The sequence below is a fragment of the Acinetobacter sp. 22512 genome (genome assembly GCF_052044755.1).
In the GTDB taxonomy this organism is placed as follows: Bacteria; Pseudomonadota; Gammaproteobacteria; order Pseudomonadales; family Moraxellaceae; genus Acinetobacter; species Acinetobacter pittii.
In genome coordinates, this window is the sequence record NZ_JBQENP010000002.1 from 115,344 (window position 1) to 173,014 (window position 57,671).

Annotated in this window: 52 protein-coding genes, 2 tRNA genes and 2 pseudogenes (2 of these 56 cut by a window edge); 25 read left to right on the top strand and 31 right to left on the bottom strand. The window is 37.1% G+C overall.

Annotated features, from left to right (window positions below):
* On the bottom strand, positions 1-535 hold the 5' portion of the coding sequence (locus ACTJJG_RS03540; protein WP_032057217.1) for a helix-turn-helix domain-containing protein. 17 nt of this gene lie to the left of the window's left edge; only the first 535 of its 552 coding nucleotides appear in the window; it begins with the start codon at positions 533-535; its stop codon lies off the left edge, out of view.
* A gap of 97 nt (positions 536-632) precedes the next feature.
* Here ACTJJG_RS03540 and ACTJJG_RS03545 point away from each other — a divergent pair, with 97 nt between their 5' ends.
* Positions 633-1,535 carry a DMT family transporter gene (locus tag ACTJJG_RS03545; RefSeq protein WP_032057215.1) on the top strand — a complete coding sequence of 301 codons (903 nt, stop codon included), beginning with the start codon at positions 633-635 and terminating at the stop codon, positions 1,533-1,535.
* Positions 1,536-1,571: 36 nt separating this feature from the next.
* On the opposite strand, the gene ACTJJG_RS03550 is transcribed toward ACTJJG_RS03545, so the two are convergent.
* From ACTJJG_RS03550 to ACTJJG_RS03565, 4 genes are read right to left on the bottom strand one after another with little or no spacing between them, the layout of a single operon-like run.
* Positions 1,572-1,877, bottom strand: a complete 306-nt coding sequence (locus tag ACTJJG_RS03550) for an antibiotic biosynthesis monooxygenase family protein (protein WP_005078526.1) — start codon at positions 1,875-1,877, stop codon at positions 1,572-1,574.
* 3 nt (positions 1,878-1,880) lie between these two features.
* Positions 1,881-2,273 carry a DUF4870 family protein gene (locus tag ACTJJG_RS03555; RefSeq protein WP_069120226.1) on the bottom strand — a complete coding sequence of 131 codons (393 nt, stop codon included), beginning with the start codon at positions 2,271-2,273 and terminating at the stop codon, positions 1,881-1,883.
* 36 nt (positions 2,274-2,309) lie between these two features.
* Positions 2,310-2,939 carry a DUF1294 domain-containing protein gene (locus ACTJJG_RS03560; RefSeq protein ID WP_032057214.1) on the bottom strand — a complete coding sequence of 210 codons (630 nt, stop codon included), beginning with the start codon at positions 2,937-2,939 and terminating at the stop codon, positions 2,310-2,312.
* Between the two features lie 12 nt (positions 2,940-2,951).
* Entirely contained in the window at positions 2,952-3,902 is a 951-nt protein-coding gene (locus ACTJJG_RS03565) for a homoserine kinase (protein ID WP_017400526.1), read from the bottom strand.
* A gap of 112 nt (positions 3,903-4,014) precedes the next feature.
* Between ACTJJG_RS03565 and hisF the strand changes: the two genes are divergently transcribed.
* Positions 4,015-4,773 (top strand): imidazole glycerol phosphate synthase subunit HisF, encoded by a 759-nt coding sequence (hisF, locus tag ACTJJG_RS03570; RefSeq protein ID WP_032057213.1) that lies wholly within the window; start codon positions 4,015-4,017, stop codon positions 4,771-4,773.
* Between the two features lie 40 nt (positions 4,774-4,813).
* Here the strand turns inward: hisF and ACTJJG_RS03575 are convergent, their stop codons facing one another.
* On the bottom strand, positions 4,814-5,452 hold the full coding sequence (locus tag ACTJJG_RS03575) for a hypothetical protein (protein WP_032057212.1): 639 nt from the start codon (positions 5,450-5,452) through the stop codon (positions 4,814-4,816).
* A gap of 109 nt (positions 5,453-5,561) precedes the next feature.
* On the opposite strand from ACTJJG_RS03575, the gene ACTJJG_RS03580 reads away from it, so the two are divergent.
* From ACTJJG_RS03580 to ACTJJG_RS03590, 3 genes and pseudogenes are all read left to right on the top strand, one after another.
* Positions 5,562-6,566 carry an AraC family transcriptional regulator gene (locus tag ACTJJG_RS03580; protein ID WP_005804497.1) on the top strand — a complete coding sequence of 335 codons (1,005 nt, stop codon included), beginning with the start codon at positions 5,562-5,564 and terminating at the stop codon, positions 6,564-6,566.
* A gap of 132 nt (positions 6,567-6,698) precedes the next feature.
* Positions 6,699-7,388: an aquaporin Z gene (gene aqpZ / locus ACTJJG_RS03585; protein WP_032057210.1), complete on the top strand. Its 690-nt coding sequence runs from the start codon at positions 6,699-6,701 to the stop codon at positions 7,386-7,388.
* 41 nt (positions 7,389-7,429) lie between these two features.
* Positions 7,430-7,595, top strand: a pseudogene (locus ACTJJG_RS03590) (hypothetical protein).
* Between the two features lie 10 nt (positions 7,596-7,605).
* Here ACTJJG_RS03590 and ACTJJG_RS03595 read toward each other — a convergent pair.
* The 3 genes from ACTJJG_RS03595 to ACTJJG_RS03605 all read right to left on the bottom strand — a co-directional run bounded on the left by ACTJJG_RS03595 (position 7,606) and on the right by ACTJJG_RS03605 (position 9,670).
* Positions 7,606-7,848, bottom strand: coding sequence for a hypothetical protein (locus ACTJJG_RS03595; protein ID WP_032057209.1), 243 nt, complete (start codon positions 7,846-7,848; stop codon positions 7,606-7,608).
* A gap of 45 nt (positions 7,849-7,893) precedes the next feature.
* Complete coding sequence (locus tag ACTJJG_RS03600) at positions 7,894-8,493, bottom strand: LysE family translocator (protein WP_032057207.1); 600 nt, start codon at positions 8,491-8,493, stop codon at positions 7,894-7,896.
* Positions 8,494-8,590: 97 nt separating this feature from the next.
* On the bottom strand, positions 8,591-9,670 hold the full coding sequence (locus tag ACTJJG_RS03605) for a DNA/RNA non-specific endonuclease (RefSeq protein WP_440608912.1): 1,080 nt from the start codon (positions 9,668-9,670) through the stop codon (positions 8,591-8,593).
* 255 nt (positions 9,671-9,925) lie between these two features.
* Between ACTJJG_RS03605 and ACTJJG_RS03610 the strand changes: the two genes are divergently transcribed.
* On the top strand, positions 9,926-10,369 hold the full coding sequence (locus ACTJJG_RS03610) for a hypothetical protein (protein ID WP_032006409.1): 444 nt from the start codon (positions 9,926-9,928) through the stop codon (positions 10,367-10,369).
* Between the two features lie 55 nt (positions 10,370-10,424).
* On the opposite strand, the gene ACTJJG_RS03615 is transcribed toward ACTJJG_RS03610, so the two are convergent.
* Positions 10,425-12,302: a potassium transporter Kup gene (locus ACTJJG_RS03615; RefSeq protein ID WP_002117080.1), complete on the bottom strand. Its 1,878-nt coding sequence runs from the start codon at positions 12,300-12,302 to the stop codon at positions 10,425-10,427.
* A 118-nt stretch (positions 12,303-12,420) separates the two neighbouring features.
* Between ACTJJG_RS03615 and ACTJJG_RS03620 the strand changes: the two genes are divergently transcribed.
* The 6 genes from ACTJJG_RS03620 (at position 12,421) to ACTJJG_RS03645 (ending at position 20,043) form a co-directional block, all read left to right on the top strand.
* A tRNA-Ser gene (locus tag ACTJJG_RS03620) sits at positions 12,421-12,510 on the top strand.
* Between the two features lie 178 nt (positions 12,511-12,688).
* Positions 12,689-13,501, top strand: coding sequence for a helix-turn-helix transcriptional regulator (locus tag ACTJJG_RS03625; RefSeq protein WP_032006411.1), 813 nt, complete (start codon positions 12,689-12,691; stop codon positions 13,499-13,501).
* A gap of 91 nt (positions 13,502-13,592) precedes the next feature.
* Positions 13,593-14,255, top strand: coding sequence for an isoprenoid biosynthesis glyoxalase ElbB (gene elbB / locus ACTJJG_RS03630; protein ID WP_017481765.1), 663 nt, complete (start codon positions 13,593-13,595; stop codon positions 14,253-14,255).
* A gap of 55 nt (positions 14,256-14,310) precedes the next feature.
* A complete protein-coding gene (locus tag ACTJJG_RS03635; protein ID WP_372552795.1) occupies positions 14,311-15,048 on the top strand; it encodes a 4'-phosphopantetheinyl transferase family protein in 738 nt (245 codons plus the stop codon).
* A 106-nt stretch (positions 15,049-15,154) separates the two neighbouring features.
* On the top strand, positions 15,155-15,691 hold the full coding sequence (locus ACTJJG_RS03640; RefSeq protein ID WP_017481767.1) for a YbhB/YbcL family Raf kinase inhibitor-like protein: 537 nt from the start codon (positions 15,155-15,157) through the stop codon (positions 15,689-15,691).
* An 86-nt stretch (positions 15,692-15,777) separates the two neighbouring features.
* On the top strand, positions 15,778-20,043 hold the full coding sequence (locus ACTJJG_RS03645; protein WP_372552796.1) for an AMP-binding protein: 4,266 nt from the start codon (positions 15,778-15,780) through the stop codon (positions 20,041-20,043).
* Between the two features lie 128 nt (positions 20,044-20,171).
* Here ACTJJG_RS03645 and ACTJJG_RS03650 read toward each other — a convergent pair whose 3' ends face one another.
* A complete protein-coding gene (locus ACTJJG_RS03650) occupies positions 20,172-20,729 on the bottom strand; it encodes an NAD(P)H-dependent oxidoreductase (RefSeq protein ID WP_262440156.1) in 558 nt (185 codons plus the stop codon).
* Between the two features lie 116 nt (positions 20,730-20,845).
* Between ACTJJG_RS03650 and ACTJJG_RS03655 the strand changes: the two genes are divergently transcribed.
* Both ACTJJG_RS03655 and ACTJJG_RS03660 read left to right on the top strand, forming a co-directional pair.
* Positions 20,846-21,181 (top strand): winged helix-turn-helix transcriptional regulator, encoded by a 336-nt coding sequence (locus ACTJJG_RS03655; RefSeq protein ID WP_206238192.1) that lies wholly within the window; start codon positions 20,846-20,848, stop codon positions 21,179-21,181.
* A 27-nt stretch (positions 21,182-21,208) separates the two neighbouring features.
* A complete protein-coding gene (locus ACTJJG_RS03660) occupies positions 21,209-21,427 on the top strand; it encodes a DUF6500 family protein (protein ID WP_272348603.1) in 219 nt (72 codons plus the stop codon).
* 85 nt (positions 21,428-21,512) lie between these two features.
* Here the strand turns inward: ACTJJG_RS03660 and ACTJJG_RS03665 are convergent, their stop codons facing one another.
* The 3 genes from ACTJJG_RS03665 to ACTJJG_RS03675 form a co-directional block, all read right to left on the bottom strand.
* Entirely contained in the window at positions 21,513-22,019 is a 507-nt protein-coding gene (locus tag ACTJJG_RS03665; protein ID WP_372552797.1) for a hypothetical protein, read from the bottom strand.
* A 617-nt stretch (positions 22,020-22,636) separates the two neighbouring features.
* Positions 22,637-23,653 (bottom strand): Abi family protein, encoded by a 1,017-nt coding sequence (locus ACTJJG_RS03670; RefSeq protein WP_372552798.1) that lies wholly within the window; start codon positions 23,651-23,653, stop codon positions 22,637-22,639.
* A gap of 390 nt (positions 23,654-24,043) precedes the next feature.
* A complete protein-coding gene (locus ACTJJG_RS03675; RefSeq protein WP_372552799.1) occupies positions 24,044-24,595 on the bottom strand; it encodes a TetR/AcrR family transcriptional regulator in 552 nt (183 codons plus the stop codon).
* Positions 24,596-25,283: 688 nt separating this feature from the next.
* Here ACTJJG_RS03675 and ACTJJG_RS03680 point away from each other — a divergent pair.
* The 3 genes from ACTJJG_RS03680 to ACTJJG_RS03690 all read left to right on the top strand — a co-directional run bounded on the left by ACTJJG_RS03680 (position 25,284) and on the right by ACTJJG_RS03690 (position 28,223).
* A complete protein-coding gene (locus ACTJJG_RS03680; RefSeq protein ID WP_372552800.1) occupies positions 25,284-26,084 on the top strand; it encodes a GNAT family N-acetyltransferase in 801 nt (266 codons plus the stop codon).
* Between the two features lie 123 nt (positions 26,085-26,207).
* The gene (locus tag ACTJJG_RS03685; protein ID WP_372552801.1) at positions 26,208-27,110 is read left to right on the top strand and encodes a helix-turn-helix domain-containing protein; all 903 of its coding nucleotides are present in this window, start codon (positions 26,208-26,210) and stop codon (positions 27,108-27,110) included.
* Between the two features lie 111 nt (positions 27,111-27,221).
* Positions 27,222-28,223, top strand: a complete 1,002-nt coding sequence (locus ACTJJG_RS03690) for an aldo/keto reductase (protein ID WP_263614777.1) — start codon at positions 27,222-27,224, stop codon at positions 28,221-28,223.
* A gap of 45 nt (positions 28,224-28,268) precedes the next feature.
* Here the strand turns inward: ACTJJG_RS03690 and ACTJJG_RS03695 are convergent, their stop codons facing one another.
* Both ACTJJG_RS03695 and ACTJJG_RS03700 read right to left on the bottom strand, forming a co-directional pair.
* Entirely contained in the window at positions 28,269-28,661 is a 393-nt protein-coding gene (locus ACTJJG_RS03695) for a hypothetical protein (RefSeq protein ID WP_372552802.1), read from the bottom strand.
* Positions 28,662-28,685: 24 nt separating this feature from the next.
* Entirely contained in the window at positions 28,686-29,429 is a 744-nt protein-coding gene (locus tag ACTJJG_RS03700; protein ID WP_032057192.1) for a hypothetical protein, read from the bottom strand.
* 227 nt (positions 29,430-29,656) lie between these two features.
* Here ACTJJG_RS03700 and ACTJJG_RS03705 point away from each other — a divergent pair, with 227 nt between their 5' ends.
* Entirely contained in the window at positions 29,657-30,544 is an 888-nt protein-coding gene (locus ACTJJG_RS03705) for a DMT family transporter (RefSeq protein ID WP_044424957.1), read from the top strand.
* Here ACTJJG_RS03705 and sxtR read toward each other — a convergent pair.
* Positions 30,541-31,461, bottom strand: coding sequence for a multidrug efflux pump transcriptional activator SxtR (sxtR, locus tag ACTJJG_RS03710; RefSeq protein WP_032057189.1), 921 nt, complete (start codon positions 31,459-31,461; stop codon positions 30,541-30,543). The two genes, ACTJJG_RS03705 and sxtR, sit on opposite strands and share 4 nt — an antisense overlap.
* 137 nt (positions 31,462-31,598) lie before the next feature.
* On the opposite strand from sxtR, the gene sxtP reads away from it, so the two are divergent.
* Complete coding sequence (gene sxtP, locus ACTJJG_RS03715) at positions 31,599-32,843, top strand: multidrug efflux MFS transporter SxtP (RefSeq protein WP_044424959.1); 1,245 nt, start codon at positions 31,599-31,601, stop codon at positions 32,841-32,843.
* A gap of 124 nt (positions 32,844-32,967) precedes the next feature.
* Positions 32,968-33,043 (top strand) — tRNA-Thr (locus ACTJJG_RS03720).
* Positions 33,044-33,683: 640 nt separating this feature from the next.
* Here the strand turns inward: ACTJJG_RS03720 and ACTJJG_RS03725 are convergent.
* The 4 genes and pseudogenes from ACTJJG_RS03725 to ACTJJG_RS03740 form a co-directional block, all read right to left on the bottom strand.
* Positions 33,684-34,105 (bottom strand): annotated as a pseudogene (locus ACTJJG_RS03725) (GFA family protein).
* An 8-nt stretch (positions 34,106-34,113) separates the two neighbouring features.
* Positions 34,114-34,941: an SAM-dependent methyltransferase gene (locus ACTJJG_RS03730; RefSeq protein ID WP_044424961.1), complete on the bottom strand. Its 828-nt coding sequence runs from the start codon at positions 34,939-34,941 to the stop codon at positions 34,114-34,116.
* A gap of 4 nt (positions 34,942-34,945) precedes the next feature.
* The gene (locus tag ACTJJG_RS03735) at positions 34,946-36,244 is read right to left on the bottom strand and encodes an FAD-dependent oxidoreductase (protein WP_005066911.1); all 1,299 of its coding nucleotides are present in this window, start codon (positions 36,242-36,244) and stop codon (positions 34,946-34,948) included.
* Between the two features lie 440 nt (positions 36,245-36,684).
* Positions 36,685-37,557 carry a pirin family protein gene (locus tag ACTJJG_RS03740; RefSeq protein ID WP_005078590.1) on the bottom strand — a complete coding sequence of 291 codons (873 nt, stop codon included), beginning with the start codon at positions 37,555-37,557 and terminating at the stop codon, positions 36,685-36,687.
* Between the two features lie 276 nt (positions 37,558-37,833).
* On the opposite strand from ACTJJG_RS03740, the gene ycaC reads away from it, so the two are divergent.
* Together ycaC and ACTJJG_RS03750 are read left to right on the top strand one after the other, a co-directional pair.
* Positions 37,834-38,460 (top strand): isochorismate family cysteine hydrolase YcaC, encoded by a 627-nt coding sequence (ycaC, locus tag ACTJJG_RS03745; RefSeq protein WP_002052204.1) that lies wholly within the window; start codon positions 37,834-37,836, stop codon positions 38,458-38,460.
* Positions 38,461-38,480: 20 nt separating this feature from the next.
* Positions 38,481-39,455, top strand: a complete 975-nt coding sequence (locus tag ACTJJG_RS03750) for a LysR substrate-binding domain-containing protein (protein WP_044424962.1) — start codon at positions 38,481-38,483, stop codon at positions 39,453-39,455.
* A 104-nt stretch (positions 39,456-39,559) separates the two neighbouring features.
* Here the strand turns inward: ACTJJG_RS03750 and ACTJJG_RS03755 are convergent, their stop codons facing one another.
* Together ACTJJG_RS03755 and gabT are read right to left on the bottom strand one after the other, a co-directional pair.
* Entirely contained in the window at positions 39,560-41,008 is a 1,449-nt protein-coding gene (locus ACTJJG_RS03755) for an NAD-dependent succinate-semialdehyde dehydrogenase (protein ID WP_017481786.1), read from the bottom strand.
* Complete coding sequence (gene gabT / locus ACTJJG_RS03760) at positions 41,005-42,297, bottom strand: 4-aminobutyrate--2-oxoglutarate transaminase (protein ID WP_002117401.1); 1,293 nt, start codon at positions 42,295-42,297, stop codon at positions 41,005-41,007. Before gabT ends, ACTJJG_RS03755 begins: the two co-directional genes overlap by 4 nt.
* 156 nt (positions 42,298-42,453) lie before the next feature.
* Between gabT and pdxR the strand changes: the two genes are divergently transcribed.
* Positions 42,454-43,953, top strand: coding sequence for a MocR-like pyridoxine biosynthesis transcription factor PdxR (pdxR, locus tag ACTJJG_RS03765; RefSeq protein ID WP_017402825.1), 1,500 nt, complete (start codon positions 42,454-42,456; stop codon positions 43,951-43,953).
* A gap of 66 nt (positions 43,954-44,019) precedes the next feature.
* Here the strand turns inward: pdxR and ACTJJG_RS03770 are convergent, their stop codons facing one another.
* Positions 44,020-45,462 (bottom strand): amino acid permease, encoded by a 1,443-nt coding sequence (locus ACTJJG_RS03770; protein ID WP_002117418.1) that lies wholly within the window; start codon positions 45,460-45,462, stop codon positions 44,020-44,022.
* A gap of 305 nt (positions 45,463-45,767) precedes the next feature.
* Complete coding sequence (locus tag ACTJJG_RS03775; protein ID WP_002117406.1) at positions 45,768-46,316, bottom strand: helix-turn-helix domain-containing protein; 549 nt, start codon at positions 46,314-46,316, stop codon at positions 45,768-45,770.
* A gap of 68 nt (positions 46,317-46,384) precedes the next feature.
* On the opposite strand from ACTJJG_RS03775, the gene ACTJJG_RS03780 reads away from it, so the two are divergent.
* Positions 46,385-47,080, top strand: coding sequence for an AzlC family ABC transporter permease (locus ACTJJG_RS03780; protein ID WP_069120235.1), 696 nt, complete (start codon positions 46,385-46,387; stop codon positions 47,078-47,080).
* Positions 47,077-47,400: an AzlD domain-containing protein gene (locus ACTJJG_RS03785; RefSeq protein WP_069120237.1), complete on the top strand. Its 324-nt coding sequence runs from the start codon at positions 47,077-47,079 to the stop codon at positions 47,398-47,400. The genes ACTJJG_RS03780 and ACTJJG_RS03785 overlap by 4 nt, the downstream gene beginning before the upstream one ends.
* Before the next feature lie 216 nt (positions 47,401-47,616).
* Here the strand turns inward: ACTJJG_RS03785 and ACTJJG_RS03790 are convergent, their stop codons facing one another.
* The 6 genes from ACTJJG_RS03790 to ACTJJG_RS03815 all read right to left on the bottom strand — a co-directional run.
* Positions 47,617-49,881: a KAP family P-loop NTPase fold protein gene (locus ACTJJG_RS03790; RefSeq protein ID WP_192836186.1), complete on the bottom strand. Its 2,265-nt coding sequence runs from the start codon at positions 49,879-49,881 to the stop codon at positions 47,617-47,619.
* A gap of 138 nt (positions 49,882-50,019) precedes the next feature.
* Positions 50,020-53,298 carry a PIN domain-containing protein gene (locus ACTJJG_RS03795; RefSeq protein WP_192836185.1) on the bottom strand — a complete coding sequence of 1,093 codons (3,279 nt, stop codon included), beginning with the start codon at positions 53,296-53,298 and terminating at the stop codon, positions 50,020-50,022.
* An 18-nt stretch (positions 53,299-53,316) separates the two neighbouring features.
* Complete coding sequence (gene gapS6a, locus ACTJJG_RS03800; protein WP_151764649.1) at positions 53,317-53,643, bottom strand: GapS6a family protein; 327 nt, start codon at positions 53,641-53,643, stop codon at positions 53,317-53,319.
* A 434-nt stretch (positions 53,644-54,077) separates the two neighbouring features.
* Positions 54,078-54,686: a hypothetical protein gene (locus ACTJJG_RS03805; protein ID WP_151764648.1), complete on the bottom strand. Its 609-nt coding sequence runs from the start codon at positions 54,684-54,686 to the stop codon at positions 54,078-54,080.
* Between the two features lie 576 nt (positions 54,687-55,262).
* The gene (locus ACTJJG_RS03810; protein ID WP_151764647.1) at positions 55,263-55,679 is read right to left on the bottom strand and encodes a hypothetical protein; all 417 of its coding nucleotides are present in this window, start codon (positions 55,677-55,679) and stop codon (positions 55,263-55,265) included.
* Between the two features lies 1 nt (position 55,680).
* Positions 55,681-57,671: the 3' portion of an integrase gene (locus ACTJJG_RS03815; RefSeq protein WP_151764646.1), read on the bottom strand. Its footprint extends 127 nt past the window's final position; the window shows 1,991 of its 2,118 coding nt (coding positions 128-2,118); the start codon falls outside the window, past its right edge; it ends in the stop codon at positions 55,681-55,683.

Here is a 57,671-nt window from a genome sequence, read left to right on the forward strand (position 1 = left end):
GAGTAAATTTAAGCACTTGGTTACCACTATTGATATAGGTATAAGTAACAGAACTTTCAAAAATAAAAGATGAACCAGCTGGTATTATTTTTTTGCTGTCAGTAAATTGTATGGTCAACTCACCTTCTAATACGTAAATAATTTCCTGCCATCCGTCTGCATCTGCTTCCGCCACGTAAGACTCTCCCACTGCCAAAGACCATATCCAAAGCTCAACTTGGGAACGAGATGGAACTGAAGCGAGCAAGGTTGCTTTACTTTCTTCATCTTTACCCTGCCAAGCGAGTGCATTTACTACAGCATGTTCTTTATGCTCAGGTGCACTCACAATCGTTTTAAAATCCACACCCAACACTGCTGCAATCGCATCGAGTTTGGCCAAACTAATATTGACCTGTCCAGTTTCCAAAGCAGCAATGGTTCGTCTACTCACACCTGCCTGATCTGCCAAATCTTGTTGACTCAAATCTCGCTCATCTCTTAATGAACGAATATTTGTGCCTACGTGCTGTAAAACGGTACTCGACTGGCTCATAGAATGGATTAGTAAGAAAATTTGAGCAATATATTGCACAAAATACAAGAATAGCGCAATATGTGCAGTATATTGCACAATTTAATTTAACTTGAGTATGTCACCAATTTCTCTGAGTTCAAGCAAAGCCCCACAGTTAGCCCTCATTTTGATTACGATCATTTGGGGAGGAACATTCCTTACTGTGCAGTATGCGCTGAATTTTGCATCACCTATGTTTTTTGTAGGCTGTCGTTTTGCTGTAGCAGCTCTTACTTTGCTTCTTATCTCATTAAAAAGTATGAAAGGTGTTACTTTAAAAGATTTAGGCGCTGGTAGCGCGATTGGTCTTGTGATTGCGGCAGGCTACGGCACCCAGACCATTGGCCTACAAACCATTCCGAGTAGTGAATCCGCTTTTTTAACGGCGCTATACGTTCCGCTTGTTCCTATTTTAATGTGGCTCATCTTTAGAAAAACTCCCCATATCATGACTTGGGTGGGAGCCGCTCTTGCCTTTGCTGGCCTTGTTTTATTGACGGGCAATGGTTTTGAACAAATTTCCTTAAGTTTTGGTCAGCTTTTAACAATCCTGGGTGCCTTTGCGATTGCTTTAGAAATTATTTTTATTAGCTACTTTGCTGGAAAGGTAAATTTACGCCGCGTCACAATCATTCAACTTGGTGTCGCTTCTCTACTTTCTTTCGCTATCATGCCTGTGGTGGGTGAACATACGATTCCAGCATTTTCATGGCCCCTAGTACTGATTGCTATTGCGTTAGGTTTAGCGAGTGCACTCATTCAATTTGTTATGAACTGGGCTCAACGTGTGGTTGATCCTTCACGTGCTGCAATTATTTATGCAGGCGAACCTGTTTGGGCGGGCATTATTGGCCGAATTGCAGGTGAGCGTTTGCCAATGATTGCCCTTTTTGGCGGTGCTTTAGTAGTCTTAGGCGTTTTAGTCAGTGAGTTAAAAATTAAGTTACCAATTAAAAAAGCTAAAAGAATTCGAGAATAAAAAAAGAGAGCTTAACGCTCTCTTTTTTACTATCTATCATTTTTTCTTCAATAACCTACACGGTTGGTAGTACTCAACCGTCGGCATTGGGTCATAAAATGGATGGAGCAAAGTTTTCCATTCTTGATAAGCCTCAGACTTTCTAAACCCTTCTGTATGGTTTTCAATTTCATCCCAGAAAATCATTAAAATATAATGATGTGGGTCAGTTGCATGCTTAATCAGTTGGACCGCATTAAAGCCTTCCATTGGATAAACAATATGTTTAGCCTGCTCGAATGCTTCAAGAAATGCTTCACTTTGCCCAGACTTTATACTCAAATGTACATGTTCAATAATCATAATTTATTGATACATCGGACGGTTATGATTTAGCGCAATCAAACCACGAATTGCACGATATACAATCCAGATCCACGCAGCACCAATTACGCCCACACAGAATACGGTCGATGAGATTGCAACTCCTGCAAACAAGTCGGTATTTTCACCTGTAAAGAACAAGAAAATAAACGGCAAAAAGGCAATAATATTCCAAGCGAGATACCACCAGAATGTTCTGATTTGCCATGTAAAGTGGCTCGCAAAAATCGAGCCTTGTACATCAGAACGTTTTACGTAGTTAATAATTAAAGCAATAACCGCAAGTAAGCCGCCTGTAAAAATGGCAACAATATAAAGTACATATAAAATAAGTGTTAAAGTACGATTTGGATCTTGGTCGATAGAACTATTCATTTTTATACCTCTCAAGTTTATTAAAACGATTTACTTTTATGAGCCCCGCAATACGTTTAAGGGAGAAATTAGCCACAAAATCAAAAGTAAATGAAAGAATATGGTACAAAAATAAATCTTACGAAAGGGTTGTTTTTGTGTTTTATGTCTCAGTTTTTGTTGTGCCCACCATGCAGCTGGCCAACCTCCTAAAAAGCTAACAATGTGCAATGTTTGTTCAGGTACACGGCGATTACCCAATTGTGCGGCTTCTTTATCTTGAGAATAGAGCCAATAACTTAAAGCATTCATCATTAAAATAAACAATAAGGTATAGGCGGGTAAAATATGGATAAAACTCATAATTCCCATTAAAACGAAATAAAACACGATCCCCATTTGCATTGCAGACCAAGGGTTAGCTTGAAAGGAAGATTCTGCTTTTGCAGGCTTTGACGCTTTTCGGGTTTGAGATGCTTTTAAATAGGTGACCTGCTGAGCACGAAAACGGCCTCGTTCATCGAGAATCACCCGATATTCCAGTGCACATCCAATAATTGGCCGAGGTCCGGGGCGTGCAAAATCTTTGATATGCAAAAAGACTCGCTCTTTTTCAGCATCATCCGGCTGAATAAAGCCATAACCTTTTTCGTCGAACCATTCGACTAAACGCCCCTGATCTCGCATGTTTATTCCCTTTTATGCTTTTACATGACTTAAACGGTCTTGCATCATTGCTCGCATTTCTTGCGGGTCTTTTTGCAAAATGTCATCGCCGGTACGTCCTTCTTCTTTATTTTTTTGAGCAACTTGCAAACGCATTGACCAAAAACGGCACGCTGCCATTGCCAAGAATACATCTAAACATGCAAGTTCATCTGAAGTCAGCGCACGAACTTTTTGGTATGCCGCTAAATAAGCGTCGACTTTGTCTGAGTTTAAATGCGCTGCCGGATATTCGGTACAAAAATCATTAATGGTAATCGCAATATCAAACAGCAACTCATCTTGATTTAACTCGTAAAAATCTAGAATACCTTGTAATTGCTCACCTTCAAACAAAGTATTGTCGCGGAACAAATCAGAGTGAATAAAACCTGTTGGTCGATTTGAATACTGCGCTGTTTTCGCATTAAAAGCTTGATAGACCTGCTCAAGTAAAGTTTGGTCATCTTGAGTCATGCTTGGTTTCAGCTGTTCTGCAACACCTGTCCAGTATTGATGATCACGTCGATATTCACGTTCAAGTGGAAAATCTTGTAAAGCCACATGCAGTTTCGCCTGTGCATCTGCAATCGCTGCAACTTGCGCTACTGTGGTTTGCATGGGATGGTGGCCCATTAAACGTGGTGCAATTTGTGCAGGCTTGTCTGCAATAACATGAACCGCTTGACCGCTATGTTTTAACGGCACTGCAACGGGTACATCATGTGTCCCTAATTGCTCAAGTACAGGAATAAGTTCGCCCGCCCCTTGTGCATCTAACTCTTCAAACACGGTGAGTACATATTGTTTGCGGTTTACATCAACCAAAAAATAATTGGTGTTTTGAATACCTCCCTGAATTGGGTTCAGCTCCAACACCTCTAATCCATAAGGTGCAGCAAAGGTGCGAACTTCATCTAAACTCAACGGGGTATAAACCGACATGGAAAACCTGCAAAAAACATCTGTGAAGTTTGATAGAATACCTCTTCCCTCCATGAAGGTGTAGCGCCTGTGTAGGAACTTTCACCAACGGCGATTATTTTTGGAAAAAGCTATGCTTGCTAAACGTATTATTCCTTGCCTAGACGTTGATAACGGACGCGTAGTTAAAGGCGTTCAATTCCTCGATATTCGTGATGCTGGCGACCCTGTTGAAGTGGCACGTCGCTATAACGAACAAGGTGCAGACGAAATTACTTTCTTAGACATTACCGCTACACATCATGGACGCGATACCACTTACCGTACTGTTGAGCGTATGGCCGAGACTGTATTTGTGCCATTAACTGTCGGTGGTGGTGTACGTAAGGTTGAAGATATTCGTGCGTTATTAAATGCCGGTGCAGATAAAGTGAGTATTAACTCGGCTGCCGTATTTAATCCGGAATTTGTTCAAGAAGCTTCACAGCACTTTGGCGCGCAATGTATTGTAGTTGCGATTGATGCCAAAAAAACTGGCGACAACAAATGGGAAATCTTTACTCATGGTGGCCGTAAACCAACTGGTATTGATGCCATTGAATGGGCTGTAAAAATGGCTGACTACGGTGCGGGTGAGTTGCTGATTACTAGTATGGACGCCGACGGTACTAAAGCGGGTTACGATATTGCTTTAATGCGTGCTATTAATGACCGCGTTACCATTCCAACCATTGCCTCAGGCGGTGTAGGTAACTTACAACACCTTGCAGATGGTATTTTACAAGGTGGTGCCGATGCAGTATTGGCAGCAAGTATTTTCCACTTTGGTCAATATACGATTCCGGAAGCTAAACTATATTTGGCTGAACAAGGCATCGAAATGCGCTTGTAAGCTTAATCATAATTAAAGGGGCGATATGCCCCTTTATTTTTTATGCCGCACCATCTATTTCTTTCACTTCACTAGGAAGTTCTAGTTTTTCTTTTTTCTCGACCCATTTTGCTGGAAAGATTTTTTCTACAGCTTGAGTTAACGGTTTAGCAAATAAAGTAGGCAACCGAATACCCGAAGGGTTTTGTTCTTTTAAATCTGCCGAAGACACCACTCGTGTTCCCATCACATAATCAAACCAAGGCTTGGTCACACACCAATTGGCGTCTTGATTAGAGTTCATGTGGTGGTCGTAATGCCATGGAATTTTACGCTTTGCCCATTCAGGCTCTAAATGTGCACGGCGATGAATATAATAATAATTTCCAGCACTGTACCAAGCTGCGAGTGCCATGCCTTTTGAAAATGGATAGAAAATTGCGCTTGAAACGGTTGCCACCACAGCAAGCGAAATTAACTCATTTTTAGTTCGCCAGTTTCTTACGCCCTCAACATAGCAATCATCATGAAATTGTTGTTTACGGACTTCACGATGGTGTGCCCAATGAGATTCCATGCTTTTTGGTACTGGGCTATAGCGCGGTTGTCCCACACGGTGTACACCATGCAAAATATATTTATGCGCCACCCATTCAAATGCATTCGCAACCGCAATTCCGGCAATAAACCCTTTTAACATCACCTAACTCCTTTTTCTTTTTATTCAGCATATAAAATTCGTTATGCTAGGTATTGACCAGAATTTATGGTTTCATTGACAAATCACGACAAGAAAGAGGTGGTTAGGGATGCCACAACTAAAGAATTATACAGGCTCAGTGTATGGAGGGCTGGGACATCTATTAAAAGCTTATTGCGAAGCCAATCAATTAGCTATTCCTGAACAATTAGAACAAATTCAAAATCTGGAACGCTTTGACTACGTCGTTTGGCGTGATCTATTAGAAGTGATTTATAAACTAGACCCGAAGCCGGGTTTAGGGCTAGAAATTGCCAAATATGTGCAACCCAAACACTTAGGGATTATTGCTTACCTCGCGCTCTCTTGCGACAACTTAGGTGAAGCCTTAATTCGCTATCATGATTTTCACCGTCTGATTTATGACGGGAGCCCATTAGTGGTTGAGCTACAAGGGAGATATGGTTCTATTCGCTGGGAAGCGACTGAGCTACACCCTACCCAGCTTACCGATGAAATCGCGATTGCGTTGGTGATTCAGTTCTTACGTCTTTTTATGTCTCATGAAGACGTGCATTTACATGAAGTACGTTTCTTAAATGCTGCCCCTAAAAATATTAGAGTCTACGAACAATACTTTCAATGTCCCGTTCGTTTTAGCCAACCACGTACAGAGTTACTCATTCCAATTACAGAAATTCATAAGCCGCTTAGTAGCGCCGACCATACCTTACAGCAACTATTGGTTCAGCAAGCACAAGCGCTTTTAGAGCAATTACCAAATTCGACCCAACTTGATCAGCGTTTACAGCATTCAATTTTGACTGGGCTACAAAAGAATCAATATCAAATTGAACATATTGCTGCTCAATTAGGCCTATCAGTTCGACAACTCCAACGACACTTACAACAACAAGACACCACCTTTCAGGAACGCGTTCAGCAAGTGCGCTTTATGCTTGCAACCGAATATTTAAAAGATCCGCATTTAAGCTTACAAGAGATCGCACTTTTACTTTGTTATTCAGAACAAAGTGCGTTTCAAAGAGCATTTAAACATTGGACCAATCAAACACCCCAGCAATGGAGGGATCAATTTTTAGACAAAGAATAACCAACCAAAACTTACAAATCTTTTCTTGATTAAAACAACACTGAAAACAAAAATTTCATATAGTCACATGCTTAATTTTTTGTGACATATTTCACACTAATTAAAAAATACATCAATAGATGAGTAATCACAATGAATAAATATTTTGCTGAATTCCTAGGTACGTTTTGGCTAGTCTTTGGTGGTTGTGGTAGCGCAGTATTAGCCGCAGCTTTCCCTGAACTTGGTATTGGCTTTGCAGGTGTAGCCCTTGCCTTTGGTTTAACCGTACTCACAGGTGCTTATGCTCTAGGGCATATCTCAGGCGGACATTTTAATCCCGCGGTAAGTGTTGGCCTTTGGGTCGGTGGCCGCTTCGATGTTAAAGATTTAATTCCCTATATCGTTGCTCAAGTGGTCGGTGCGACTGCTGCTGCATTTGTTCTCTATATTATTGCTCAAGGCCAAGCGGGCTTTAGCGGTGTTGGTAGTTTTGCTTCAAATGGTTTCGGAGATTTATCACCAAACAAGTTTGGCTTAGGTTCTGCTTTCATTATTGAAGTCGTTCTTACTGCTTTCTTCTTAATCATTATTTTAGGATCAACACATGGTCGTGCACCTGCTGGCTTCGCTCCTATCGCGATTGGTTTGGGCTTAACACTCATTCACTTAATCAGTATTCCAGTGACGAACACTTCGGTAAACCCTGCACGTAGTACAGGCGTTGCGTTCTTTGCTGAAACTGCTGCGTTAAGTCAATTGTGGTTGTTCTGGGTGGCACCGATTCTAGGGGCTGTGATTGGGGCAATTATTTATAAGGTAGTTGCTGGGGATAAGGATTAACTCTTCTTAGACTCAATCTACTATCGCGGTGGGTGACATGGATGTCACCTGTTGAGCAGGGGTACACGGAAGTACCCTCTGATCAACAAAAGACTTTTGCTTACTTTTGGTCTTTCAAAAGTAAGAAATGTCTATACACACTCAATAAGACGTAACGTGATACTAAAGACTGTATGGCAGCACGCCCATGTTAAATATTACGCATAGCATGCATAAATTACAAAAACGGATTATTAATTTCTTGTTCAGCTAGACGTTCAATTTTCTCAGGTAATTCTTCTTTTTCCAAAGCCGTAACCACTTCGTTTAAAAAGCTCTGCAATGCCTTTGCCTGTTCTAACCCAACTTTGTCTTTGGTAATTTGCAAGTTGCCATAAATACTGACGCAATCAACATCATTTTCTAATGTTAAATCTTCAATTGAAGAAGACTCTGTACCCTTTTCAAATGGCTTAAACATAGGTGTTGTCTCGTTGTTATATCGTCACAGTGTAATACGGTCAATTTAAAAAAAATCGATCAAAATTAAAAGAGCAGATAAAATTAAAAAAGCGCCCATCAAGATATTAAAATATTTCAAACGATTGCCCTGATTGAGCACCACTGAAAATTTATCACCACAGAACCCCCAAAAGAACAAACACGCATAGCAAGTAAAAAAGTAAATAACGATAAAGATCGGCAACGACTGCGGGTTTTCAATGCTGGTAAACATGGTAATGCCTGACACACAAGCCAACCAAGCTTTGGGATTCAGCCACTGTAACAAGAACCCATCTTTAAAATTGGGAACAATCATCTGTTCAACAGGAACACTGGAAATAGAAATATTTGCAGCAGAAAGAATAATTTTAATCCCGATATAACAAACAAATAGCGTTCCACAAACTGCAAGAATTTTTAATACAACAGGAAACTGAGTTAATAAACTCTGAAGACCAAATGCCATAAAAATTAAAAGCAAGGTAAAACCAATTGTGGCCCCTGAAATATAGGGAAGAGATCTTTTTAAACCGTGATTTAAACTGGTCGATAAAATGACAGTATTGACTGGGCCTGGGGTAATAGACATTGCAAATGAAAAAAGAAACATCGAGGCAAACATTGTTATTGTCCTTATTAAAATAGAATCTATAGACAGATCTGTCTATAGATTCTATTTTAAACAATTAGAGTATTGCAACAACAATCAAAAAAGCTGCTTATTTCATTATTTGCAAGAAATAGTTCACTAAGGCTTCTACCAGTTGTTTCACAATCGCCTTTCTGGTTTCTTCATCAATTGTTGGAACTTTTGCTTCCAATGGCTCCGAAGAACCAGTTTTTTGCTTTTTAAACTGATCTTGTAGCGCTTGAATTTGGTCAGCGCTTAGGTCTTGTTCACACTGGCTTTCACCATCCCAATGCAAATAGTCGAGCTTTTGATTTGGTTTAACTTGGCTCGCTGTTAAAGGTAGGCGATAGACATTACGCTTTTGTTGCTCAGTTAACTGCGGGAACAGGTTGACGCCTAAACGCTCCTCAAGGTAGCAAACACTCACAACCTTCACTTGTAGAGAGTTATTATTAGGTGCGTAATAAGCGCCGATCGCCCCAGTTTTTGGCATATACACCGCTTTATAAACTGCGGTTGGAACAATTACACCCTGCCCAATCGTCTTAAGACGTTTGCCTTCAAAAACAGGACCTGTCACCACATAAATATCTTGTTTTTGTTTAGTGGCAATGGCACGGGTGGCTTCTTCGAGCTTACGCCAGACTTCTTGGTTATTTTTAGGCGCTTGCGGCACCATGTTACTGAGCGAGAAACTATCAGATTGGGATTCTTTATTTGGCATATCACCATTTGGCGCCATATGCCCACGGTCATAGCCTGAACCGCGATAGTCACTTAATAGTGCCCGATGTTTTTGATCAACGCGGGTTTCTTCATGGAAGTTATCTTCACGCTTAATTTTGACACTTAAACGTTCTGCATTTAAATGCTCTGCCGACCATAACGGCGTTTTAGAAATACCTGAATACAAAACGTTAAAGCCATTAAAGCACAGTGGATAACTGTCTTTTTTTAGGCTGTCTTTATTTAAAGCAGGTGGAACTTCACGATAGAACTGATTAAGACAAGTCGAGTTAGTTGTTAAAGGTGAAAACCACTGCGAAATCTTTTCACTACCAAAAGCAATCGCAAAACTTCCCGCAGCAATACAAGCAAGAATAATCTTGCCAAAATGCTGACTTATAAAGAATGAGTTTGTACCTTTACTACGTTTTTTACTTGCCATGTTTCTATCAATACCACTGTCCACACGCAGCTTAACAATCCTGCTTTTTTAAGTATATCTCTTATCTTTCAAATGGTTAAAACATGGTCATCTTTTTTGTAACTCCATTACCCATTACGTAACAATCTGTTGGAATTATGAGAGCCTTTGGCTATTGAATTGCGCCAATTGCGTATCTTTCGTTGAAAAACACTGATTGCTTATGACATGGTTAGCTCCACAAATTTGGATAAAAATATAATCGGAGTCCACTTAATGATCCATTCAAAGATTATTGGTATTGGCGTAATCACGGGATTATGTAGTATGGCCGCTTTGGCTGAGCCAGCAGTCCAGCCAGGAGATACTTTAGAAAGTTTGTCTAAAGTAAAAGTAACCACAACCGTAAATGGCCAACCAGGCTCTATTAGCGATTTAGTCAATAGCGGACAAGTACAGCAAGTTTCTGCTGCACCAACAAATGCAGCGCCTACAGGTGCTCCTATTCCTGCGGACGTTCCACCAGCGCCTCCAGCAGGCGGTGAAATGGCACCTCCAGCAGCACCAACTGATGCTGTACCACCTACACCAAACCAAGCGCCTCCAGCGCCACAAGATCCGAATACTCCACCGCCTCCGGCAGATCCAAGTCAGTCGGCAGACCCAATGGCAAAAGACGGTGCTTTACCAGCAGACGCACCTATGCAACAAGCTCAATAATCAGAGCCATAAAAAAACCAAGACTTATGTCTTGGTTTTTTTATTACATCAATTTTTATATTTCGATTTGACTACCTAACTCAACCACACGGTTGGTTGGAATCTGGTAGAAGTCACTCACCGGACTGGTATTACGCTGCATAGAGATAAACAGTTTTTCTCTCCATGGAGACATACCATCGCCCACCGAATGAACAATACGATCACGGGAAATGAAGAAGCTGATGTGCATCAAGTCATATTCAAGACCGAGCTGTTCATAGGCTTGCATCAATGCTTTTGGTACATTCATTTCATCTTTAAAACCGTAGAAGATTTTAATACGGAAGAAATGTTCAGCTAAAGTTTCTGTCGTAATACGCTCTTCTGGCGCAACGAATGGTACATCTTCAATCACTACAGTGACCAAGATATTACGCTGATGCAGTACCTTGTTGTGCTTGATGTTATGCAGCATGGCATGTGGCACAACGTTCGGTGTACCTGTCATAAAGACAGCATCACCCGGCACCCAGTGCACACTATTACCAATACTTTTCACAAACAAATCTAGAGCCAAAGTGTCATGTTCAAGCTTAGCAAATGTAAGCTCACGACCACGTTTCCATGTCATTAAGATGGTCACGGCAATCGCACCAATGAGTAATGGCACCCAACCACCCGACAAGATTTTAAGTGAAGTGGCACCGACCAATACCGACTCTAAAACAAAGAATGGAATAATCAGGAGCAACACTTTTGGCAGGCTCCACTTCCAAGCCGAGTAGATAAATACGGCAACCAAAATCGTGTCACAGAGCATGGTCAAGGTCACAGCTAAGCCATACGCACTTGCCAAGTTTGAACTGCTTTTGAAGATCAAGATTAGGATAATAATTGCGATTAAAAGTAACCAGTTTAAGAAAGGAATATAAATCTGGCCTTCTTCAGACTCAGAAGTATGTTTAATACTTAAACGTGGTAAATAACCCAATTGAATCGCTTGGCGTGCAAGAGAAAACACCCCAGAAATTACAGCTTGAGAGGCAATTACCGTTGCCATGGTCGCCATAATAATCATTGGGTAAAGTGCCCATTGCGGAACCAATAAATAGAACGGATTTTCAATTGCCGCTGGGTCTCTGAGCAATAATGCACCCTGTCCTGCGTAGTTTAAAACTAGGCACGGCAAAACCACAAAGAACCATGCCATACGAATTGGCACTGGTCCAAAATGCCCCATATCAGCATAAAGTGCTTCACCACCAGTCACTGTTAATACTACAGCACCCATCACAAAGAATGTCATGATTGGATGGTGATAGATAAACTGAATGGCCCAATGTGGACTGAACATGCCTAACACCACAGGAGTCTGAATGACGCTGTGAAGACCTAATAATCCTAAAGATAAGAACCATACCATCGTGATCGGGCCAAAAAACTTACCGACAAAGGCCGTACCGTGTTTTTGCACCAAAAACAAAGAGATGATAATGGTAATCGCAATTGGCATGATGAATGGGTCAAATACATCGGTGGCAATAGACAAGCCTTCAACGGCTGACAATACCGAAATAGCTGGGGTAATAATACCGTCACCAAAAAACAGCGATGCACCGATAAAACCAATTGCAATCATGTAGATTTTTTTGTTGTCGGCAATCTTGGCTTTACGTAAGTTCAATGCGAGTAAGGCCATGATCCCGCCTTCGCCGTTGTTGTCTGCACGCATGACAATGGCGACATACTTGATGCTGATGATCAGCATTAAGCACCAAAAAATAATAGATAAAATTCCTAATACGTTTTCAGGCTGAATTCCCAACCCATGCGCTGCATGGAAGGACTCTTTCAAGGCATAGAGCGGACTTGTTCCGATGTCTCCAAAGACCACTCCAAGAGCTGCCAAAGCCGTGGCAGGCAAGGTCGCTTTTTTGGCCGTATTTTGCATTGTGTAATTAAACCAATATGATTTTTAGCGCAATCTTATCACCTCTATTATTTTTTTTCTGTAATGCTCGTCTTAAATCTTGGCAGGACTCGTTTTTTTAGTTACTATCGCACGCCTTGGTGAGGTGTCCGAGTGGCTTAAGGAGCACGCCTGGAAAGTGTGTATACGTTTGCGCGTATCGAGGGTTCGAATCCCTCTCTCACCGCCAGAATTGAAATTTAAAGAGGCTTAAACCTAATGGGTTTAGGCTTTTTTATATACAATAATTTTATTTTACCTCATCTATTAGTTTCATATTAAAATAAAATATATTATAATTATAAGAACATTTTCTATCCCCCTGCTTATCTGTCTACAAATTATGTTTAATGCGTATATAATTTATTATGGATAACCTGATTTCATCAACTAAGAAAGCTATTAACTATCATTCTTATGTAAAATTACCTTTTTCCATTTATTCTGCTTATCAAGAACAAAGAATTAAAAATGTTCCTATTGCAAAACCTTTACTTATAGTGATTTTAAAGGGTGTAAAAGAACTTGGTAGTAGAGGTGATATAGAATGTTTTTCAGGTTCTTTTATATTTCTTTCTAATAGCTCAAGCATTGATATGCGTAATATTCCAAATCAAGAGGAATATTATGCTCTTCTCATAGATTTTGAATTTGAAGACTTTAATGAACTTCCTAAGACTTCAGGAAACCCTAAAAATTATGTTCAAGGTCAACTTAATCCTCTTTTAGAAAGTGCTTTACATCAATTTATAGACTTCTCATCAATTGCCCCATCTTCTGCATTTAAGTTTAGAAAAAGAGAGCTTTTAGAACTTATTTATTATTCAGGTTATACGGATATTTCCAATATGAATAAAAATACAAGTTTAACTGAGAAGGTTCAGTCATTAATTTCTGATCATTTATCTACAGAATTAACAGTTGAATTCATTGCCTCTCAGCTTTTTATGAGCTCTTCCACTCTAAGAAGAAAACTTAAAAACGAAGGAAATAGTATTCAAGACATCCGAAATAGAGTGAGGTTAGGATATGGCCTACATCTAATTCAAACCTCTAATACAAGTATTGGAGACATTGCATTTCAATGTGGCTATCAATCTCAATCTAGATTTACAGAACAATTTAAAAGTTTGTTTGGGCTTACCCCTCGTGAGCTACGTAAAACCAAAATGCTCACTTAAGGCGAATTTATGGCAATTCTGCGTATAAAATTTTTCAGGAAGAAAACTTAAGATCTTTTGCACACTTAAAAAAAGGTTCTTAAGAAAGTAGATGAAAAAAGTAGCAGTAATTTTATCGGGTTGTGGTTATTTAGATGGTTCTGAAATTAGAGAATCTGTTTTAACCCTCTTAGCTTTAGATGCAGCAAATATTGAATATCAAATTTTTGCACCCGATGAACCTTTGTTTCATGTTGTGAATCATGTAAAGGGTGAAGTAAATACTGCTGAAAGCAGAAATATTTTACAAGAAGCGGCAAGAATTGCCCGTGGTGAAATTTCATCACTCGATAAACTTGATAAAAGTGAATTTGACGGTCTTTTACTTCCGGGTGGGTTTGGAGTCGCAAAAAATTTATCAACTTTTGCCTTTAAAGGGGCAGAGGCAAGTGTACACTCTGAAATTAATTCAATTTTAAAAGCGTTCCACCAAAGTAAGAAACCTATCGGAGCAGTATGTATTTCTCCTGCGCTCTTGGCGCTTACATTTGGAGACTTACACCCAAATATTACGTTAGGTTCTGACGATAATATTGCTAAAGAAATTGAAAAAACAGGCTCGATTCACCATGTCTGTCAAACCTCAGACTGTGTAGTAGATAAACAAAATTTATTTGTTACTACTCCTGCCTATATGGATGATAAAGCTAGCTTAAAAGATATATATCAAGGTATTACAAAGTTAGTTAAAGAAATAAAGGACCTAGCACATTAATATTTTAGGGATAGGTCAGCTATCCCTAAACTTAATATAAAGATATGATTTTATAGTGTTAAATAATTTCTTAAATTTCTATAGTAATCGTTCGCTTCCCAATTATTTTATAAAAAAACACAAGGTTTTTTATAATCAGAATTTAAATTTATATATGGGCTATTGTGAGTTTGAATTTAAAGAATTTGACATTCAAATGTTTAATCAAATGTCAATTTTTTTTCCTGATAGTTTAAGTCCATGTACAGTAAAAAGAAAAAGTGAATTTTTAGCAGGACGTTATGCTTCACAGTTAGTATTATCTGCCATAAGGAAAGATTACTTCTATCAAAAAGTCGAAATGGGAAAATTCAAAGAACCAATTTTCCCATTAAATATAATAGGTTCAATAACACACAGTGAAAATATTGCAATATGTATAGCTACTCAATCAAAAAATGTAAATTTCTTAGGGATTGATATAGAACCTATCATTAGTAAATTAGATTTTTTCGCATTACACGATAAAATTTATACTTATCAAGAGTTAAAAATAATTAAAAACTCAGGGATTGATTATCTTTTAGCAGCAACATGTATATTTTCTGCAAAAGAAACTATATTCAAGGCATTCTTTTACTATTTACAGAATAAGATCGATTTTAATAATTTTAAATTATACAGGGCATACACTAGAGGCAATACAATCATAATGAAATTCCGCTTAGAAAAAGAGTATAGTACATTTAGAAGAGAAGTCCTTGTTAAAGCAAAAATTTATAAAAAACACGTTATAACTTGTCTAATTAACTAACAAATAGCGATTTTGATTAATTTAAGCTAAAAAGTGATTTATTGTAGATAAAATTAAATAACAATAAATATTAGAATTTTTTACCTTTTTTTGAGTCAAGATTCTCATGAATAAAATTGCTCTAGCTTTTCTTTTACCTTTAATTACATGCACACATTTATCGGCTGCAGAATTTCAACTCAAAAGTAGTGATATTACAGCTAATAAATTTATGAAAAAGGACCAAGAGTTTCAAGGTTTTGGTTGTGAAGGAGGCAATAAATCTCCTCAATTATCATGGAGTGGAGCACCAAGTGGTACTAAGGCCTACGCAATTATGGCTTATGATCCAGATGCTCCTTCAGGTAGTGGCTGGTGGCACTGGCAGGCAGTAAATATCCCTTTAGAAGTCACTTCTGTTTCTTCTGGTACAGGACATTTTAATAATAAAGATGTAATTGAAATTAAAAATGATTATGGCCAAACAGGTTTTGGTGGTGCTTGCCCACCTAAAGGTCATGGTATCCATCACTATCAATTTACTGTTTATGCACTTTCGGAAAAACTAGATTTACCACCTAATGCTTCAGCAGCATTAACAGGCTATATGGTAAAAGCTCACTCTTTGGCATCTAGCACTATCGTTGCTCTTTATCAAAAGTAAGAATAATAGTTTTATGGGGATTTTCTTCCCCATGAAACTATAAATTTTTTGTTTTTATAAAAATCTCTTTAAAAACGGAAACTACAATGTTTGATAAAGAAATACCGGTGCAACAAAAAGTTTTAGCTCTTCATGGAATGGGGAGTAATAAATTAGTTACGGAGCTTCAACTTCAAAATTTAGGAATTGTTAATGAAAATTATAGTATAACCTATATTAATGGTGTTATTTCTGTGGATACACCAGAAGTTAGTTTATCCGAATTAACAAATATTATTAATGAAGAATGGTATTCTTGGTTACCACCTAAAGCTCAATGGCATGAAGTTAATAGCGAAATTCTTTTAAAAAATATTTGTGAAGCTATTATAAAAGTTTTAGTAGTTATTGAAAAATATGGCCCATTTGATATAGGTTATGGTTTTAGTCAAGGCGGTTATATTATTGATTTAATCAACAATCTACCGAATGATCCCATTTTGCTTGAAGCAGTAAAAAGTCATTTAGGAAGAGAGTTGTCTTTTGATATTTCTACACAACTTCCTTTTAAAAATTTAATTTATGCATGTGTTGGTTCTACTCTCTCAATCTCAGAGCTTCGTAAATTAGCAGGTCTATCGAAAAGAAAAGATGATTTTAAAACACAAAGTATTATTTATTTAATCGGAAAACATGATGTTCAAAAAAGTTATTCTGAAAATTTTGTTCTAGAAAATAGCAGCATTATAAGTCAAGTAATATATTTAGATGGTGGACATGAAATTAATAGTAATGTACCGGATCATATTAAAAAAAGTATAAAAGAGTCGCTTGAAAATAAAGTACCAAAAAACAGTTCGAACAGTATGCTGAGACCATCTTGCACCTTTAGCTCTTTAGAAGTTTTCGATGAGTACCAAGCAACTCAAGTATATATTAGTACTAAAGATCAGCCACATACTATTGTAGATTTACTATCTAAAAGGGCATCTACTGCGCCATTATTTAGGCATGCACGTAATAATGATCAAAGTTTATGTACTACATATGGTCAGATGCTAGCATTTCTTAGCCCAAAGGGTGAAGGTGATCTTCGAAGAATAGGGGTTAAAGACAACGAAATTATAGCTTATGTAGCCCCTCCAGGTGGTAGTGCTGAAAGTGCTGTTACTTTTCTTACAATAGCAGCTCAGGCATGTGCAGTCCCTCTTTCTGTAACGATGACAGAAAACGAGACACTAGAAGCCTTAAAACAACTCCAAGTAGATCACATTGTAATTTTTGAAAATGTAAATGCCAAAAGTGTGATTACTGCTTGTGAGAAATATTGTGCTGAACTTAGTAAACAACTCCACTATGTTCAAATACTAGGTAATGAGGCTCCTGGCCTATTTAGATTTAAAAACTCATTAAAAGATTTTGAATCTTTACCTCCTTTATTGTCATCTGCGGAAAATGACTGTTTATTATTACGAACTTCTGGAACTACCTCTACTCCAAAAATTGTTCCTCTAAAACAAAAGGATTTAGTTCTAAATAGCACGATCTTAGCGAATAGTATTGGAATTAATGAGTTTGATATTACTTATAGCGTGATGCCATTAGATCATATCGGAGGAATATCAGCTTCAATTCTAGCTAGTTTATCAGTTGGTGCTGCAATTACATGTGACGGTCTATACAATCCACAATTAATGGTTGAAGCTTTAAAAGAATCAAGCCCTCAACCTACATGGTATTCTAGCGTACCCACCATTCATGTTGCTACCTTACAATATCTTAAGCAAAATAATGAAAAGTATTTGAATGAAGATGGAATATGGACTGAACATAATTTAAGGCTAATACGTTCAGGCGCTGCAGCTCTTAGGGAAGAAGATCGAATTGCACTAATGCACACTTATGACTGTCCTGTCCTACCTACATATAGCATGTCAGAATTAATGCCAATTTCGCAGCCTATCCAAACCGAAATGAGTTGGGATATTCAAGAAGGTTCTGTTGGTGTACCACTAATCGCTTCTTTAATAATTGTTAATTCAGAAACTCTACTCCCACAACCATACGGAGTTACTGGTGAAATTGCTATTTCAGGAGATACAGTTTTTTCAGGATACAAGGATAATTCAGAAGCTAATCAAAATTCTAGATTTTTAATGAAGTTACCAAATGCAATTAAAGAACAGGTTTGGTTTTTAACGGGAGATTTGGGACAAATAGATAATCTCGGTAACTTGACATTAAAGGGTCGTTCCAAAGAATTAATTAAACGAGGTGGAGAACAAATCTCTCCAAGTGAAATAGAAGATAAATTAATCGGTTACGCGGGTATTGATCTTGCAATCTGCTTCCCCGTTCCTTCTGAGATTTATGGAGAAGAAGTTGGCTGCGTAATTGTTTCTTCCGACCCCAAATTTGATAAGGAAAATTTAAAAACGTGGGCAGGTCAATTAAGAAAATTTTTAATTGAACAGGGAGTTGCTATTCATAAAATTCCTTCTATATGGACTACCGCAAACAAAACAGATTTGCCAATGACCAATAGCAAGAAATACAAACGCAACTCCATGGCACAAGCACTTCAGATTACTACAACCCAATCCCCAGCCAATTCCAGCTTAAATACAAATAAAGAAATATTAACTAAAAATATTTCACCGGATAAACCTAAGGTAGATTGGGACTCAATAGCAGGATTTAGATTCATTCTCGCATGTTATGTTATGTTCATGCATTTTGGGTCTAATAATTCATGGGATGCTTTTAATAATTTACGTCAATTCCAATGGCATGTTAACAGTTTCTTTATATTAGCTGGTTTTTCCTTAGCTATATTAATGCCTAGTTTAATCCAAAAGAAATTCGCGTTTGTGAAATCAAAAATTGCTGTAATGTATCCTTTATATGTATTGGCAATTATATTTGCAATGGCGAATCTCTTCGTTAGTTGTGAACCTTCAACTTTCATTTCTAATTTTTCTTGGGCATCTTTACATAGCACGGCTCCATATTGTCAAGGTACACCATTAATAGAAAGTTCATGGACTGGTAATGTAATTTCATCATTAATAATTTATTTAACTGGACTTCAAGCAACACCACTCTGGGGAGCAAGCTGGTTTATAGGATTCTATTTATGGTTTATCTCCATGTATTTCCAGTGCCTAGTTGTTTTTCCACTGGCCTATAATGCACTCTACAAGAATAGAGGTAATATAAATAAAATATTACTTTACATAGGTGTTGGACTAATTATCAATATGATTATCCTATGGGGTTTCTGGTATGGGTATGCTATTGATTTTGTGGGATATGGACCTTTTGACACTATTACGGGAATTAAGACAACGCCTTCCGCATCTCAAATACTAGAAGCTGGTAAAGATAATGCTGTTGGACTAGGGTTTTACTTGTTCGCGCCTTTCTGGATGATATATTTCTTATTAGGGATCGGAGCCGCTTTTTTATATGATGCAATTAGACCAACTGAACAAAAACGTTCTCAAATTTGGGGTTATATTGCAGATAGTATTACTATAATTATTCTTTGTGTTGCGGCTGCTCATGTTTCGCAGGGTTATTTTCATTTAACCCCTGAAATTACAAAAGTTCCTGTAGACTTTTATTTCATGAGACCTGAAGAGGCAAATAGTTATGCTGATCCAGGAATTACGAATCGAATTTGGGACGAAATTTATAGTCGTTCATTTGCACCTCTAACTCTCCTATGGATTTTTGCAATTAGTACAGGAAAAGGTTTAACAGCTAGAATTTTAAGAGCACGCCCTTTATCTCAATTTCTTGCTCCTACAGCTTATGCTTGTTTTCTATTTCATCAAATGGTGGGGCAATGGTACTATGCGATTACACGTCATGGACATTGGTGGAACTGGTGGGAACATCGTAAGAGTTTCTATTGGTTTAGCCCAGAACCGGTTCCTGTAGAATGGTATGAGTACTTCTATCTTGTAGGTTTAGTTGTTCTCTTTGCAAAGTTAGTTCAACCATTTGATAGCTTACTTCATAACATTTATTCGAAACTTTTGGGAATAGCCAGAAAACAAAAACTAAAGGAACAACCTGCCTTAGATATTGCTAATATCGTATTAAAAACGGCTACTAATATAGCTGGCTTGGAAGTTAGCAGAGATCTTGGTTTAAATGATAATGGCTTGGCCTCGCTTGGTACTGTTAGATTTATTAGTGCGCTTGAAACTGAGTTTTCTTCATTTAATTACAACTTGTCTCTTTCAGTTTCAGAAGTTATAGCAGCTCAAGATTTGAATGAAATTATTGAATTAATTCAAAGAAAGCTCAATGAAGAAGAGGAATCTGAATTGATAGAAATTGCTTATAAACAAAATACAATTTAGATTAATTTTCTGAAAAGTTATTTCTATGACAAAAAGGAGATCCTGAGTTTTCAGATCTCCTTTTATTAAGAATAAGTATTACATAATCTTATTACCAACCCCACATTCAGGCCTTCCCTTCTTTAAATTTACTCAGACAACGCTAATAACTTCTTAACATACTCAATCGCATTATTTTCGATGTCTTGATGAGTCGGAACATCGTCATCTTCTGAAGGGTTTGTATCTAAACCATAAAATGCATGAAGTGGTTGGTAGTCCGCCCCAACATATAAAGCTGTGAGCTTAAATGGAGTAAAAATCTGCTCTAAAGAAAGCTTGTATTCACCATACTCTGAATAAACTTTTTCTTTCACACCAGCGGACAAAGCCAACATAAACTTTTTATTTTTAAGCTTGTCACCTGTTGAGCCGTAAGCCCAACCATAAGTCACAACTTCATCAATCCATTGTTTCAAAAGCGGTGGACAGTTAAACCAATACACTGGAAATTGAAACACTAAATTTTCGTGTTCTTCTACCAATGCTTGCTCTTTGGCAACATCAATTACCCCGTCTGGATAGGCTTGATAAATTTGGTGAACTGTAAATTGATCTGGATGTTTTTTTAGTTCCTCTACCCATCTTTTATTTACAACAGACTGATCTATGTGAGGATGGGTAACAATGACTAATGTCTTTTTCATTATGAAAACACTCTTATCGAAAAGTAGATAAATCGATTATAGAAGTGTGCTTTCCTAAATATAAGTACGGTAATTTATGTTATATACTATACTAAAAGATAGTGTAGATTTTAAAAATGACTGAATGCGTTCCATCACATACGCCATTAGAAGAGACAGGTTTCGGCTACACCCTTTCTTTAATTAATGGCAAATATAAAATGATTATTATGTATTGGCTGTATGAAAAAAATGTCATGCGTTTTAATGAGATGCAACGCTGCATTGGCAATATTTCGTTTAGAACGCTCAGCAATACACTTAAAGAGTTAGAAAGAGATGGACTGATTACTCGCAAGGAATATCCTCAAATTCCGCCTAAAGTTGAGTACCGTCTTTCGGAAAGAGGACAGTCTTTGATTCCTTTGTTAGATATGATGTGCCAATGGGGCGAGCAAAATAAGCCGTCTTAGTTTTATAGACTTGAAGTGATACTAAATATGAGACATGAATTAAGAGAAATTTTTATTAAGGGATGCGACGAGAAAATTGAAAAGAAGGGAGACAATGTTGGTCTGTCTTTTTATGCTTTTTTTAAAAATAAGAACGATAACCCTGAGCTACTGATGGAAGCAGCGCATTGGTGGATTATGGAGCATAAGCTAGATCACTTCGAGAAAGCTGTGAAGATTAAACAGTTGATTTTGAGTGAGCATTAAAAATTAGACTGGAAGGCTATCAGAAAGAGGATAGTCTTTATTTTACTAATTATTTAGTTTTAAACAGATAGATTTAATATGCGATTTATAGTCTAACACTCAAATACCACCAATGAAAATAAATAGATAAAGTTATAAAATATATAAAAAAAATAAAAAATACTAAAGTTGAATGAAAATCAAAATAAAAAAAAGTTAAAATAATAGTATGAAAACAAAATATAGCTAACAAATAAAAATTTTCAATCATAAAAAAACCACTATAATTCAAAAAATTTATTATTTTTTTATTTTTAAAAATTAATTCATCACCCTTCAACAATCTATAATTTAAAAAAATATTTTGAAAAAAATAAAATACAAATAAAATAAAAAATATCCAAATTAAAAACATATCCTGATTAATTAATGTATTAAATACCCCATCTACCTCTTTGAAATTATTTTGTTTTTTTATAAAAAACGAGTAACAAACATCCCAAATTGCTGCAATATAAAAAAAAATAGTAAGTAACATTCCAGACTTCCAAGGGAATTCACATAAAATTTCAAAGAAGTAAACTTTTTTAAACGGGATAGCTTTTCTTTTCATATTTTATAGTCTCACTACTATTAACTTTTATAAAATATTATTTTACTTAATTATTATATAGTAGCCACTATTTCCCTTATTTAAACTAAAAGTCTCTATATCAAAAATTTATATTGCCTAAAAAACATAACTCCTTGATTTTTAATATATTTTACACGCATGGCTCATGATGATATAATGCGCTATAGCGCATTATATCATCATGAGCCATGCTGTCGTTAGGCTTACTTGTGCCTTTCATAATTATTTAAATATAATATGCTACTTATTCTATGAAGACCCCCTCACTTAACTATCGATTAGGTAATGAACGATAATGGGTGCACACAGACTCCCATACGCCATTTCTAAAACGAAGATAAGTTTGTACTCGAACAACTTTCGGTCCCATAGCACAACCCTCTTAATTACGTCAATTGGGGGAATTGACACCCATAACTCGCGTTATATAAGCAACGTTCATCATGGATAAATGAGGGTCTTCACGTTTGTAATTATAATGTTATTTTTTGATTTTTTCACTCTTTTTAATAAATTTACTATTGATAAAAATTTTTTTTAATTTAATAATGGGTCCATTACGACCCCTGTCATTCTTTTGAATCGCTCAGGGGTTTTTAATTTCTGATATTCCTTAAAATTGTCTCCCATTCATCACTCAGCTCATGATCAAGTCCCATATTGTTTAGGCCAAACCCATGAGTAGACATGTCAGGTAAAGCCTTTAAAAGTTCAATAAGTCTTTCAATCCACTGAGTATTAGAATTAATAGCTTTTAGCAGAAAAGAACAAATACACAAAATTGAAAATAGTTTAGTTCTATTTATTCCATGATCCAATTTTCTAATCCAACTATAAGCAGATTCTGGAGGATAAGTAGGAACATTCATTATACTTCTATTCCAAAGTCTAGAGTGGTGAGCACAAATATTCCGTATTTCACCTAATACTTTTAACCATTTATAAAAAATACGGCCATTCTGAACGCCATATTTCAAAGAAATTTTATCTTGATCATCTTCTAACATTCCTCCATATAGTTTAGCTAAAGCACCAAAGTCCCATACTTCACAAATTACCCAAACAGGTACAGGTACTAACCCGTTGTCTTTATGATGTTTGATGAAATCCTCTTTAGATCTTTTAATAAGCGATGCATTTTTGCTTAACCATTGATGATGATTAGAAAGAAACTCTCCACTATTTGAGTTGCTTATGAAATCTTTATAGAAAAACTGAGATTCTAAATAAGAATAGGGGCCATATTCTCCTAACAAATAAGCAATTTGTGATCGTAATGCAATTTCTATTCTTTCTATAGCATCCAACAATAATAGTCTTAGCTTTTTATCAAAAATATATAAGTCAATAATAGTTTTAAAATTAACATTTTGATAATTATCTAATTTTACTATTCCTCCAGGATATTCAGAATTAGCTTTCAATTTCTTAGCAGGATATGCACAGCACTGACCACTATCTTTTTTAAAAGGATATAGATATCCACTTAAACGATAGTAACCTATACGTTCTAGACACTCCTTAGCCATATCTCGGTTAGAAATCACAACATTTCTTGAAGCTAATAAGTCTAATTGTTCATTTAAAGATAACCAAGCTTTAGGATTCGACATTTATATTCCCCTACCCTAAAAGATCATCTATACCAATTTCTGATGCTCTTATTTCTAATACTAAAAATAATTTTTCGCGGTTTTCATTAACTTCACGATGTGGACCATACATATAATATACAATTACCTTATAAGGGTTTAAAAGAATGGCAAAACAAACCTTAATATTAATAAATATTACATTCTAAAATTTTATATTTCAAATGCTTAAACTCAATTTCCTATACACTTCAATGTAATTATAATCCTATATTCTTTATGCTTATTGGATATTAGAGGGGTATCAAACAGACTAAGAATTACCTTAGGCGATTAAGCCTCATAAAATATAGAATTGAGCGCTCAAATATTTAAGTTTAAATAAAAAGGCCTAAAGCTAGGCCTTCCCCATCAAACACGCTTTAAAAAATACTCAAGTAATGTGTCTCTGTCCTTTGCCTGATCTGTACCTAAAAGTCCAAAAATCGCGCCATCAATCATAAATACAAAAATATCAGACTCTTCATATGTGGCTCTTTTTTTAGATTCCCTCAGTACCCAAAAAATTTCATTTTTAAGCCAGCGCCTATATCTGAGTGCAGTTTGATAGGCATTTGGATAAAGCTTTTTAATTTCAAAAATCGCTTTAAACAAAAGGTAATAGGCACCTTTTAGGTCAGCATGTAAAAGGTAAATTTGCCTGAGCTGATGAACCAAATCTGGATATTGGCGAGCTTCGCTTATCGCCCTCACTTTTTCTTTTAACTGCTCTTTTTGAACCAATAAACACATTTCAATTAGTCTTTCTTTGGAGTGAAAGTAGTTGTAAAAAGTGGCTTTGGTAATTTTGGCCTCACTAACAATTCGGTCCACCCCGACCTTGTTAAAGCCATGTTGTTTAAATAACTCGGCTGCTGTGTATAGCGCTCGCGTCGCTCGAAAGGAAGCTTCTAAATTTTTCATGTATACCGCTTAAAATAATTTTTTGTTGTATGTAAAAGAGATAGAAATGCCGTCGCTCTTAAATTGAGCACTAAAAACAGGCATGCAAAAGCGGCACAAAAAAGGTGTGCTCGCCTATCTCGGGTTTTATTGTTGCTATGATTTTTTAGTCGTAATGACTTATGGCTTAAAACCTAGAGTCGGTTAAACCGTTTTAAAGACCAGTTGGGTATAGATGTAAAGATTTTGGCAATCGTTGCCAATGAGAGAGATGAAATAGTACGCATGTGCGGACTCCTTGTGTGTAAAGGAGTTCTACCCAATCACTGTCAAATGATGGTGGCAGAACGAGAGAAGGTTGACAGACTGACACACAAGAATCAGCACGCACAAGGCGTCCCTCCCTCGCCCTACCGCTACGAAGGGGGACGAACGAGTTCGCCACCAAAAAGAGAACTTTTTGATGTCTTGTGTGTTATATCGATCTGTCAAAATCGACTGGCAATGTGGCCAGCAGCCAAAGGATAATCCGCGTATTTTGGAGTGTCAATGTAAGGTTGAATAGAAATTGGTTAAATAATTATTGTTGTTTATTCAATTAGATATTTAAGCTAAAAAGACCTCCAATTTAAATTTAACGATGTCATGATAATAAAAATATAGGATAGTGAATTATGATTGAGTTCATGATTTGAATAGGTAATTAATAATGATAATAAAGGGATCTCCCACCAGTTCAGAAGAATACCAACTTATCTTTCAATGGCTTGATGAGCGGTTCCATTATTCTATTGGGGCAATGGCTTTTCTTAATCAAACACAAGCTACCAATACCGAGTGGCAACTCTTACGTTTGTATAATTCACAAAACGCCGAGCAACTTTTAGGAGTCGCGGTCACAGTTGCTGGGGGCACCTGCTTCTGGGTTCCATCAGAGGCATCGTCTGGTTCATTACTCTGTACATCAATTTTAGAGCTTCAACCGCGTCGGATCGTCACCACCGCGATCGGGCGAGACTTATTGCATGCCGAGATCAAACAAAAAGGACGTATTTTAAGAGAATATGATCAATGGATCATGGTTTGCTCACACCAATTTTCTGAAGCTCAAGGGCGCTTGGCTGAACTTTCGGATATTGCCCGGCTTAATGAATATCAACATCTATATAATAAAGAGCGCTCAGTAAATGAAACACCTGACTGGGCATCTCTAATTCAACAACAAAAAATTATTGTGCTTGAAGCAAATCAACAAATCGTTTCGATAGTGCGTTTAGGCATAGAAACCGATCGTCTGGTTTCTATTGGCGGCACATATACCTTCCCTGCTTATCGCCGAAAAGGTTTTGCCGAACGCGTCTTAAAATTTGCAGTTAATCAGATTGTTGCAACGGGACGGATTGCCCACTTAATTGTCGACGTTGATAACACCCCAGCGGTTACCCTTTACCGCCAAATGGGTTTTGAATGCATAGAGTCGTCTTACATTGCTTACCCAGAGTATTTATAAAAAATTATTCATTTTCAAACCTATTTAAATGAACAGATTGATCACGCTATAAATAAAAGCTACAGTAAATAAAGTTTGAATTTTATAACTTTAAATAAATTGATAATGCATGCAGGCAAAGACATGGAAACCATACATGATTTTTATCGCCGCTTTTCTTTAACCAGAGATAGCGATTACTCGGTTCCATCGACTTCGTTTGGACATTTTAACGTATTCCAACGCGATGCCTGCTCGTTCCTGACGCCTTATAGCCGCCGCGATTATTATAAAATTTCACTGGTTTTAGGCACAGGTGAACTTCACTATGCTAACCGCTGGATACGAGTCGACCGCCCTGCTTTACTGTTTTCAAACCCGATGGTGCCCTATGCATGGGAAATTAATTCGCCTGAACAGGCAGGCTGGTTTTGTCTATTTACCGAAGAGTTTGTAAACCAAGAATCGCGACAAAGCTTTTTAAAAGACTCACCGCTGTTTAAAGTCGACGGCGACCCGCTATATTTTTTAAATGACCAACAAGTTGAAGAAATTTCATTTATTTTCAAAAAGATGATGACTGAAATAAATTCAGACTATATTCATAAATACAACATTTTAAGAAATTATTTGCACCTACTTGTGCATGAAGCCATGAAAATGCAACCGACCCAACAGTTTGAAAAACATAGCAATGCTGCTGTTCGGATTTGCCATTTATTCTTTGAATTATTAGAACGCCAGTTCCCGATCGACTCGCCACATTTTCAGCTGAAACTCAAAACAGCAAATGACTATGCCTATGGCTTGTCGGTGCATGTGAACCATTTAAACCGAGCTGTAAAAGAAGCCACAGGTAAAACCACCTCTGAGCATATTAGCTCGCGTATTACGCAAGAAGCCAAAGCGCTGCTACAACACACCAGTTGGAATATTTCCGAAATTGCCTATAGCTTAGGCTTTGAATATTCAGCGTATTTCACCAATTTCTTTAAGAAAAATACAGGCTTTTCGCCTAAAAAATTCCGCGAAGACTGTGTGGCCTAAAAACAGATTGTTTGAATTTTATAATTATTGGTTTGAATGTTATACGTCAGTTTGAGCCAAAGCATTTTATAGTTTTTCTACTCAAGTGATTTTGCAAAAAGAGTGTGAAAAATGAAATATAGAACTTTAGGACAAACAGGCGAAAAAGTATCAGCACTTGGTTTAGGTTGCATGGGAATGAGCTTTGCCTATGGTGCCTCAGACGACACACAAAGCATTGCAACTTTAGAAAAAGCCTTGGACCTCGGCATTAACTTTTGGGACACCGCCGACATGTACGGCAACGGCGCAAACGAAGTTTTGCTCTCAAAAGTTTTAGAAAAACACCGCGACAAAGTGTTCTTGGCGACCAAATTTGGCTTTCGCTATAAAGAAGACAACCTTAACCCACAAAACTCTTTAGAGTCTTATATTGATGGTTCTCCAGAGTGGATTAAAGTTGCGGTCGAAAACAGTTTAAAACGCTTAAATACAGACGTGATTGATTTGTATTATGCGCACCGCATTGACCCGAATGTTCCAGTTGAAGACACCATTGGTGCAATGGCGGACTTGGTCAAACAAGGTAAAGTTCGTTACCTAGGACTCAGTGAAGCGTCGGCTGAAACTATTCGTAAAGCGCATGCGATTCACCCGATTGCAGCGGTTCAACATGAATACTCGCTACTTACCCGTGAGTTTGAGCAAACCCATTTGCAAACCATTCGCGAGTTAGGCATTAGCCTTGTGCCATATTCACCGCTATCGCGTGGTTTAATCACCAATACGCTTGATGTGGGTAGCCTAGACGAAAACGATTTCCGTCGCCAATTACCACGCTATCAAGGCGATAACTGGAAAAATAACCAAAGCTTAGCACAAGCATTTAGCGAATTTGCCCAAAGCAAAAATGCGACAGCTGCTCAACTGGCTTTGGCTTGGATTTTGGCGCAAGGTGACGACATTATTCCAATTCCAGGTACGCGTAAAATCGAACGACTTGTGGAAAATGCGGGTGCTGTAGATCTTCATTTAACAGCGGCAGATTTGGCAGAAATTGAAGCGATTATTGCGAGATATCCAAATATGGGCGCACGCTATAACGCTCAGCAACTCGCAGCGGTGAATCACTAAAATATAAGCCATAAAAAAGTCCGACTCAGTGTCGGACTTTTTAGTTTAGTCTTTGTTATAAGTGCCTTGCTGGCGCCCACCTTCCCAAATTGCGTCTAAGGACTTGTCAGAAATCGTTAGACTTTCAGGGAAAATACTTAAATCCTTTTTAAATTTAGAGTCTGGTTTTAAACCAATACAGTCTCCATTTTTCCACCATGTACCTTCGGCATATTGGTCTAAAGCACCCACAGCAAGCATCCATTTAAACTTGCCGTCTGGTTGAAGTAAAAGTTCTGAACCCACTTCCATCACACCATTTAAATAATAGTGCCCACTCCAAGCCTCGTCAGCTTTTTGGAATTTCACTTCTTTGCATGTGCTAATTGGCTCTGCATAAATTTGAGCAGAAAAAATAACCGTTGAAAGAAGAAGTAGAGGCTCAAATATATTTTTCATTATTGTGTTCCTATATGTTTAATCTTATTTTCCAGACTCAACTTTTAAATAAGTGCCATCCGCATAAACGTTATGTCCAAAGCCACAGCCCGAGTTGCCCTCGTTTTGTTTAACTTGAATGTAATTGCCTAATTTTGCATTGGTTTTAAAATTGAGTTGAATGCGGCAGTCTTCGTCTTTATAAAGAATTTGCTTGGCATTGGTCGGCATTTTAGTATCGAACTGCCCCATGTTTGGGCCATAAATTAAGCTTCTGAGGCCCATATAAACACCCGAATAGCCAATCGCATATTGGCCCTGTTTGCGACTTACCGTAATGTGATCCCATTCACCAAAACCCGAGTAACGCACATATTCACCTGATAGGTCATTGGACGCTTTAGGGGCTCGCAACTGCTTAAGGTTAAATTGACTAGATTTTGATTTTTCATCGAGCATAAACCATGCTCTCGCCCAAAGTGGCTGACCTAATTTAGCATAGGCTAAGCCCACATTATTGTTGGCAACTTCAATATCACGGTCAGTAAATTTAACTGTGGTTTCATCTGCATTAGCTTTACAAAAAGCAGTCCAAGAGGCTTGGTTTTGGAAATTTTCGAGCGCCTTTTTATATTGTTTTTGGTCATAGAATTTCTTACCTAAGCTCGCGTATTGCTTCACTTTATTACAGCTTTGTTGTAGCTCTTGTTCATAAGAAAACTCTGCATGCGTGACCGCCAAAGCTGAAAGTGTAAGAACCGCGCAGCCTGTAATAATTGATTTAATCATTTTTAAAATTCTTTAATAATTAACTAATTATATAATATGAGCTGGCGCTCTAAATCACAATTATTTGAAACAAAAGTCTATAGAATGCTTTAGTCTTGAGTAAAATTTATTAAATCAATTCAAAATAAATCATTGAAAATATTAAGCGTTAATTGGTTATTTTTGTTGAATATTCATCCAAAAAATATTGTAGACTGCATGCGTAAAACTTAGGAAGAATTATAAGAGTGAATAATCTAATTATTGGAAGCCTATTTGCGCTTTGTGCAGCTGCACTCAATGCCTCTATTGGTGTAATTAGTAAATTACTCATGCACAGTGGTTTAAACCCACAAGACATTGCCTTTTTAAAAACCATTATCGCCTTTTTCTTTTTAAGTGCTTTTTTATTTAAAGTCCCTGTTAGCCAAAAGATTGCATACATTAGCAGCACGCCAAGTAAACTCAGCGTTTTTACTCAAATTGCCATCTGTGCTTTTTTAGGGATTTTCTCTTTATTCTTTTTCGAGACGATTGCCTATAACCACGGTGCTGCGGCCAATGTCGTGGTGGTACTCATGGCTTCGGCTGCCATCTCTGCCCTATTTTTTGGTCGGTTCATTTTAAAAGAAAGCATCTACATTCATTCGCTTATTGGAACACTATTAGCAGTTGCGGGGATTAGTATCATTTCTTGGAAAGGTGAAAATAGCCTTTTAATGCTGATCAACGCTTCTATTGCCGGTACAGGTTATGGCTTATTTTCAGTTTTAGTTAAAAAGTTCAAATTAAACGGCGGGCTGTTTCTGACTAAATATTTATTGCTGTTTGGTAGCGTTTATCTTGCGGTTCCGTTTTTAATTAATTTTCACAGCATTAATTTTAATAGTGATATTGTTTTAGGTTTGATTGGTTTAGCTGTGCTGCCGACCATACTCGGCTTTTTCTGTACCACTAAAGCATTGTCTTATATGAGTGCGGCCAAGGTGCAGGTGACCGAGCTTTCTGAACCGATTTTTGCAGCACTTATGGCTTGGGTTTTCATTCACGAACAGCCAACTTTATCGTTTTTATATGGCGCGATTTTTATTATTTCAGGCATTTTTTTAATGAACAGAGCGCCGAAATCAAACTAGCTGATTTCATTTATTTCGTTGGCGTGGTGACAAGCCACTTGCACCACACTGGCAAAATTAATTGCCATTTGCGAAGGGGCATGTTTCTTATAAGCAAGCCCTAAACCCACCGTAGGGACAGGCGCTTTCAAAGAGCGATAAGCCACGCCTTGTATTTGCAATTGTTTGGTCGATTCAGGAACCAAAGACACTCCTAAATTTGCAGACACCAACGATAAAATTGACACAATTTGCGGAGCATTTTGTCCAATTTTTGGTTCAAAACCACGCTCATGACAGGCTTGTTTAATCGCATCAAAAAGCCCTGCACTAATGGATGGTGGCGAGACAATAAAATCAAGCTCTCGGAGTGCCGTTAAATCAATTTCTGGTGATGCATCGTCGAGTTGAAAAGACTCAGAAGGTAAAGCCGCAATGAGTGGTTCTGCTAATAATTCTTGAAGAATGAGACTATCTGGAATGTTGCGTGGTGAGCGAATAATCGCGACATCTAAGCGGTCTTCAAGCAATAAATCGATGAGTAGTAAGGTGTTGGCTTCTTCAAGTTTTAAATTCACTTTCGGGTATTGCTGCTGGAAATAGCGAACACATTTAGGAATGAGAGGGTTCAGCATTGAAGTGCCAGTAAAACCTAATCGTAGTTGACCCACTTCGCCATTTGCCACTTGTTTAACTAAGCTTGCTGCATCTTCTACACGCTGTTGTACTGGCTGAATTGCATTTAAAAAGGCAAGCCCTGCTTCGGTCAGTTCCACCCCATGAGGTGATCGAATAAATAAATCTGCACCTAGCTCTTCTTCTAAGTCTCGTATTTGCATGCTTAAAGGCGGCTGGCTCATGTTTAAGCGTTGCGCAGCTTTGGTAAAGTTTTTTTCTTCTGCTACCGCTAAAAAGTAGCGTATATGTCTTAGTTCCATCGCTATATATAAAACATATCATGACCAATTGTTAAATATATTAGAAAAATACCTCTCAAATTGCTAATTTTAATTTATCGAACTTTCTCGATGCAGCATGCCTTTAGGCACTGCTCTTTTTCTGTCATGGTCATGATATGAACTCTTCATCTACACCCAGTACCTTAAACACTGAGGCAACGTCTGTTCTTTCCTGTGAGTGGATTCACAAAGGAACTAAAGCCTATAAACACGCAGGATTTGCTTTATTCCTCGTAGGTTTTGCTAGTTTCTCTCTGATTTATTGTGTACAGCCACTCTTACCTGCATTTAGCCAAAGCTTCCAGATTAGCCCTGCAAGTAGCTCTTTAGCACTGTCATTAACGACTGCCTTTTTAGCGATTTCAATTGTGCTATCGAGTGCTTTTTCACAAGCCCTTGGCCGTCGTGGTGTAATTTTTACATCAATGCTGTGTGCAGCAATTTTAAATATTGTCTCAATGTTTACCCCGAACTGGCACAGTTTGCTGATGGCACGCGCTTTAGAAGGTTTGCTGCTCGGTGGTGTTCCCGCAGTGACGATGGCTTGGATTGCCGAAGAAATTGCACCTGAGCACTTGGGTAAAACCATGGGTTTATATATTGCAGGTACGGCTTTTGGTGGCATGATGGGCCGTGTCGGCATGGGTATTTTGGTTGAATATTTTTCGTGGCGCACAGCCCTAGGCTTACTTGGGGCAATCTGTTTTATTTGCTCGATTGCCTTTTTAAAGCTACTTCCTGCTTCGCGTAATTTTGTGCAGAAAAAAGGGCTAAATTTAGATTTTCACATGCAAATGTGGCGTGCTCATTTAAGCAATACAAAATTATTACGCCTATTTGCGATTGGTTTCTTGCTGACTAGTGTTTTTGTGACTTTGTTTAACTATGCCACTTTCCGTTTAAGTGGAGCACCTTATTCACTCAGTCAGACACAAATTAGCCTTATTTTCTTGTCGTATAGCTTTGGCATGGTGTCTTCATCGTTGGCAGGTAGCTTAGCGGATCGCTTTGGTAAAAAAACCATGATGATGGGTGGTTTTGCCTTAATGATTGTAGGGAGCCTCATGACCCTACTCAGCTCGCTTTTCGGCATTATTATTGGTATTGCATTTATTACCACAGGTTTCTTTATTACACACTCACTTACCAGTAGTTCTGTAGGCGCTGAAAGCAAACAAGCTAAAGCACATGCTAGTTCGCTCTACTTACTTTTTTACTATATGGGTTCAAGTATTGTCGGCTCAGCGGGCGGTTGGTTCTGGTTACACGGTGGCTGGAGTGCCATTGTAGGTTTAACCGTGGTCTTGTCTTTAATTGGAATATTTTTAGCGGTTTATACTTCACATGCCAAAGCACATTAATGTAGTAAAACTCTAACTTTTTCAGGCTAGCCCCTATGAGCATTTAAAAATGATATGAAAAAATTTAAATGCTCATTTTTTGGCTTGTAATTTTTTTAAGAAACTGTAAAATTCACTCCACATCGCCGGCATAGCTCAGTTGGTAGAGCAACTGACTTGTAATCAGTAGGTCCACAGTTCGAATCCGTGTGCCGGCACCATCATTAAACCTCATGAATATTTGATTTATGGGGTTTTTTGTTGTCTGTAGATTTTACAATCTATCTTGTGACTCTATTGTCTTAGGTGGCAAAGAAATTCGTTAATAAGAAATGAAAAAAGCCCAACATCCTGTTGGGCTTTTTTCGTATTTCGTTACTAGGTACACTTCCTGTAATACCTCACGTCCTGATGCTTAAACTTATTATTGTTGTTTTACGTTTCGGAACTTCCTGTTCCTGATGAGTTCATCATAGGCAATTTATCACGTCATAGAAAGACGCCAATTTCCCGAATGTATGTAAGAAAAAGCGTACATGGTTCTTTTAAATTTAAAACTTGATTTGCGATCATTGAAATAAAAATATGAATTTATAAACAAGTTCTGTTCGTCAATTAAATAAGAAGACGATATAATGAGATTATTACTTTATTTCTAAAATAAATTTAAAAACAACAAGGAACGAGATGTTTACTTTGCCATCAAATCTTTTTCAACCTTTAGTGACCATACTTGCATGCCTTATTATTATTGTAAGTAAAATGCCGCAGCTAAAATATAGAAAAACTATATTATTTTTCGCCATTGTCAGCTTTACTTTAATCTGTACTTTGGCAATATTTGGCTTCTTTAATTAAGCCTTATTTCTTGCTCTTCTCTATCATTTTTTCAAAGTGTTTAAGGTTTGGATTCAACGTATCCCATGCATAGGCTTGGCTCACAAACACCTCTGCTCTAGGGTGATAGAGACTCGGGTCATCAAGCGTACCTGCACGTATTGAAATCATTTCAGGCGCAATTTCAGGTAAGCCAAAAAGCTGAGAACCACACGTCGGGCAAAACGCTCGTTTAATAGGTCGCCCAGAAGATCCCAAAGTCTCAAAAATTTCAGCTCACCACTTACTTTCAATTCAGTTTGGTGAAAAAAAGCGATTGGTGCATAGGCCGAACCTGTGGCCTTTTGGCAATCTCGACAGTGGCAATTAAAGCTATAACGTGGCTCTGCTTCACTTTGGTAGCTCACAGCTCCACATAAACACGATCCTTGATATTTGGCTGACATAGCTCATCCTATTTTTTTATTGCTGTGATTTGAATATAACGTACATATCCATTTTGGTAGAGTTGTTGGCATAACTTTGCAGTCATTTGAATTTTAAAATTTGCCAATCCTCGGCTTTGCTTTTGTCCTTGTTGATTTTGAATATATTTCGAAAAACCGAGTAATACTTGCTCAGATAAATCTTCAATTTGAATATCGACAAAACCTTGTTGTTCCAAGGTAGCTCTCAGCATTTTTTCATTTGGCACAGTATCCCAAGCGACATTTGCTGCTTTGAGTAGATAACGATGCTTTTGTTCTTGTAGAGCGGTCATGTTTTGACATGAATCGGCACGCATTAGATAGTGAAAACCTAATCGTCCTTTTGAATTTAAAACTGGAGCGATGGAATCTAGAAATGAATTTAAATTGCTGTGATAAGCGGCATCGATACACAACACCACATCGAAGTATTGTTTAAATTCAAATTGTTTTAAATTTAAAAATGAACCGCAAAAAATCTGGCTTATTTCGGGAATAAGATTTTGAATTTTATGAACACATTGGGCTTGCAAGTCAACTGCACTGAGGCTTTTAGGCTGATAATGCTGTAACCAGTGCAACAAACTTGCACCCTGTCCGCAGCCTAAATCTAAGAGATAATCTTTTGAATTTAAATTGACAGCTTGTGCCAAATGGTCAGCCAATTGGCAACAAGCTTCACGGTAGTTTAGGGTATTTTTCCAAAAACCCAAATTTGTCCAAGCAAGCTCTTGATCATCCCCTAAGCTTGATGCATCAATTGCATATTTATGGGGAATGTATCGAGAGAGAGCTGCTCGAACTTTTGTTTTCACAATTTTAGTAGCCGAGTTCTGGGGCAACTTCGACCTTAGGTTTTAAACCTACAAATGGTAAAGGTGCACCTAAAATTTCAGCAATATGCATGGCAGAAGTAACTGCTGACTCTAAAATTGGCAAGCCATCACACGACCATGAACCACAGTAGAATACTTTACGGCTCGGGTCTAAATGGCGTTGTTGCAATTCTTTGTTTAAAGCAACCGTTTGTGAGTCTACAACCGCACGCGTTAAAGTCACTTTTGAAATAACTTTTTTAGGGTCAATATCAACCACTGGACGCCAAGTTTGGAATACAGGATTTTTACCCACGAGTGTTGGCTCAACCGCATTCATCCAAACTGTAAATTGCTGACGCGTAAACTTACGGTCCATCATGTAGCTCAGCACTGACCAGTCCTTACGGCGTGGTGGCATAACGGTCGCATCGGTATGAATAACAAGATCACCTTGCTCAAAGCGGAATTGCTTAAGCAAGTTCATATCTTCTGCAAACTGTTCAGGATTTAAAAACTCATCGATTTTAGACGTTGGCGTTGCAACAATCACTCGATCAAATAAGTTTTGTTCACCTTGGCTGTTTTCAACCAGTACTTTTTCGCCTTGTTGCTCAACTTTCTTAATTGCCGATCCGCTATGGATATCGATGCCTTTAATCAAGCTATCTACAAATGCTGGTGTGCCACCTTTCATGCGCAACAACATGTCGCCATCAGTTAAGTGACGTAAAAACTCAAGTAAGTTTTTTGCAGGCCAATCGCCAATTGTTTTCGGATTACACGTACAGATTGTATAGAGCACTGGCATAACCACACCATGCCAGAATACTTCTTCAATATCGTTCTGATTAATAAATTCAGCGAGGGTAATATCTTGATTTTTAGATTTGAAAAACTGGTGAATCGCAGTTTTTAATTGCAACATCCCTTTCACAAGACGCCAGCCATATTGCTGAATGCCTTTACGGTTATTAATAATCGGGAAATTACCAATACGGCTACGAGAAGTCGTTAACCATGTTTCCGTACGATCTTCGAATAACCAGCTACAAGACATATAAGTACGAACTGGGAAAGTTTTAATGCCTAAATGAGCAGCAAGGCTAAGTGTATTTTTCCATAAGTGAGGATTCATCACACGTAGCGGTGCATCAATAATTCCACCATCGAACTCAATGCTATGGCTATCCATTCCCCGGCCAGGAAGTGCTTCAAATATCGTGATCGTATGCCCTGCATCTTTCAGAATTCTTGCTGCCGCAAGCCCTGCCATTCCACTGCCAATAATTGCGATATTCAAAATGATGTCCCATTTTTCGAGAATTTTTTTGATTATCACTCATACCCCAAAAAAACACCGTATTAAAAACTACCAGATTTTTATTTTTTGCATCAATTTATATAGAAAATATTTAGCTACTAATCAGATCAAGTTTTTATATTTTTTTACAAAATCAGAGAAGCCGATAAAACCTTATATTTTTTGAAAATTTAAAAAAAATCTTTTAAATAAAATAAGATAATTTAACTATTTTTATATCATTTGTTTTACAAGAATCTTTTTTTAATATATTATTAACTCATAATAATGAGAAGCAAATCACATAAAACAATGCCGCAACAACAATGAAAACCATCATAAAAACAGAATCTTTACAGCGAAAAAGCCCGCTATTCACACTTGATAGCGGGCTTTTTATTACTTTGTTTTTAGAGGTTCTTCAAATGCAATTCGGCAATTTATGCTTCTTGCATGATTGAACCGAATTTTCCACGATTAAAATCATTAATCGCTTCCATAATCTCAGCTTTGGTATTCATGACGAATGGACCATAACCTTCGATTGGTTCATTGAGTGGTTGGCCAGTCAACACTAAAAATTTAGTGTCTTCTTCTGCATTTAAACTAAACTCAACGCCCTCACGAGACAAAATCGCAACGGTTTTACCTTCAAGACGATTTGCATCATTGACTACAACCGCACCATCTAATATCACAACAAGCGTGGTGTGACCTTCAGGTACATAGAGGGTATGTTTTTGGCCTTTAACCAATTTACCGTCCCATACATTTAATGGGCTAAATGTAGTTGCAGCACCTTTTGCATCTGCATATTCACCTGCAATTACGCGCAAATGACTACCTTGTTCGTCTAGTGCAATGTCTGGAATATCTTTCGCTTCAATCGCTTGGTATTTTCCAGGCGTCATTTTTGAATGAGCAGGTAAATTTACCCACAATTGCACCATTTCAAACAGACCACCATGCTCTGCAAATTCAGGAGAATGGAACTCTTCATGCAACACGCCTGCACCCGCAGTCATCCACTGTACATCACCAGTTTTAATGGTTCCGCCGCCGCCGCTTGAGTCTTTATGAGTCACTTCACCTTGGTAGGCGATGGTCACTGTTTCAAAGCCACGGTGAGGATGCGAACCGACACCTTGTTGTTCAGTTGTTGGCGAGAATGTATAAGGCGCTGCATAATCGAGTAGCAAAAATGGGCTTAGGGTTTGGCCTAAACGGTCATAAGAGAATAGGTTATATACAGGGAAACCATCACCCACCCAATGCATGTGGTTATTTTGATATGCACCAAGAAATTTCTTCATCTGATCTCTCCTATATATGTAGGATTTTCTTGAACTGGTATTGATTTTACGCCTCAATAATTGCAGTTTATAGATCAGGATTAGCAACACATTATTTCATCTATGAGACAATCATAGAATTTAATGTGCTCTTTTTAAGATCGTCCTATTTTTAAAATTCTTAATCCTATTTTTTAGACTTAATCACGACATAAAACTCAACTAGCATAATTTTAGGCAATAACGACCTACTCAATAATTTTTGATTATTTATTTTGATAACACGAGGACATAAAAATGGCTCAAGATTACGTGCGTTTAGACAAGGATAATGCTGCGGTTCTTTTAGTTGACCATCAAGCAGGTTTACTTTCTTTAGTTCGAGATATCGACCCAGATAAATTTAAAAACAACGTATTAGCACTTGCTGATGCTGCTAAATATTTCAATTTACCAACTATTCTTACCACGAGTTTTGAAAACGGTCCAAATGGTCCTTTAGTTCCAGAATTAAAAGAACTTTTCCCAGATGCACCTTTTATTCCACGTCCTGGTCAAATCAACGCTTGGGACAATGAAGACTTCGTAAAAGCAGTTAAAGCGACAGGTAAAAAACAACTGATTATTGCAGGTGTGGTGACTGAAGTTTGTGTGGCATTCCCTGCACTATCTGCACTCGCAGAAGGCTTTGAAGTGTTTGTGATTACTGATGCTTCTGGTACTTTCAACGAATTAACACGTGATGCTGCTTGGGATCGTATGTCAAAAGCAGGTGCTCAGCTGATGACTTGGTTTGGCATGGCTTGTGAATTACACCGCGACTGGCGTAATGATGTGGAAGGTCTAGGTGCCTTGTTCTCAAATCATATTCCTGATTACCGCAACCTGATGACAAGCTATAGCTTTAATACCTCACAAAAATAAGTTCTATTGACAAGATTAGAGTGCTTAAGCGCTCTAATCTTAAATTTAAATGGATTGATCGGACATTGATAAGTTCTTTTGATGATTTTTATTATTTCTATTTAGTCGTAAAACACGGCGGCTTTAGTGCAGCCAGTGATGCTGAAAATATTAGTAAATCTAAGCTCAGCCGACGCATTATTGACCTTGAAAATAAATTTAATGTCAGCCTGATTCAAAGAACAACACGTCATTTTAAGGTGACCGATTTAGGCCAAGAGTTTTATGAGGAATGCTGCAAGGTTATTACTCAAGTTGAATGTGCAGAAAACGTGTTATTAAAGCAAAAAAGTGAACCTCAAGGATTGGTCAAAATTAGTTGCCCGCCTCTGATGATGCATTTTCAAATTAGAAAAATTTTAAATCAGTTTTTAAAAACCTACCCCAAAGTTGAGATCGCACTCGAGCTAACAAGCCGTCGAGTAGATATCTTGCATGATGACATCGACCTCGCGATTCGGACCAATTTCGAACCGAATGAAGATTCGAATTTAATTGTTCGTGATGTGATTAAAACCGATCATTGTTTGGTGGCTTCGCCTGAATTGTTGCAAGGTCGCACCATTAAGCATTATTCCGAATTACAGGACTTTCCAAGTATTAGCTTAGGTACACAAAAGCAAAATCCTATTTGGCATCTATGCAATATTCGTAACGGTGAATCAGTTGATGTGCCTTATCAACCACGAATCAAAAGTAATGATTTAGCTGGTGTGTATTATGCCGTCATGGATGGTTTAGGCATTGCCGACCTTCCTTTTTTAACCGTCGAATCTGAAATCCGTAAAGGCACGCTTATTCATATTCTTCCTGACTGGAAGTCGAATATTGGTACGCTGCAATTGGTTTATGTTTCGAGAAAAGGCCAACGTCTTGTGGTTGAAAAACTCATTGAAACGCTGATTGATGAACTCAGGCGTTTGCCTGAAAGTCGTGATGGCTATCTATCGACTTAAAATAAAAAACCGGTCATGAATGGGCATGACCGGTTTTTTATGAAACATTACATACAGCATAACTGTATGTTTTCGTTCAGAACAAAACGAACTCGCTTTATTCCTTACTCAGATAAGTCTACACAAAGGTATTTCATCTCGACATATTCTTCGATGCCGAATTTTGAACCTTCACGACCTAGACCTGACTGCTTTACGCCACCAAACGGAGCAACTTCATTTGAAATCGCGCCCGTGTTAATGCCGACCATACCGTACTCAAGTGCTTCACCCACTCGCCATTGACGAGCTGTGCTTTGAGTAAATAAATAAGCAGCTAAACCAAACTCGGTATCGTTCGCCATCGCCACTGCTTCATCTTCAGTTTTAAAGCGGAATAGTGGTGCAAGCGGACCAAAAGTTTCTTCTTTAGACACTTTCATGTCTTGCGTTACGCCAGTTAACACAGTCGGTTCAAAGAATGTGCCACCAAGTGCCGAGCGTTGACCACCAATACGAATTGTCGCGCCTTTCTCAGTTGCATCTGCAATATGAGACTGAACTTTTGCAATCGCATCTTCATCAATTAAAGGCCCTTGAGTTGAACCTTCTTGACGGCCATCGCCAACTTTAAGCTTAGACACGGCTTCAACCAAACGCTCTGCCAATGCATCATAAATACCGTCTTGAACATAAATACGGTTAGCACATACACAAGTTTGACCGCTGTTACGATATTTACTTGCCATAATGCCCTGAACTGCTTGTTCAAGGTTAGCATCGTCAAATACCACAACTGGTGCATTACCACCAAGTTCAAGTGAAAGCTTTTTAATGGTTGGCGCACATTGTTGCATCAAGATACGGCCAACTTGCGTTGAACCAGTAAAGCTTAACTTACGAACAATATCGCTTTCGCATAGGGTTTTGCCCACTTCAACCGCATCACCACTAATGTTAATTAAAACATCTGCTGGTAAGCCTGCCTGTAAAGCCAATACTTCAAGCGCATAAGCGGTTAACGGCGTTTGTTCTGCTGGTTTAACCAACATTGAACAACCCGCAGCAATCGCTGGACCTGCTTTACGCGTAATCATAGCAGCAGGGAAATTCCACGGCGTAATTGCAGCTGTAACGCCAATCGCTTGTTTAATCACGAGCAGACGTTGGTTTGGCAACGTAGGTGTTAAGACTTCACCATCAATACGGCGCGCTTGCTCGGCAAACCAGCGGATGAATGAGGCTGCATAACCAATTTCACCACGTGCTTCTGCCAATGGTTTACCTTGCTCAGCTGTTAAGATTTGAGCCAGATTTTCTTTGTGCTCAAGCATGAGGTTGTACCATGCCAATAACACATCAGCACGCGCCAAAGCAGTTTGCTTTTTCCAAGCAGCTTGCGCTTTTGCTGAACGGTTAATTGCGGCTTCAACTCCTGCACGGTCATAGGTTTTTACCCATGCCAAAGTTTCACCTGTAGCAGCATCATTAACTTCGATATAGTCATTTGATGCAGGTGCTTCTAATGAAATATCAGGATGTTTTAATAAATACTGCAAATTATTTTGAATCATGCAGATTGCTCCATTGCTTTTGCACTACCTGCTTTGAGTGTCGCAAAACCTTGTTTCAAGATATCAAGGCCTTGACGAAATTGTTCAGCAGGAATGGTTAATGGATATAAGAAACGAATTACATTACCGTATTTACCACAAGTAAGAAGTAACAACCCGTTTTCCATTGCATAGTTTTGTACAACTTTTGCTTGTTCAGCTGTTTCAAGTTCTACTGCAACCATTGAACCTAATGCACGAATATCAGTTACGACGTCGCCTGTTGCTTGCTGAATATCTTTAAGGGTAGCGACTAGCTCTGCACCTAATTCATTTGCACGGTCGCATAAGTTTTCTTCTTCAATCGCATCAATCACTGCGTGCGCAGCAGCAACCGCAATTGGGCTACCTGCGTAAGTACCGCCTAAACCACCAGGGTTTGGTGCATCCATCACTTCTGCACGGCCCACAACACCTGAAATAGGGAAACCGCCGCCCAAGCTTTTCGCCATCGTGATGAGGTCTGCTTTAGTCTCGTAATAGTTCATTGCAAATAATTTACCAGTACGAGCAAAACCTGATTGCACTTCGTCAGCAACCAATAAAATACCGTGCTTGTCACAAATTGAACGTAAACGTTTTAAGAACTCAGCTGGCACAACATTGAAACCGCCCTCACCTTGTACTGGCTCAAGCACAATTGCCGCAACATCATGTGGTGCAATATCTTCACTGAAAATATCTTCAACGCTTTCAATTGCCGCGTCTACTGAAATACCTTTAGCAGGCACTGGGTAACGTGCATGGAAAACACCCGCTGGCATTACGCCGAAATCACGTTTGTAAGGAGCCGTTTTACCTGTCATTGCCATCGTCATAAATGAACGACCGTGGAAACCGTTACCAAAAGTGATAATGCCGTGACGACCTGTGTAAGAACGAGCAATCTTCACCGCATTTTCAACTGCTTCTGCACCTGTAGTGAAAAAAGCAGACTTTGCAGGACCAGCAATTGGCGCGCGTTCATTAATACGCTCAGCTAAAGCGACATAGCTTTCATATGGTGTTACTTGATAGGCAGTATGCGTAAATTTAGTAAGTTGTTCAGTCACCGCTGCAATCACTTTAGGGTGGCGATGGCCTGTATTTAAAACCGCGATACCACCAGCAAAGTCGATAAATTGATTGCCTTCCTTGTCCCAAAGCGTAGCATTTTCAGCTTTTTCCGCATACCACTGGCACATCACGCCTACACCACGTGGAGTTGCTTGCTGTTTACGTGCGTTAAGTGCAGAATGTTGATTATCCATTTGATTCCCTCATATTTTCATCATCAGTTGCAGCTTTGGTTTCTTGCATCCTGTGCTTAATTTTCAGGGTGCTTTACAACGACTGCCTATGCATGTAATTTCGCTCGTCTGATGCCAACTGACGAGAGCCACTTTTTAACTGTAGGAGAGAGCCAATTGCGTAGTTTACTTGGAGATCATTTGCTGCAACGACTCCAACAGGACACTGAAGGGAAACTACATCAACGCCTTTTCCGTTGCCTGCGTGGTGCCATTATTGATGGAGTCATCCAGCCCAAGACTCGTCTACCTGCGTCACGCGATTTAGCCAGTGAAATTCATGTTTCGAGAAATACAGTGCTCACTGCCTATGAACAGCTACAAGCGGAAGGTTATTTAGAGGCTCGTACAGGCCATGGCACATGGGTTGCCGAAAAATTACCAGAGAGTTTTTTAAATACACAAAACAAGAAAAAAGTAGTTTCAAGCCCGAAAGTTCAAAATTCTTATGCGCTATCACAGCGTGGTTCCAACTTATTGGGCTATGCCGCAGCGTCGCCACACCAATGGGGAGCTTTCGTGCCGGGAGCACCAGATGTGACTGAGTTCCCACATCATATTTTTAGTCGTATTCAAGCACGTTTAAGCCGAGAGCCTGACATTAACCGCCTGATTTATAGCAACGCAGGTGGATGTATTGAGCTTCGAAGTGCATTGGCAGATTACTTACGTGTTGCGCGTTCAGTCCAGTGCGATGCTGACCAGATTATTATTACCGAAGGCATCCACCAAGCGATCGACTTAGTCTCACGTGCGCTTAGTGATATGGGAGATAAAATCTGGATTGAAGATCCTGCTTATTGGGGTATGCGTAATACGTTACGAATTAATGGCCTTGATATTCAGCCAATGCCTGTCGATGCTGAAGGTATTATTCCTGAGGAAAATCCGGCCAAGCCTCCTAAACTCATTTTTGTCACGCCTTCACACCAATATCCGCTTGGCTCTCATTTAAGCCTAAACCGCCGACGTAAACTGATTGAGATTGCACGTCAGCATAATAGCTGGATTGTAGAAGATGACTATGACAGTGAGTTCCGATTCTCGGGGCAGCCTTACCCGTCTTTACAAGGTTTAGAAAATGATGCGCCTGTGCTGTACATGGGCACATTCAGTAAAACCATTTATCCATCTCTTAGAATTGGCTATTTAGTCGTACCTAAGCCGCTCTTTTCGCCATTACGAATTGTGGCAGCCGAGCTGTATCGTGGTGGGCACTTGCTTGAGCAAAAAGCCTTAGCTGAATTTATTCGTGAAGGCCATTATGAAGCGCATATTCGCCGTATGCGCCTGCTCTATGGCAAACGCCGCGACTACTTGGTGAGCTTAATTCAACGTTATCTTGGTCCCGAATTTATTCATGAATATGATGAAGCGGCAGGGTTACATCTGGTTTTAAAACTACCAAACTCTTGCGATGATGTCGCGATTGCAGCCACAGCGCTTGAACGTGGTGTCAAAGTTCGTCCTCTTTCACAGTACTACATGCAGTCACATGCACATGCAGAACGTGGGCTGCTGATGGGCTTTGCCTGTGTAAATGAAAAAGATATGGTGATGGCTTTTGGCGTCTTGCTCCAATGCTTACGTGAAGCAGGCGTACCTACGCTAAATTAACTTTCCTCTGTTATTAAAACAAATAAAAAAGAGCCTGTTTGTAAGGCTCTTTTTTTATTTAAAAATTTAAACTAACTTTTCTTCATGACTATGAGTTAAATGGGTCGCTCTACGATCTTTACCCCAACCTAGCTTTTCAGACAACAAACCGAAGAACACAATAATGCCGAACAGCGCTGTGGTGTAAATCACTTCTTTAAAATAGGTGCCTTCAATCAACATGGTAAGAATTGCACCAATAATTGCAAAGATCACCACATAAGTTAGATAAGGGAACATCCACATTTTAAAGTCAATTTTCACGCCTTCAGCCTCTAACTTTTTACGCATACGAAGCTGAGAATAAGCAATAGTCAGATATACATAGAGTGTGGCTGCACCTGTTGTTAACATGAAAAAGTCATAAACATTCATACTCTCGGTTGCAGTTAAAACTACGGCAATCACAGAGAAGAAGCATGACACAATCACGCCTACCCAAGGACTACTTTTACTGTTTACAGAGCCAAAACTTTTCGGTGCATCACCACGTTTAGCTAAAGAGAACAACATACGTGAACACGTATAAAGAGCTGAGTTAAAGCAACTACATACTGAGGTTAGAACCACGAAGTTTACGATATGGCGCGCGCCAGGAATGCCTAGTGCAGACAGAGTTACGCTATAGGTTCCCCAAGTTGAATCTTTCAAAAGTTCATTGTTGTGGGGAATCAAACATACCGCAACGAACATTGAACCAACGTAGAATAAAATAATTCGCCAAACCACCGAGTTTGATGCTTTACGAATTTCTTTCGATGGGTTTGCCGACTCTGCTGCCGCTACCGTAACAATTTCAGCACCAATGTAGGCAAACATGACCCCAAGCAAGGCTGTAATAACGGATGAGCCGCCATTTGGCATAAAGCCTTGAGAGGTTAAATTACTAATACCAGAAGCAGCCGGATTACCCCAAGGCCACAAATGCATGATCGCTAAACTACCAATCACAAGAAAAATAACAATCGCGATGACTTTGATGAGGGCGAACCAAAACTCAAATTCACCATAGTTTTTCACGTTTTGTAAATTAACGACAACCAGTGCGCCAATCACCACGACCATATAGACCCAGATCGGTATAAACGGGAACCAATTGTTTAGAATTTTTCCTGCCACATAGGCTTCCCACCCCATGAGCATGGCCAGAGTACACCAGTACAACCAACCAATTGAAAACCCTGCCCAACGGCCAATCGCACGGTCAGCATAAGTTGAAAAAGAGCCACTATCAGGGTTTAAAACGGCCATCTCGCCTAACATACGCATGATGAACCAAACGAGTAGACCACCTAAAGCGTAAGTTAAGAAAACTACAGGTCCGGTATTGTAAATAATACTACCTGAGCCGACGAATAGAGAACCACCAATAACCCCTGCAATCGAGATCATCGTTAAGTGGCGTGATTTGAGTCCATGTTTTAAACTTTGGGAGTGATTGGCTTCAGAACCATTTTGATGAGCTGCCATATCATTTTCCTTAATATATGGAGGATATCGGCTAGTCTCGGAAATCCTCCGAAGCCAAAAAATATCCCCTAAAAATTTAGCCGTTCTGCTCAATTCCTAAAACAGAAAATTCACTGAGCTTATCCGGCGCTTCCGTATGCATACTTCCAATAGCTTTAATTTGTCGTTTCGGCACTCAAGAAACGAGAGCCATTTTTGTAATAAAAGAGAGAGCCAATTGCAAAATTTATACGCAAAATTGGCCCTTTTTGTAGGGGATGCTGGTAAATGGCTTTTAGTTTTTATTTTAATCAGATTGAAATTCTTTAGTTTTGTTCAGAAATTAATAATGCCTTTGTGCCTGTTTCCAACGCTCTAAATATATGTTTCTGGTCAGCTGGATAACAAATATAGTCTCCAACACCAAGCTCAACAGCTTCATCAATTAAGCCCACCAAAGCTTTACCTTCAACCACAATAATATGCTCCACAGAACCAACAGGGTGTGGCTCTGAAAGACGGTCTTCACCCGGTTCAACAATCAATAAATACACATCTCGGCGCGCATGAGGTGGACAAGTCGCCAACAAAATTGCTTTGTAGTTGGCAATCTCAGAACTCACTGTTGGCCCATCACCACAGCGAATGACTTGTACCTGATTGCTTGGTTCTTCCATCAACCGTGCAAATGGAATATTGAGTGCAACACAAAGTGCCCATAAGGTTTCAATACTTGGATTACCTTGCCCTGCCTCTAATTGTGACAGTGTAGATTTAGCAACACCTGCACGACGAGCAACCTCTGCCAATGAAAGCCCTGCTCTTTGACGTTCACGCGTTAAACCTTTGGCAATAATTTCGATTGGCTGAGACATTCACCACATCCGTTCTATAAAAAAAACGATCGTTCGTTTTGACAAAACGATCAGACTTATTCATTATAATGGAAAATCGTTCGTTATATCATGCTATGTCCACATACTCTCTAATTAAAAAACTTAGTAAAGACACTACCCGCTCGATTTTCTTTGTATGTCTAGCGACGAGTGTCGTTGGTATGTCTTTAGGTTCACTCGCTGCAAGTTATGGCTTAGCGCTCTGGATCCCGCTTTGTCTATCCGTGTTTGTGCTCGCAGGAACTGCTGAATTTATTTTTATTGGTTTCTTGGCTGTAGGTGGTAGCCCAATTGCAGCTGCGATTGCAGGACTACTCGTCAATTTAAGACATCTACCTTTTGGTATTGCAGTCAATGAACTAATCCGTGGCAAATATTCTCGATATTTCGGGGCTCATATCATGAACGATGAAAGCGTTTTGTTTGGCATGGCACAGCCCGATTTTGAAACAAAAAAGGCTGCTTACTGGTTATGTGGTATTTGCATTATGCTGAGTTGGCCACTGGGTGTAACGGCGGGTTATTTCATTGGAAGTGCTATTCCAGACCCTAAAACATTTGGCTTAGATGCCATTTTCCCAGCGATTTTAATTGCTCTTACTTTTAATGCTTTAAAGAATAAATCCACTCGAAAAGCTGCATTTGCCGGATCAACTTTAGCGCTGATCACCACACCCTTTTTAGCCGCAGGACTTCCAATTCTGATTTCGCTTTTTGGATTGATATGGGGTAGAAAAAAATGAGTCAACAGTTACTGATTATTGTAGGAATAGCTCTACTTGCACTTGGAACGTACAGTATTCGTTTTGCTGGCTTTCACTTAGGTGCCAAGTTTTCGTTTTCTGAAAAATACCAAGTTTTACTCTCAAACGGTGCAACGGTCTTGCTCTGTGCGATTGCAGTGACGACAACATTTTTTGAAGGTCAACATTTCGCAGGTTTTGCACGAATATTTGGTGTTGGCTTAGCACTGTTCTTGGTTTGGAAAAAAGTACCGCTGTTATTAGTGATTTGCTTGGCAGCTGCCGGCACGGCACTTATACGTTTGCTTGGAATTGAGTAATAAAAAAGGCGAGATAAACTCGCCTTTTTTTGAAACTTTGATTAGAACGGATATACCCACCAATAAAAAATAAACCATTTATTTACAATACATTAAATAATAATGTTAATTAATATGTTAAATTTAACAAATAAAACTTAACAAAACTTGTAATCACAAAAAAAGTTAGTACACAAATGAACTTTCTTAAATTTATTTGATGTAGAATTTAAGCCCTCACCAATTATCTTCATTACCATTACGAAATTTCATGATACCTTCATTGAATAGCTTTATCGTATATATTTCTTCCGTACTTAATTTCGATTTATCAGCACTATTAATTATTTTTTCAATTTTTTCAACATCATAGAAATCATTTATATTACCAACTTTAATGTAATAATGCTTTTTACTAACTTTACCATCAAAAGATGTACTATACTGAATGCATTGAAATAAGAACTTTAATAAATCTTGAAAATTGGTCGAGATTAAATCTATCCAATTATTTATATCTTGTATTTCCCCCCATTCTTTCCAACGATATAAAAGCGTTAAGAGTGCCTTATTTTCCAACAAACTCTCTTTATCAGAAAATGCAAAAACTTTTAATTTTTGCACAAACAGTTGTTTAATTGAAGTATAATGAAAATCATTTAATAATATTTCTTTATTTTCATTCCTTTTCGTTTGCTCGGATACAAGTAATTTTGCAATCATCACAAATTCATTTGATTTTTTAAAACATTCTAATAATATTTCACCCCGTTTTTCTATATTATCAATACGACTAAGAAAGTTATAAATTAGTCGATATATAAAAGATTGAGCACCGAATATATCAAAAAAACTTGTATCATCATCATTCACTAAATCCCCTACGCCTACTAGTGTTGATATATAAGGAATAGCTGAATCCTCAACCACTTGATTTTCATAAGACTCAAATTGTGACAGAAACTCTTTCAACTTATGGCTAGCATTTAACTCTAAAATCTTACTTTTCATTAAATTTTCATTAGCTGTTAAACCAATAAAATCAACCAAATCAGACTTAGTAATATCATTTTCAGATAAGGATAATTGAAAATAATTTTCAAAGTTTTTTTTATGACAAATTCTACCTTCTGAAAACCAATTATTATATGAAGAATATTCATAGTAAGAATTACCCGTAATCCAGTGAATTGTCGGAAATAATTCATTCAATATTTTCTCTATCCCTTCTCTATTAATTTTTGATGCTTTTGATATTATAGAATCAATTGTTATTTTAAAGGCATCTTTATTATTCTCTCTAGTACTTCCTACTGATTGAAATTGTGTAAATGCATGTTTAGAAATTGATAATTCATTATAGACCTCTGGCTCAAAAACACGCAGACATTCTACAGCTATTAAATCTACTGGATTTGCCTCAAAAACAGTTCGTCCCTTTAATAAAGAGAAATGGAATGCTAACGTAGAAGTATATCGATATACATTTCTTAAATTTTTAAAATAATTTTTCAATCCGGCATGATAAAGCCTTGTCCATCGATCCTGATCAAATTGTAAAGTAGAATTTTTATCTAATTCTAGAATTTTATTTAAACGATCAAACAAAACCTCATGTACTTGTTCTTGTGAGACTTGAGGAATATTAAAAGGAACTTGAATAATTTTTTCTAAGTAATCTTTTCCAGATTGAGTCGCATCTGTGAGTCTCTGCTCTACAATATTTCTTTGAAATAATAATAAAAAAGTTACATTTGGAAATTCAGTATTTGCCTTTATAAGTTGAAAAATCATTCTTAATTCTGAGGAGGTTAATCTATCCAAGTCATCCATAACTATAAGGATTGGATCTTTAAGTTCCTGCAACTCTAACTTCAATTCGTTCCGTATTTCTGCCAAATTCTTTTCACTATCCTTAGCCTTTTCACCATAATATCCTGATAATTTTCTTAAAGTTTCTATGAACCATTTGAGAAGAGGGCTTATTGCAACTATTCCAGTAGTTAATAAAGTAATTATTTTTGTATCATCTATAAAGGCATTGAAAAATCCAATCCCTGCTATTACAGATACTATAATTGGAAGTGAGTTAGAAGTAGAATTCAAAAAAACCTCACTTGCAGCAAGATAGTTACCATACTTTTTAAAAGAATCCGCTAAATTTTTATACTTCTCTGAGGAACTTTCTTTTCCAATCGATTTCGAGATTTCATTAAAAAATGCTTTTGTTATTTTTTCTTGTGCTGCCCATTCCCATGGAGAGAACTCAATAACTAAGGGCTTTGAAGTTTTATTCTTCATATATGTCAAAGCCATATTTTTTACTGAAGACTTTCCTGTTCCCCAATCTCCATACAATGCAACAACAAGGCTATCCTTACCATTCCAGTTACTAATAGCCTCAGCTAAATTTTCCGAAAATTTTGCTCTTCCTAGCAAATCCTCATCAATATTATGAATTGGACGGTCAGCTGAGAAATTAAATTTATCTATATTATTCATAAATATAAAAAGTAAGAATTATTTTACTCTATTCTACAACTTTTATATTTAAAAACATATATATACAAGAAGTAATTTTCATATATAGTGTTTCCACTAACAAAAACCACCCGACAAATAAGATAGAAATCTATTATTTCAATAAGAATTCCGACTTATACGTAACTTTATTTGAGATTGAAGATAATTAATATTTAGAAAATGCCCCTTAGCATAAAGAGTAGCAAGTTGATTAATTATTTTTTTTGCTCTTTTAGATAACCCCACCCGTGATAAAATACTTAAATAAAAATCCAAGAATTTATCTTCATAACTACCTTCAGAACTTAAGTTAATAAACTTTTCACAGCAATAATTAAAAGCGACTTGAATAACATTATAGGTTCCTATATCATTATTTATAAAATTATTTTTTTTAATTATTACATTTTCTAGAAGATCTATTATAATTCCGCTAAAATTAAAATCTTCTGGAAATTCTAGGGGGCTTTTAAGAATAAGATTTGATAATAATTCAATATCAGCATTATCATCGGAGCATGACAATTGAAATAAGTCATCACTATTGTAAGATGTAAATAAAGAAAAATTAACTAGTTGATATAGTGATATTTTTCTTACACCCAAGGACAAACTACTATTTAAATAAATTAACAAACTATTTAGATTTATTGTTAAATCTGGCTCTATGGCCTTAAAAAATTCATTAATAATAGAATCTAAACATAACCAAGGTATTTTATATGAATAAGAATCTTTCATAGAAGAATATACAGAATGGCCTAATATATCTTTTAACTCAGTGATATGAATTGGCACATCTATAGCTTGAGGCATTAAAACATTACTATAAGATATCAATTCGTTTATAGCATCAATAAATAATGAATACTCACTTTTTATTACATCAGCATTTGTAATTATTAATTTCCCATTATCCAAACCTGCTTTCATATATTTTTCATCAGACAAATTTTCAACCCATGACTTTACCTCCTTTTCTGTGATACTAGTAATGTAAACTTCAATATTTAAATTTTTTAAACCTTTATATAAACCATTTAAACATAAAAAAATAAAAGAATATGTATCTAATATCAACTGTGAAGGTTTTTCTAAAATACCACTACATTTAAATAAACATGAATTTCCTAGAGGATTTTGAAGTACACCTAATGCTGCTTCAACTTCATTGTCTGGCAATATTAACTTACCTTTAAGGTACATACTAATACTTGTATCAGCTAGTTTTTCTTTTTTATTATCTTTTGAATCAAATTTTGAAAGCATTTTTGTTATATCCTCTACAGCGTTATTTTCACTTACTGTAAAAGAATAAAACAAAGCTGGTTCTTTAGAGCGGTGTCTATTCTCCTCAACGATCTCTTGTGCTATTTTAAAAATTGCAACATCAGCAGGTAGAATATTTAATAGTTTTATATCATTAAAATCATATTCTCCAATTTCACCTATTTTTAATCTGCTTAATGTTTCACCTAGACCAGAAGATGAATCAATAAAGTATGAAAAGCTAGAATTTGATTTTATTATTAATTTTAAATATGTTTTAGAGTTAAGTTCATATTCAACACCATGCATAATTAAATCATTATCTATTGAATCTATAGCAACACATACATTTTCAGATAAAGCACTGAAATATATCTTACATATTTCATTTGCCACACCTACCGGGTCATTAATAAACAATCCAGCTAATTTTTTCTGAACAAAGACATAGTCAATTTTGTTAGAAATTAATTGTAAAAGTAAAAACAAATAATCATTTTTATTTAAAAATACTTCTTCAGGAATGCTATTTACTATATCTTTTAATTCCAATGTTGATAGTATATTCAATTCAATCTTTATTTTATTAAACCAAACATATGCAGAAAATTTATAAATATCTAAAGCTTTATCAATATTTATTTTCGCATTACAAAAATCTCCATTTACTGCAAAACAAGATGATTGTATAATTAACAATTCAAAATCCCACTCATCTTCTGGAATACAATCTAATCTACTTTGAAGTGAAACGTATTGTTCCAAACCTAATAAAGAATTCAAATAATGCTTATACAATGGTGACACAAAATTACTTTCTGATAAAACAGGTTCAATTACTTCTTTAATTTGATTAAATAAAGGTTTCTTTTGAGCCATTAAATTATTACAGAATATCATCAGGGTAGATGGCATTATTCTCTTAATTTCTTTCTTATAAATAGAAATAAAATTATTAATACTTAATTCAAAACATTCTATGTTCTTATAATCATTTTCAATATTTAGATATATATATGACTCAAAAAATATTACGAAAAACTTTTCCAACATTTCATCATTAAGCTCAACCAAACCTCCTTTTTTAATCCACTGATCTACTAATATAAAATCTACTTTTTTAGCATAAAGAAGATTAGATAAAGTAATTGTTTCTTCTTCATTAATTCTCAGACCATTTTCCAACTTAGAATGCAGTTCTTCATCTAATTCTAACTGATCAATATTTCTTACTTTTAACAAATTTTCAGCCAAATCTTTATCTAATACTCTTATCTGATCAATAAATCTGTAACTTAAATCTAACAAAGCTTTGATTGTTAAACCTGTATAAAGTAATAAACAGATTAACACATTTATTTCTTGTTTAATCAAAATTGTATAAGACGAAATATTTTCACAAAATTCAATTGATAAATCGATAATTTTTATTGAATTATCTCTATGATCATACATTATAGGTTGATACTTTTTATCAGGATAAATTTCATCTAATTTAACCGCTATTGATAACGCTTGTATGTACCTATCATTTGACATTTTTTTTGTAATTTCAATAGTATCATTGGCTAACTTATAGTTTCCAACTCTACAAAAACCTAAACATAAATTAACTAATTCATATAAATCCAATAGAAATTTATTTTCTTCAAAATATTTTTTTAATTCTTCTTGAGAAGCTAAATTTTTATTATATATGCACTTAACATAATAACCTTTTTCATCAGTAATTGAGTTAAAAATAGATATGGATTCTTCTTTCTCATTTAAATCATTAAGACTTAAAAGTGTAAAAAAAGCTAAGTCCTTAATTATTAACTCACTACTATTTTGTCTAATAATATGCTTAACTTTTAATATTGATTCTTCTTTTCCCTCCTGATTTACAACATAATTATAATAAATATCTAATATTTTTATTAAGTTTTTCACCTCATTAGTTTTTGAATCTATATCATTTAGCAATTCTAATTTATGTTTAGTTTCATCATATTTTTCAAATTGAATAAGTGACATAATTGACTGAACTACAGTCCTAAAATCTCCCGATTGCATCGAATATACAATCTTGTCTCTAGCTACATTATCACCACTTCCATAATGACTTTGATTTATTTCAGGTGTCATATTTTAAACTATCCTTTATTATTTATTAACTATCTTATCCCTCCCAACATTATCTCCACTACCAGAATGTTTTTGATTTATCGTGGTTTTATTCCCTTCAATTTTTATTTCTTTTAATATTTCAATTAAATCTTTATTCTGCTCAAAACTTTGCTGTAAACCACGCTCCCCTAATAGTTCTAAGTTTTGTACTTTATTAATCTCAATGGCTGTTTTTTGAACAACTGATTCATCCACTATCCATCCAATCAATTCATTTTTTAAGGATTGTGCTGATACTACAATTGATCTTTTGAGCATATCATAAACTATTCCTGATAAAATTGTTGCTGTCATAAATTCCATCACGTTCTCTCCAATTCTTAGATAGTAGGAATCTAACATATTTTTTATGTTTTTGATTGATTAGTGAATAATTTATATTTTTCTTAGCTAACCTTCGTAATTTTATCTATTCAACCTAGCCCCTCAAACATATCTCACATCCCGCGATCTACCATCATCATAGAGATACAATACTAATATTATATACAGTGATGATGGTAACTCTTATTAGTAGTCTATATGAAAAAAATAAGATATTTAAAAACTACAGAAATTCAAACTGCTTAAATACTAATGTATTTTCATTTGATACTTAATTTTGATGATTTTCATCTTTTGTTTCTGTTTGTGATAGAAATTAGTTTGTATCTAAAAAAAATTAATTTTTTACAGTATGTGGATATCTTTATACTCGAAGTTACAATTAACATGATTCTTTTCTACCTTGATATTCTTTATTGATAATAATTAGCCGAAAGTAACTGACGGATTTCACTTGCCATTTTTGGACTACGCCAAGGAAATAGCACCTTAAGAGCATAGTTAGGTTTAAATCGATCTCTTGTCCCAATATTAACTTGAAACTCTCGCTTCATCGGTGTTCTATGCTCACGTTGATTAATATGTGTTCCCATCATCGGGTTACTAATCACTGTGGTTGTGGTTCTGAAGCGATCTTCAACCAAGTTGTAATGACCTACAGAGGTAATGTAATCAAAAGGATATTTAACTAAACGTTGATCAGGCTGATCAAACAGGATGATGGTTTTATCCTGACTGTTAATCCAGACTCCACGATTTTGATAATTAAAGGTTTCACCCTGACGTTTCAGTTGCTCGGTCATCCCATCAAAGAAAGTATTTCCATATTGATAGAGGTAGTAGATGATCACAAACCAGAATAGATCAAAACCAAAGAAGATATATGCAAAAGCGCCAAAAGAAAAAATCTTGGCAACAATTAAAAAGATCACAATCGGTAAAACTACACACTTTAAAAATAGCTTGGATTTCTTTGGGTAGTTTTCGATTGGAATGATTTTTGGTTTGGTTAATTCAGTCATAGTTATTCCCACACATGTTTAATACAATAGCTCACAATCACAAGGAGGACATAAAAATAGGTATTTTTTATAGGCGTGACTTAGCCATCCACCTTATGAATTGTTCTATTTAAAAATGTTGCTTTTAATACAGCTAATTAAGAATTAGCTCTGTATTCCCCATTGTCTGAAATAACGAGGCTGAGCATGTGGCGAGGCACAGATGAGAAAAAATGAATGAGACATGATAAATTCCTATATGCGAATAAAGGTTCTACCAAATCACTGTCAAATGATGGTGGTAGAACAAAGAGGGGGTTGACAGACTGGGCATATAGAACCAGCACGCACGAAGCGTCCCCCTCCCGTTCTACCGCAAAGGGGGAACACGAGGGTTTCGCACATAAACTCACACTTGAAAAAGTATGAATCAGGTACGCTATACGCCACGGCCTGTCAAAACCGACTGACAATTTAGGTCAGCAAAGGAATGATAGTTTTAAGCAGCCGCTCAGTCAATTACTTTGATTCTTAGCTCAATTAGAAAGTATCTTGATCATCGAATTAATCACTTATTCATCATATTTAGGGTCAAAATTAATCCGAAATTTTCTTGCTCATCGGCTCATTTAACTTAGTAATACTTAGTCCATACTTGTGGGCGTTATATTGCCACACTACAAACTGTTCCAATAGCATAGCGTTCTCTTTTTCCAATCTGGCATTCTTAGCTTCCAAAGCCTCAATTTTAGTTTGAGCAATTTTTAAACTAGCAGGCAATTTCTGTGTTGAATTATTTTTAACCTGCGTAGCTTTGGGTTTTTTGCATTGATCATAGGCATTCTTTACCCGCACATATTTCTGTAAAGTTTGACGAGTTGGTGCAGGCACAAGTTCGAGCTGTAGCTCAATGGCCTGACATAGCCGCTCCCAAGTCAATTTCTGATCTAAAGGCCAATAATCAAGAAGCTCAACAATATTCTCAATGTCTTTATCGGTTAAATGCTGTGCCATATCAAATCCATAAATCCATTTGTAATGCAGGACTGAGCAAATGTGGTTCATCCTCGATCTTTTTACGTTGAGTATTCTCAATAACGGGGATACGTTTACGACCTGCTTTTTGATACGCTAAATCGAGATGTGTAACATCTTCAGAAGGGGGCAGACTCAAAGGTATTCCATCGGGAATGTTTGGATCATCCAATAGAGTAATCATCTGTTCACAACGTTTAATTGTAAGCTCTCTAGTTTGCAACCAGACCGTTGCACCAGTAACATTTTTACTAACAGCCTCCTTATCCTTTGCCCATAAGATTTTTTCTTTTCTAAGTCGATCTTGAAGCCGTTTTTTCTTTTCATCATCCCCCTTAATACAGACATGCTCTGTACAATTAAGACAGTTTCTATACTTTAGGCAGGGTTCATCAATATAAGAATGTGTACAAAGTCCAAACTCGGTAGTATGCATGGACAATGTTGTTTTGGTATTTAGCTCTTGCAGAGTTCGAGGTGTAGCTATTTGGAATGTAAATGTACTATCAGTATTTACTGTACCAACCTCATTTTTCTGCATCTCAATTAAGCCATAATTACGATCTTCAACCGAAGTATGGTCATATACTCGATTTTGCTTCATATCAGCCCGCCCTGACCATTTAGCGAGTAACATGCTATCCATTCCATTGGTATTTGCTATCGTATTCAATAAATGTCGAAACTGATGGGTAGACATACTATAGTCACCATATCCCCACCGTTGAAAAATAGATTGGACATTTGATAACTCATCTTTTCCTCTTAATTTCTTTTTAGTTGGTGATAAATCTTCATTTAAAGTATCAATATGTGGCATCCATAATTCTGAGTAAATAGTTGGTTTATCACGATGGAATTGGTTTGCGAAACAACAAAATAAAGCTTCAGACCATTTAACCTGTACACCATTACCCGTTTTAAACGGTATATAGGGAAAACCTTTAGGTAGTCTATTTCGCAGAATAATATTTAAATCATTCAGGCAGACTTCGTAATCACTAATAGGAATACCTCTAGTTTTTAAAAAGGTTATACCAGCTTTATTCGAGTTTTCATAAGAAGATATATCCAACCCCATCGCTAATAGTACCTCAGAACGCTTTAAAAACTGATCATCAGGCACTTTAGGACAAAGCTCATGTCTTGGAAATTTATCACTTGTCTCAAGCAAATATGCTAAATGTCTAGACTTTTCTGACATCTTAATCAAACGTTCAATAGCCCGTTTTACCGTTGGGATCATGACACTTGGAATGTATTTAATGTCATGCCCATAATTTTTCTGAGCATACCACCTAATACCTAATACTGTCTCAATATTAGAACCATCTGCTGTAAGCCCTAAACTGCTCTTAGAAAGCGTTTGGACTTCTTCCTCGTGGACACAATTATGCTTTAGGAAAAATAGCTCTGATGCTCGTTCTGGCGCAGCTAGAAGCAAACTCACAGCACTGGTGACAAAAATATCTCTATCTGACAACTCTGAATCCTTTCGTGAGAAAATATCAGCTAATGCAAAAATCGCATCCTCATCTGGAAGTTTAGAAGCTCGATGTTCCTCTGACTCTGCATCTAACACAATTGATTTTTCAGAAGGCTTTTTAATTGGACTTTTCCAATCTGGTAAAGCAACTATTTTTAATTGGCGAAGAAAATCCAATAGAATCTTTAGTTGCCTACCTACATGATAAGCAGTACCCGCTTTATAGTTTACCTTTGCATTTTCAGCAGCTAAGTCAAAATCTGCAATAACCAATTTAGTTAAATCAACTTCACCATATCGGTCTAAACATATTTGTTCTATTGCTCGAATTGAAAGAATTGTATCTTGAGTTTTTAACTTACTATTAGTCCTTTGATACTTAACATACGCCTTGGCAAATTCTAGAATTGAATGATGCAAAAGATTTTCAGGTGATCTATCTTTGGATGAAATACCTGTTTTGACAAAGTTTACTTCGCCTTTCC

Bases quoted from the DNA above. Each gene is read 5' to 3' on its own strand.
- ACTJJG_RS03770 (WP_002117418.1), bottom strand. From the start codon at position 45,462: ATGGCAGCTCATCAAAATGGTTCTGAAGCCAATCACTCCCAAAGTTTA.
- ACTJJG_RS03755 (WP_017481786.1), bottom strand. From the start codon at position 41,008: ATGATTCAAAATAATTTGCAGTATTTATTAAAACATCCTGATATTTCA.
- ACTJJG_RS03560 (WP_032057214.1), bottom strand. From the start codon at position 2,939: ATGCGAGATCAGGGGCGTTTAGTCGAATGGTTCGACGAAAAAGGTTAT.
- ACTJJG_RS03695 (WP_372552802.1), bottom strand. From the start codon at position 28,661: ATGAAAAATATATTTGAGCCTCTACTTCTTCTTTCAACGGTTATTTTT.
- hisF (WP_032057213.1), top strand. From the start codon at position 4,015: ATGCTTGCTAAACGTATTATTCCTTGCCTAGACGTTGATAACGGACGC.
- sxtR (WP_032057189.1), bottom strand. From the start codon at position 31,461: ATGGAACTAAGACATATACGCTACTTTTTAGCGGTAGCAGAAGAAAAA.
- ACTJJG_RS03660 (WP_272348603.1), top strand. From the start codon at position 21,209: ATGAGACATGAATTAAGAGAAATTTTTATTAAGGGATGCGACGAGAAA.
- ACTJJG_RS03565 (WP_017400526.1), bottom strand. From the start codon at position 3,902: ATGTCGGTTTATACCCCGTTGAGTTTAGATGAAGTTCGCACCTTTGCT.
- aqpZ (WP_032057210.1), top strand. From the start codon at position 6,699: ATGAATAAATATTTTGCTGAATTCCTAGGTACGTTTTGGCTAGTCTTT.
- ACTJJG_RS03680 (WP_372552800.1), top strand. From the start codon at position 25,284: ATGATAATAAAGGGATCTCCCACCAGTTCAGAAGAATACCAACTTATC.
- ACTJJG_RS03595 (WP_032057209.1), bottom strand. From the start codon at position 7,848: ATGTTTAAGCCATTTGAAAAGGGTACAGAGTCTTCTTCAATTGAAGAT.
- elbB (WP_017481765.1), top strand. From the start codon at position 13,593: ATGAAAAAAGTAGCAGTAATTTTATCGGGTTGTGGTTATTTAGATGGT.
- ACTJJG_RS03785 (WP_069120237.1), top strand. From the start codon at position 47,077: ATGAGTCAACAGTTACTGATTATTGTAGGAATAGCTCTACTTGCACTT.
- ACTJJG_RS03805 (WP_151764648.1), bottom strand. From the start codon at position 54,686: ATGACTGAATTAACCAAACCAAAAATCATTCCAATCGAAAACTACCCA.
- ACTJJG_RS03775 (WP_002117406.1), bottom strand. From the start codon at position 46,316: ATGTCTCAGCCAATCGAAATTATTGCCAAAGGTTTAACGCGTGAACGT.
- ACTJJG_RS03550 (WP_005078526.1), bottom strand. From the start codon at position 1,877: ATGATTATTGAACATGTACATTTGAGTATAAAGTCTGGGCAAAGTGAA.
- ACTJJG_RS03605 (WP_440608912.1), bottom strand. From the start codon at position 9,670: ATGGCAAGTAAAAAACGTAGTAAAGGTACAAACTCATTCTTTATAAGT.
- ACTJJG_RS03610 (WP_032006409.1), top strand. From the start codon at position 9,926: ATGATCCATTCAAAGATTATTGGTATTGGCGTAATCACGGGATTATGT.
- ACTJJG_RS03675 (WP_372552799.1), bottom strand. From the start codon at position 24,595: ATGAAAAATTTAGAAGCTTCCTTTCGAGCGACGCGAGCGCTATACACA.
- ACTJJG_RS03665 (WP_372552797.1), bottom strand. From the start codon at position 22,019: ATGAAAAGAAAAGCTATCCCGTTTAAAAAAGTTTACTTCTTTGAAATT.
- ACTJJG_RS03780 (WP_069120235.1), top strand. From the start codon at position 46,385: ATGGAAAATCGTTCGTTATATCATGCTATGTCCACATACTCTCTAATT.
- ACTJJG_RS03650 (WP_262440156.1), bottom strand. From the start codon at position 20,729: ATGAAAAAGACATTAGTCATTGTTACCCATCCTCACATAGATCAGTCT.
- ACTJJG_RS03685 (WP_372552801.1), top strand. From the start codon at position 26,208: ATGGAAACCATACATGATTTTTATCGCCGCTTTTCTTTAACCAGAGAT.
- ACTJJG_RS03790 (WP_192836186.1), bottom strand. From the start codon at position 49,881: ATGAATAATATAGATAAATTTAATTTCTCAGCTGACCGTCCAATTCAT.
- ACTJJG_RS03655 (WP_206238192.1), top strand. From the start codon at position 20,846: ATGACTGAATGCGTTCCATCACATACGCCATTAGAAGAGACAGGTTTC.
- ycaC (WP_002052204.1), top strand. From the start codon at position 37,834: ATGGCTCAAGATTACGTGCGTTTAGACAAGGATAATGCTGCGGTTCTT.
- gabT (WP_002117401.1), bottom strand. From the start codon at position 42,297: ATGGATAATCAACATTCTGCACTTAACGCACGTAAACAGCAAGCAACT.
- gapS6a (WP_151764649.1), bottom strand. From the start codon at position 53,643: ATGGAATTTATGACAGCAACAATTTTATCAGGAATAGTTTATGATATG.
- sxtP (WP_044424959.1), top strand. From the start codon at position 31,599: ATGAACTCTTCATCTACACCCAGTACCTTAAACACTGAGGCAACGTCT.
- ACTJJG_RS03795 (WP_192836185.1), bottom strand. From the start codon at position 53,298: ATGACACCTGAAATAAATCAAAGTCATTATGGAAGTGGTGATAATGTA.
- ACTJJG_RS03615 (WP_002117080.1), bottom strand. From the start codon at position 12,302: ATGCAAAATACGGCCAAAAAAGCGACCTTGCCTGCCACGGCTTTGGCA.
- ACTJJG_RS03670 (WP_372552798.1), bottom strand. From the start codon at position 23,653: ATGTCGAATCCTAAAGCTTGGTTATCTTTAAATGAACAATTAGACTTA.
- ACTJJG_RS03580 (WP_005804497.1), top strand. From the start codon at position 5,562: ATGCCACAACTAAAGAATTATACAGGCTCAGTGTATGGAGGGCTGGGA.
- ACTJJG_RS03545 (WP_032057215.1), top strand. From the start codon at position 633: ATGTCACCAATTTCTCTGAGTTCAAGCAAAGCCCCACAGTTAGCCCTC.
- ACTJJG_RS03740 (WP_005078590.1), bottom strand. From the start codon at position 37,557: ATGAAGAAATTTCTTGGTGCATATCAAAATAACCACATGCATTGGGTG.
- ACTJJG_RS03600 (WP_032057207.1), bottom strand. From the start codon at position 8,493: ATGTTTGCCTCGATGTTTCTTTTTTCATTTGCAATGTCTATTACCCCA.
- ACTJJG_RS03575 (WP_032057212.1), bottom strand. From the start codon at position 5,452: ATGTTAAAAGGGTTTATTGCCGGAATTGCGGTTGCGAATGCATTTGAA.
- ACTJJG_RS03810 (WP_151764647.1), bottom strand. From the start codon at position 55,679: ATGGCACAGCATTTAACCGATAAAGACATTGAGAATATTGTTGAGCTT.
- ACTJJG_RS03690 (WP_263614777.1), top strand. From the start codon at position 27,222: ATGAAATATAGAACTTTAGGACAAACAGGCGAAAAAGTATCAGCACTT.
- ACTJJG_RS03625 (WP_032006411.1), top strand. From the start codon at position 12,689: ATGGATAACCTGATTTCATCAACTAAGAAAGCTATTAACTATCATTCT.
- ACTJJG_RS03700 (WP_032057192.1), bottom strand. From the start codon at position 29,429: ATGATTAAATCAATTATTACAGGCTGCGCGGTTCTTACACTTTCAGCT.
- ACTJJG_RS03645 (WP_372552796.1), top strand. From the start codon at position 15,778: ATGTTTGATAAAGAAATACCGGTGCAACAAAAAGTTTTAGCTCTTCAT.
- ACTJJG_RS03555 (WP_069120226.1), bottom strand. From the start codon at position 2,273: ATGAATAGTTCTATCGACCAAGATCCAAATCGTACTTTAACACTTATT.
- ACTJJG_RS03640 (WP_017481767.1), top strand. From the start codon at position 15,155: ATGAATAAAATTGCTCTAGCTTTTCTTTTACCTTTAATTACATGCACA.